50 protein-coding genes, 8 tRNA genes and 1 rRNA gene (1 of these 59 only partly in view) are annotated in these 55,028 nt (G+C 37.2%); 49 read left to right on the forward strand and 10 right to left on the reverse strand.

Annotation, left to right across the window (positions count from 1 at the left end):
• The 3 genes from ACMZ42_RS05095 to ACMZ42_RS05105 form a co-directional block, all read left to right on the forward strand.
• Positions 1–364, forward strand: partial view of a DsbA family oxidoreductase gene (locus ACMZ42_RS05095; protein WP_415730817.1) — the 3' portion only. It extends 344 nt beyond the left edge of the window; the window shows 364 of its 708 coding nt (coding positions 345–708); its start codon lies beyond the left edge, outside the window; the stop codon is at positions 362–364.
• Positions 365–832: 468 nt separating this feature from the next.
• Positions 833–1,456 carry an FMN-dependent NADH-azoreductase gene (locus tag ACMZ42_RS05100; RefSeq protein ID WP_370080003.1) on the forward strand — a complete coding sequence of 208 codons (624 nt, stop codon included), beginning with the start codon at positions 833–835 and terminating at the stop codon, positions 1,454–1,456.
• A gap of 294 nt (positions 1,457–1,750) precedes the next feature.
• Entirely contained in the window at positions 1,751–4,111 is a 2,361-nt protein-coding gene (locus ACMZ42_RS05105) for a bifunctional 2',3'-cyclic-nucleotide 2'-phosphodiesterase/3'-nucleotidase (RefSeq protein WP_415730818.1), read from the forward strand.
• A gap of 29 nt (positions 4,112–4,140) precedes the next feature.
• Here ACMZ42_RS05105 and ACMZ42_RS05110 read toward each other — a convergent pair whose 3' ends face one another.
• Entirely contained in the window at positions 4,141–4,509 is a 369-nt protein-coding gene (locus ACMZ42_RS05110) for a DUF2500 domain-containing protein (protein ID WP_370079999.1), read from the reverse strand.
• Positions 4,510–4,854: 345 nt separating this feature from the next.
• Positions 4,855–5,028: a hypothetical protein gene (locus ACMZ42_RS05115; protein ID WP_415730819.1), complete on the reverse strand. Its 174-nt coding sequence runs from the start codon at positions 5,026–5,028 to the stop codon at positions 4,855–4,857.
• A gap of 619 nt (positions 5,029–5,647) precedes the next feature.
• On the opposite strand from ACMZ42_RS05115, the gene ACMZ42_RS05120 reads away from it, so the two are divergent.
• The 12 genes from ACMZ42_RS05120 to ACMZ42_RS05175 all read left to right on the forward strand — a co-directional run bounded on the left by ACMZ42_RS05120 (position 5,648) and on the right by ACMZ42_RS05175 (position 18,658).
• The gene (locus ACMZ42_RS05120; RefSeq protein ID WP_370079995.1) at positions 5,648–5,953 is read left to right on the forward strand and encodes a winged helix-turn-helix transcriptional regulator; all 306 of its coding nucleotides are present in this window, start codon (positions 5,648–5,650) and stop codon (positions 5,951–5,953) included.
• 238 nt (positions 5,954–6,191) lie between these two features.
• Entirely contained in the window at positions 6,192–7,106 is a 915-nt protein-coding gene (gene murB, locus ACMZ42_RS05125; protein ID WP_415730820.1) for a UDP-N-acetylmuramate dehydrogenase, read from the forward strand.
• Positions 7,107–7,162: 56 nt separating this feature from the next.
• Entirely contained in the window at positions 7,163–7,918 is a 756-nt protein-coding gene (locus ACMZ42_RS05130) for an exodeoxyribonuclease III (protein ID WP_370079991.1), read from the forward strand.
• Positions 7,919–8,056: 138 nt separating this feature from the next.
• Complete coding sequence (locus ACMZ42_RS05135; RefSeq protein WP_415730821.1) at positions 8,057–10,420, forward strand: penicillin acylase family protein; 2,364 nt, start codon at positions 8,057–8,059, stop codon at positions 10,418–10,420.
• A gap of 592 nt (positions 10,421–11,012) precedes the next feature.
• The gene (locus tag ACMZ42_RS05140; protein WP_370079987.1) at positions 11,013–11,384 is read left to right on the forward strand and encodes an ArsR/SmtB family transcription factor; all 372 of its coding nucleotides are present in this window, start codon (positions 11,013–11,015) and stop codon (positions 11,382–11,384) included.
• Complete coding sequence (locus ACMZ42_RS05145) at positions 11,365–13,491, forward strand: heavy metal translocating P-type ATPase (protein WP_370079985.1); 2,127 nt, start codon at positions 11,365–11,367, stop codon at positions 13,489–13,491. The genes ACMZ42_RS05140 and ACMZ42_RS05145 overlap by 20 nt, the downstream gene beginning before the upstream one ends.
• A 169-nt stretch (positions 13,492–13,660) precedes the next feature.
• The gene (locus ACMZ42_RS05150) at positions 13,661–13,960 is read left to right on the forward strand and encodes a late competence development ComFB family protein (RefSeq protein WP_370080102.1); all 300 of its coding nucleotides are present in this window, start codon (positions 13,661–13,663) and stop codon (positions 13,958–13,960) included.
• Positions 13,961–14,522: 562 nt separating this feature from the next.
• The gene (gene mntR / locus ACMZ42_RS05155) at positions 14,523–14,942 is read left to right on the forward strand and encodes a transcriptional regulator MntR (RefSeq protein WP_132361580.1); all 420 of its coding nucleotides are present in this window, start codon (positions 14,523–14,525) and stop codon (positions 14,940–14,942) included.
• A gap of 41 nt (positions 14,943–14,983) precedes the next feature.
• Positions 14,984–15,841, forward strand: a complete 858-nt coding sequence (locus ACMZ42_RS05160) for a S1 RNA-binding domain-containing protein (RefSeq protein ID WP_370079983.1) — start codon at positions 14,984–14,986, stop codon at positions 15,839–15,841.
• A 492-nt stretch (positions 15,842–16,333) separates the two neighbouring features.
• Complete coding sequence (locus ACMZ42_RS05165) at positions 16,334–17,248, forward strand: DUF1002 domain-containing protein (protein WP_370079981.1); 915 nt, start codon at positions 16,334–16,336, stop codon at positions 17,246–17,248.
• A gap of 138 nt (positions 17,249–17,386) precedes the next feature.
• Positions 17,387–17,668 (forward strand): GNAT family N-acetyltransferase, encoded by a 282-nt coding sequence (locus ACMZ42_RS05170; RefSeq protein WP_370079979.1) that lies wholly within the window; start codon positions 17,387–17,389, stop codon positions 17,666–17,668.
• 681 nt (positions 17,669–18,349) lie between these two features.
• A complete protein-coding gene (locus ACMZ42_RS05175) occupies positions 18,350–18,658 on the forward strand; it encodes a hypothetical protein (protein ID WP_415730822.1) in 309 nt (102 codons plus the stop codon).
• A 13-nt stretch (positions 18,659–18,671) separates the two neighbouring features.
• Here the strand turns inward: ACMZ42_RS05175 and ACMZ42_RS05180 are convergent, their stop codons facing one another.
• The 3 genes from ACMZ42_RS05180 to ACMZ42_RS05190 form a co-directional block, all read right to left on the reverse strand.
• Positions 18,672–19,817, reverse strand: a complete 1,146-nt coding sequence (locus ACMZ42_RS05180) for an MFS transporter (protein ID WP_415730823.1) — start codon at positions 19,815–19,817, stop codon at positions 18,672–18,674.
• Positions 19,818–19,937: 120 nt separating this feature from the next.
• On the reverse strand, positions 19,938–21,458 hold the full coding sequence (locus tag ACMZ42_RS05185; RefSeq protein WP_370079973.1) for a succinate CoA transferase: 1,521 nt from the start codon (positions 21,456–21,458) through the stop codon (positions 19,938–19,940).
• Between the two features lie 440 nt (positions 21,459–21,898).
• Positions 21,899–22,549: a LytTR family DNA-binding domain-containing protein gene (locus ACMZ42_RS05190; protein ID WP_132361594.1), complete on the reverse strand. Its 651-nt coding sequence runs from the start codon at positions 22,547–22,549 to the stop codon at positions 21,899–21,901.
• A gap of 503 nt (positions 22,550–23,052) precedes the next feature.
• Between ACMZ42_RS05190 and ACMZ42_RS05195 the strand changes: the two genes are divergently transcribed.
• From ACMZ42_RS05195 to ACMZ42_RS05210, 4 genes are all read left to right on the forward strand, one after another.
• The gene (locus ACMZ42_RS05195) at positions 23,053–23,847 is read left to right on the forward strand and encodes a helix-turn-helix transcriptional regulator (protein WP_370079971.1); all 795 of its coding nucleotides are present in this window, start codon (positions 23,053–23,055) and stop codon (positions 23,845–23,847) included.
• Between the two features lie 189 nt (positions 23,848–24,036).
• Entirely contained in the window at positions 24,037–24,795 is a 759-nt protein-coding gene (yidC, locus tag ACMZ42_RS05200; RefSeq protein WP_370079969.1) for a membrane protein insertase YidC, read from the forward strand.
• A gap of 58 nt (positions 24,796–24,853) precedes the next feature.
• Positions 24,854–25,102: a hypothetical protein gene (locus ACMZ42_RS05205; protein WP_132361600.1), complete on the forward strand. Its 249-nt coding sequence runs from the start codon at positions 24,854–24,856 to the stop codon at positions 25,100–25,102.
• 490 nt (positions 25,103–25,592) lie between these two features.
• Positions 25,593–26,369, forward strand: a complete 777-nt coding sequence (locus ACMZ42_RS05210; RefSeq protein WP_370079967.1) for a D-alanyl-D-alanine carboxypeptidase family protein — start codon at positions 25,593–25,595, stop codon at positions 26,367–26,369.
• A gap of 56 nt (positions 26,370–26,425) precedes the next feature.
• Here ACMZ42_RS05210 and cls read toward each other — a convergent pair whose 3' ends face one another.
• The 3 genes from cls to ACMZ42_RS05225 form a co-directional block, all read right to left on the reverse strand.
• Positions 26,426–27,883 (reverse strand): cardiolipin synthase, encoded by a 1,458-nt coding sequence (gene cls, locus ACMZ42_RS05215; RefSeq protein WP_402870212.1) that lies wholly within the window; start codon positions 27,881–27,883, stop codon positions 26,426–26,428.
• Between the two features lie 187 nt (positions 27,884–28,070).
• Positions 28,071–28,862, reverse strand: coding sequence for a YwqG family protein (locus tag ACMZ42_RS05220; RefSeq protein WP_415730824.1), 792 nt, complete (start codon positions 28,860–28,862; stop codon positions 28,071–28,073).
• A gap of 444 nt (positions 28,863–29,306) precedes the next feature.
• Positions 29,307–30,467 (reverse strand): MFS transporter, encoded by a 1,161-nt coding sequence (locus ACMZ42_RS05225; protein WP_415730825.1) that lies wholly within the window; start codon positions 30,465–30,467, stop codon positions 29,307–29,309.
• 695 nt (positions 30,468–31,162) lie between these two features.
• Here ACMZ42_RS05225 and ACMZ42_RS05230 point away from each other — a divergent pair.
• Positions 31,163–31,300, forward strand: a complete 138-nt coding sequence (locus ACMZ42_RS05230; protein WP_370079959.1) for an Lmo0850 family protein — start codon at positions 31,163–31,165, stop codon at positions 31,298–31,300.
• Positions 31,301–31,364: 64 nt separating this feature from the next.
• Here ACMZ42_RS05230 and ACMZ42_RS05235 read toward each other — a convergent pair whose 3' ends face one another.
• Positions 31,365–32,552, reverse strand: a complete 1,188-nt coding sequence (locus ACMZ42_RS05235; RefSeq protein ID WP_370079957.1) for an FtsW/RodA/SpoVE family cell cycle protein — start codon at positions 32,550–32,552, stop codon at positions 31,365–31,367.
• A 384-nt stretch (positions 32,553–32,936) separates the two neighbouring features.
• Here ACMZ42_RS05235 and ACMZ42_RS05240 point away from each other — a divergent pair, with 384 nt between their 5' ends.
• The 8 genes from ACMZ42_RS05240 to ACMZ42_RS05275 all read left to right on the forward strand — a co-directional run bounded on the left by ACMZ42_RS05240 (position 32,937) and on the right by ACMZ42_RS05275 (position 42,351).
• Complete coding sequence (locus ACMZ42_RS05240) at positions 32,937–33,692, forward strand: hypothetical protein (RefSeq protein WP_370079955.1); 756 nt, start codon at positions 32,937–32,939, stop codon at positions 33,690–33,692.
• Between the two features lie 594 nt (positions 33,693–34,286).
• On the forward strand, positions 34,287–35,366 hold the full coding sequence (locus ACMZ42_RS05245; protein ID WP_370079953.1) for a D-alanine--D-alanine ligase: 1,080 nt from the start codon (positions 34,287–34,289) through the stop codon (positions 35,364–35,366).
• Positions 35,367–35,377: 11 nt separating this feature from the next.
• Positions 35,378–36,745, forward strand: coding sequence for a UDP-N-acetylmuramoyl-tripeptide--D-alanyl-D-alanine ligase (locus ACMZ42_RS05250; protein WP_415730826.1), 1,368 nt, complete (start codon positions 35,378–35,380; stop codon positions 36,743–36,745).
• An 85-nt stretch (positions 36,746–36,830) separates the two neighbouring features.
• On the forward strand, positions 36,831–37,523 hold the full coding sequence (locus ACMZ42_RS05255) for an alpha/beta hydrolase (protein ID WP_415730827.1): 693 nt from the start codon (positions 36,831–36,833) through the stop codon (positions 37,521–37,523).
• 351 nt (positions 37,524–37,874) lie between these two features.
• Complete coding sequence (locus ACMZ42_RS05260) at positions 37,875–39,434, forward strand: DEAD/DEAH box helicase (protein WP_370079947.1); 1,560 nt, start codon at positions 37,875–37,877, stop codon at positions 39,432–39,434.
• Between the two features lie 289 nt (positions 39,435–39,723).
• A complete protein-coding gene (locus ACMZ42_RS05265) occupies positions 39,724–40,203 on the forward strand; it encodes a PH domain-containing protein (RefSeq protein WP_370079946.1) in 480 nt (159 codons plus the stop codon).
• Positions 40,196–41,662, forward strand: a complete 1,467-nt coding sequence (locus ACMZ42_RS05270; RefSeq protein WP_415730828.1) for a PH domain-containing protein — start codon at positions 40,196–40,198, stop codon at positions 41,660–41,662. The genes ACMZ42_RS05265 and ACMZ42_RS05270 overlap by 8 nt, the downstream gene beginning before the upstream one ends.
• Positions 41,663–41,775: 113 nt before the next feature.
• On the forward strand, positions 41,776–42,351 hold the full coding sequence (locus ACMZ42_RS05275; RefSeq protein WP_415730829.1) for a GNAT family N-acetyltransferase: 576 nt from the start codon (positions 41,776–41,778) through the stop codon (positions 42,349–42,351).
• A 91-nt stretch (positions 42,352–42,442) separates the two neighbouring features.
• On the opposite strand, the gene ACMZ42_RS05280 is transcribed toward ACMZ42_RS05275, so the two are convergent.
• Positions 42,443–43,063 (reverse strand): rhomboid family intramembrane serine protease, encoded by a 621-nt coding sequence (locus tag ACMZ42_RS05280; protein WP_337988590.1) that lies wholly within the window; start codon positions 43,061–43,063, stop codon positions 42,443–42,445.
• Positions 43,064–43,127: 64 nt separating this feature from the next.
• On the opposite strand from ACMZ42_RS05280, the gene acpS reads away from it, so the two are divergent.
• From acpS to ACMZ42_RS05385, 21 genes are all read left to right on the forward strand, one after another.
• Positions 43,128–43,481, forward strand: a complete 354-nt coding sequence (gene acpS / locus ACMZ42_RS05285; protein WP_370079939.1) for a holo-ACP synthase — start codon at positions 43,128–43,130, stop codon at positions 43,479–43,481.
• Between the two features lie 479 nt (positions 43,482–43,960).
• Positions 43,961–45,070 (forward strand): LolA family protein, encoded by a 1,110-nt coding sequence (locus ACMZ42_RS05290; protein WP_370079937.1) that lies wholly within the window; start codon positions 43,961–43,963, stop codon positions 45,068–45,070.
• Between the two features lie 219 nt (positions 45,071–45,289).
• On the forward strand, positions 45,290–46,411 hold the full coding sequence (gene alr / locus ACMZ42_RS05295) for an alanine racemase (RefSeq protein ID WP_415730830.1): 1,122 nt from the start codon (positions 45,290–45,292) through the stop codon (positions 46,409–46,411).
• A 334-nt stretch (positions 46,412–46,745) separates the two neighbouring features.
• Entirely contained in the window at positions 46,746–47,009 is a 264-nt protein-coding gene (locus tag ACMZ42_RS05300) for a hypothetical protein (protein ID WP_049663444.1), read from the forward strand.
• Positions 47,010–47,013: 4 nt separating this feature from the next.
• Positions 47,014–47,364 (forward strand): type II toxin-antitoxin system PemK/MazF family toxin, encoded by a 351-nt coding sequence (locus ACMZ42_RS05305; RefSeq protein WP_370079933.1) that lies wholly within the window; start codon positions 47,014–47,016, stop codon positions 47,362–47,364.
• A 435-nt stretch (positions 47,365–47,799) separates the two neighbouring features.
• A complete protein-coding gene (locus ACMZ42_RS05310; protein WP_370079931.1) occupies positions 47,800–48,201 on the forward strand; it encodes an anti-sigma regulatory factor in 402 nt (133 codons plus the stop codon).
• 12 nt (positions 48,202–48,213) lie between these two features.
• The gene (locus ACMZ42_RS05315) at positions 48,214–49,209 is read left to right on the forward strand and encodes a PP2C family protein-serine/threonine phosphatase (protein WP_370079929.1); all 996 of its coding nucleotides are present in this window, start codon (positions 48,214–48,216) and stop codon (positions 49,207–49,209) included.
• 65 nt (positions 49,210–49,274) lie between these two features.
• Positions 49,275–49,610 carry an anti-sigma factor antagonist gene (locus tag ACMZ42_RS05320; protein WP_370079927.1) on the forward strand — a complete coding sequence of 112 codons (336 nt, stop codon included), beginning with the start codon at positions 49,275–49,277 and terminating at the stop codon, positions 49,608–49,610.
• Entirely contained in the window at positions 49,607–50,077 is a 471-nt protein-coding gene (rsbW, locus tag ACMZ42_RS05325) for an anti-sigma B factor RsbW (protein ID WP_370079925.1), read from the forward strand. Before ACMZ42_RS05320 ends, rsbW begins: the two co-directional genes overlap by 4 nt.
• A complete protein-coding gene (gene sigB / locus ACMZ42_RS05330; RefSeq protein ID WP_415730831.1) occupies positions 50,055–50,840 on the forward strand; it encodes an RNA polymerase sigma factor SigB in 786 nt (261 codons plus the stop codon). The genes rsbW and sigB overlap by 23 nt, the downstream gene beginning before the upstream one ends.
• A 147-nt stretch (positions 50,841–50,987) precedes the next feature.
• Positions 50,988–53,162, forward strand: coding sequence for a Tex family protein (locus tag ACMZ42_RS05335; protein WP_415730832.1), 2,175 nt, complete (start codon positions 50,988–50,990; stop codon positions 53,160–53,162).
• A 148-nt stretch (positions 53,163–53,310) separates the two neighbouring features.
• Entirely contained in the window at positions 53,311–53,772 is a 462-nt protein-coding gene (locus ACMZ42_RS05340; RefSeq protein ID WP_370079919.1) for a SprT family protein, read from the forward strand.
• Positions 53,773–53,863: 91 nt separating this feature from the next.
• Positions 53,864–53,940 (forward strand) — tRNA-Asn (locus ACMZ42_RS05345).
• A 1-nt stretch (position 53,941) separates the two neighbouring features.
• Positions 53,942–54,013, forward strand: a tRNA-Glu gene (locus ACMZ42_RS05350).
• A gap of 36 nt (positions 54,014–54,049) precedes the next feature.
• A tRNA-Asp gene (locus ACMZ42_RS05355) sits at positions 54,050–54,125 on the forward strand.
• A gap of 5 nt (positions 54,126–54,130) precedes the next feature.
• Positions 54,131–54,205: transfer RNA gene (locus ACMZ42_RS05360), tRNA-Gln, on the forward strand.
• A 15-nt stretch (positions 54,206–54,220) separates the two neighbouring features.
• Positions 54,221–54,293 (forward strand) — tRNA-Lys (locus ACMZ42_RS05365).
• 67 nt (positions 54,294–54,360) lie between these two features.
• Positions 54,361–54,446: transfer RNA gene (locus ACMZ42_RS05370), tRNA-Leu, on the forward strand.
• A gap of 26 nt (positions 54,447–54,472) precedes the next feature.
• Positions 54,473–54,549, forward strand: a tRNA-Arg gene (locus ACMZ42_RS05375).
• 24 nt (positions 54,550–54,573) lie between these two features.
• Positions 54,574–54,647 (forward strand) — tRNA-Gly (locus tag ACMZ42_RS05380).
• Between the two features lie 211 nt (positions 54,648–54,858).
• Positions 54,859–55,028: ribosomal RNA gene (locus ACMZ42_RS05385) — 16S ribosomal RNA — on the forward strand; the annotation flags it as partial.

Genomic DNA, 55,028 nt, shown 5'->3' on the forward strand with positions numbered 1-55,028 from the left:
AGCACTTGTCGAAGCACTATTATACAGTTATTTTATTGAAGCAAAGCGTATTGGTCAGGACGATGTATTAATCGATATTGCTGTGCAAGTAGGTCTGAACCGTGATGAAGTTGCAAAGGTTCTATCTAACGATGATTTTAAAATAGACGTAGAGACAGATATACAAGAAGGGCTACAGCTTGGCGTAAGAGGGGTACCGTTCTTTGTGTTAAATCGTAAGTACGGTATTTCTGGGGCACAACCTCAAGAAGTATTTGAAGAAACTTTACGTAAAGTTGCTGAGGAAGAAGGCTTACAACCAGGATTAAAGATGGCAGGCTCTGATGATGGTGGAGTTTGTACCGATGATAGTTGTAAATTTTAATTCTGATGGAGAAAGGTAAGAAATAATAGAAGCTGATCTGACTATAACGACACTCAGGTAAGGACCTCGAAAAGGTTGGGTTCCCTTACAGAATACTCGAAGAAGCTCGGGGAAGTTCATTTCACACTCCAAGCAACCTAACACATAGATCAAAGGGGGATGACCTTTGTTAAACGCATATCGTGTGGCGAAGTTGATTGGAGTGGAGACTGAGCGACTCCTTGGAGTCAAATCATAGCGTCACAGATGAGACCCTGAAGCGGCTCATCGGACGCCCTCGGGAAAGCGCTCGGTCGGAATGGAAAGCAACCTTACGTTATACGTTATGGGGTAAATATATTGAATCAATTACATTTCGGTCAAAAGTCTGAGTCTACTAGCGTTGACTTTTTTCGTAAATTTTTTTAATATACTTATATATCTTGAATTCGAGATATTAGACTTTGATTTTAAGGGAGAATTTATATAATGAATGTATTAGTAGTAAAAGCAAACAACCGTCCAGATGGTATTTCAACAAAAATGTATGACACATTTATGGAAAATGTACAAGGTGTAGATGTAACGACTTTTGACGTATTCGCAGAAGATATGCCTTATTTCGGTCAAGATCTTTTCAATGCTTTTGGTAAAGTACAAAACGGTGAAGCGTTAACTGACGTTGAATCACGTCTTTTAGCAGCAAAACAAAAAGCTATGGATGCTTTAACTGCAGCTGATGTTGTTGTATTTGCTTTCCCACTTTGGAACTTAACAATCCCAGCGAAATTACAAACTTTCATCGACTATGTATTCCAAGCTGGTTATACATTTAAATATAATGAAAACGGTCAATTAGAAGGCTTAATGGGTGACAAAAAAGTTGTTATCTTAAATGCTCGTGGTGGTTATTATTCTGCACCTGAAGCACAACCAATGGAAATGTCAGTTAACTACATCAAAAATGTTGTTGGCATGTTCGGTATGGAAATTATCGAAGAGGTTATCATTGAAGGTCATAACGCGTCACAAGATAAAGCACAAGAAATTATTGCAAATGGCCTAGAAGCGGTTAAAAAAGTTGCCCAATCTTTACAAACTGTAAATGCATAATAAATTAATTTTTAATAAAAGTTCTCTCTAATTTGAGAGGACTTTTTTTATTTCTTTCATAGAGGTATGGTAATGCTGAGGAGGACTAAAATATTGATATTATGCGCTTATTCTTGATTTACATTTAATAACATCATATTGGTGAAATGATAGTAATCTATCGTTTTCGAGTAAAGTGTTTTGTTATTTGGTTAAAAATACATACAATTAGGACTATTCGTTCAGTAAATAAAGCAATTAGTATAATATAATAGAAATTGTAGGAAAATATTAGATTTTTAAGGAGGGTGTTTCATGAATAAGAAATTAATGACTAAATTCTTGGCGATGTTACTTGTTCTATTCGCGGTCTTACCATTTGGACTATCCGCAAATGCTGCATCAAACGATGTAACACGTGGGGATTATGTGAAAGAATTAGTAGAAAGCTTAAATGTAGAGCTAGGTGATGGTTCCAAAATTGCCTTCACTGATGTCTCTAAGGATTTAGCCCCGTATGTAGAAAAAGCAGTAGAATTGAAGCTTATTAAAGGTAAAACTGCGACATTGTTTGATCCAAATGATAAATTGACACGTCAACAAGCATTTGTTATTTCTGCTCGTGGATTAGTCAATGAAAACGCTCCACTTTCTGTATTAGATCAGTTTAAAGATGTAGATAAAGTTGCAACAACACATAAGCAAGATATAGCAAATGCCGTTGCTGCAAACATATTACAAGGGTTTGAAGATAACACAATTCGTCCTGATGACTATGTCACAACTGAACAAATGCAAAGTATTATTGAACGCTTTGTAGCCGAATACAAATTACCTACATCTACAACTAATGTAGATCTTCAAATTTTAGGAACAACAGATATTCATACAAACCTTGCAAATTATAATTATTTTTTAGATACTGAATCAGCTGATATAGGTTTAGCAAACACAGCAACATTAATTGAACAAGCCCGTACTGAGAATCCAAACACATTATTATTTGATAATGGCGATTTAATTCAAGGAACGCCACTAGGATCTTATAAAGCATTGGAGAACGTTTTAAAACCAGGTGAAGTTCATCCAGCTATTGCAGCACTAAATGCACTGAAATATGATGGTGGAACTTTAGGGAACCATGAATTCAACTATGGATTAGAGTTTTTAGATGAAGTATTAAATGATGCAAAATATCCAGTCGTAAATGCAAACACATACGACGCTAAAACGAAAGAGCGTATGTATACACCTTATGTAATTCTTGATAAAGAGGTTGTAGACAATAAAGGTAAAAAGCACACACTTAAAGTTGGCGTTACAGGTATCGTACCTACGAAAATTGTTGAATGGGATGCTGTTCATTTAGCAGGCAAAGTAGAAATGCAAGAACCAGTTGAAGCGGTGAAAGAGGTTGTACCAGAAATGCAAAAAGCAGGTGCAGACGTAATTGTAGTACTTTCACACTCAGGTATTGGTGAGGATTCTTACGTAAAAGGTAACGAAAACGTTGGATATCAAATCTCTGAGATTGAGGGGGTCGACGCTTTAATTACTGGTCACTCTCATTTAACATTCCCAGGTGACTATAAAAATCTTAAAAATGTTGATCAAGAAAAAGGGACAATTAACGGTGTGCCTACTGTTATGGCAGGAAGCTATGGTAGCTATCTTGGAGTCATTGATTTAAAACTAGAACAACAAGGCTCTGAATGGGTTGTAGTGGATGGACAGGGTTCTCTCCGTTCTATCAAACAAGGAGGCTTACAACCATCTAAAACAGTTTTAAATGTAATTAAAGAAGCGCATGAAGGTACGTTGAAGTATATACGTCAGCCTGTTGGTGAGACAACTGCACCAATCCATAGCTACTTCTCAATGGTTCAAGATGACCCTTCTATTCAAATTGTGACACAAGCTCAAAAATGGTTTATTGAGAAAGAATTAAAAGGTACCGCTGATGAAAACACACCAATTCTTTCTGCTGGTGCACCTTTCAAAGCAGGGTCTCGTAACAACCCTTCAGATTACACGAACATTCCTGTAGGTCCGCTTGCGATTAAAAATATGGCAGACATTTATTATTACGATAATACGGTTGCAACGATTAAAGTAACAGGTGCACAAGCAGTTGAATGGTTAGAAATGGCTGCTGGTATTTTTGCAACAATTGATCCAAATAAAACTGAAGAACAAAATATTATTGACCCAGAGGCACGTTCTTACAATTTTGACGTATTAGATGGTTTAACATATCAAATCGATGTAACATCTCCGGCGAAATATGATAGTCGAGGTATTCTGGTAGATGAAAAAGCAAATCGTATTAAAAACGTACAATACAACGGTAAACCAATCGATTTAAATCAAGAATTTATCATCATTACGAACAATTACCGTGTGGGTGGTTCTTATGGTACCACATTTAAAAATACAGATGGCTCTAATATAACAAACTATGCTTATGAAAATCGCCAAGCTGTCATTGATTACGTTATGGAAAATAAAACAATTAATCCTGCTGCGGATAACAACTGGTCATTTGTACCGTTCCCAGCAAATACGAAAATCATTTACAACTCTGCTAAGGATGCGCAAAAAGTCATTCCTGCAGGTAGTAATATCGAATATTTAGGAGATACAGAAGGTGGCTTTGCTAAATATTTAATTAAGTAATAATGAAATGTTAAAAGGAGAGTGCGTTGTTAAACGCTGCTCTCCTTTTTGTGTCGCTCAAATGTATGATAACGTGTTCCTTGAAATGTTAATAAGCCAAGGTCATCTTCTGCAAGCTGTCCATAATCACGACCATTCATTTTTAATTCTAGACGATCGCCACTTTGTACTTCGAACGTTACATAGTACGATGTATAGGCACTAGAGTTACCAGAACCTCCACTAGTATTCGAACGTTTTGTTACGACTTTAGCGGGTACTGTTAATAATGGTTCATTGTTGTTTTTCGACCATTGTAAGATACCTTTAATAATAGTAAATGCTATAATACCGAACACGATAAAAAACATTATTGAAATAAAACTGGGTATAAAAGAGAATTCATCAAACCCAACCATAAAAGGCCTCCAATCTATGAAATATTGTGCTTGAAGTCGTTATAAAGGCGGATGTCACGGAAATCAGAAAGGAATCAAGCACAAAGCCGATTCCGGACGCATTGTTCATCTGTAGCGAAAGCGAAGCGACAGCAACAAATGTTTTCTGTGCGAAAGCGAAGCGACAGCAACAAATGTTTCTGTGCGAAAGCGAAGCGACAGCAACAAATGTTTCTGTGCGAAAGCGAAGCGACAGCAACAATTATGACGAGGCATAATTGATTAGTTAAATCGCCATGTATAGCAAACTCCTTATCTTCTAGTTTTTCAATATATGTAGACGTAAATGAAATTTTTGGATAAATGTCAGCGTCGAAAAAATAAGGGAGATACAAGCACATAAAGACCAAAGTTTTTCGTCGAGACACTAGCAACAGCGATTGTGAATAAAATGTTTGCACCCGCCATTTGTTCAATGTCTGGAAAAACTATTTCTGCATCGTACGATTCAAATACACCATATATTTTTGATATCATCATATGTCGTACAGAAATGCCAATAGTTGAATGACTAAAATCAATCGCATACTTTTCAGTTGGAAAAGCATACCAAACTGATATCTTACATGAATAATAAAATAAACAATTCGGATATTCAATGGGTTTTTAGAAAAAATGAGAGAATATTACATTGATAAAAGTTCATTTTGTGAATGTTTAAAAAGAGTATAAAAACCCTAATCCGTAAGACAGTTTTGTCAACATAACGTCATAACCGTACGTTATCTTTTCTTTTAAAAAGGGATACAACAATGGAAGGAGTCATAATAATAAAATCATGCGCATCTATATAGAAGTAAGTTGCCATTTTCAATGCAGATATTAAACGACCATTACTCACCTCTAATTGAACGGTCATAGGTAATTTCTATGGCATCGTTATTTTTATATAAATACTATAAGGACAGAGTTAGATAAGGTAGTAGTTACCTACTTTAAAATTGAATCTAAATCAAATTCCAAAATGATAAAACATTTATAAGTTACATTTAGTAATTAAATGAAAAATAGTAAACAGATTATTGTTAGTAAATAAGTTACTTTAAATTTACTTTTTTAAAAATAATCGTTACAATAGAGTACATAAGAGGTGAAAAAAATGAGTGAGTCAAATTTATGTCCTCGTTTAGCTAAAGCAATGGATTTAATTGGAAAACGCTGGACAGGGCTAATTTTATATCAATTATTAGACGGACCACAGCGCTTCAATGAGATAGAATCTTCATTACCTGTAAGCGGTCGTTTATTATCCGAACGTTTAAAAGAGCTAGAAAAAGAAGGGCTTGTTGAACGAAAAGTATATTCAGAGGTACCAGTACGTGTTGAGTATTCTTTGACGGATAAAGGTTGGGCATTAGAAGGAGCAATCCGTAATATTGAATCATGGGCATCGAGTTGGCTTTAACTTCTTTCAGTAGAAGATAAGTGTGAAGTCTATCTCGAATTTTCTGATGGATAGATAAACATTGGACATATGTAATACGAATGACCATGAAATTTCTTTATCATATTCATCATCTCAGCAGGGACTCTCGCTACCCGTTAAGGCGAGAAAAAAATAACCTTCATTTTACTTGTCAAATTAGGGTTCTAAATCCATACTAGTGTAGAGTAAGAAGGACGTTAGAAAGGAATTAGCTCTCATGACAAAAGAACAATGGGTGGCGGATTTAGCAAAGAGCGTTAATCCGGCCAATATTAAGTTAGATGAATCATTGCAGCAATATACTATGACAAAATTAGGTGGTAAAGCGGATGTTTTCGTTCTCGTTGAAACAGAGGAAGAGGCAGCAACGGTTATTCGCTATGCCCATAAGAATAATATACCTTTATTAATGTTAGGTAATGGATCTAATATGGTCGTTCGTGATGGCGGTCATCGAGGGATCGTTGTTACATTTTCATTTTTAGATGAGATTCGCATTAATGGTGACCATGTTTACGCGCAAAGCGGTGCACTTATTAAGGATGTATCGAAACTGGCTGCGGCTGCATCTTTAACAGGTTTTGAATTTGCATGTGGTATCCCTGGCTCAGTTGGTGGAGCTATGGCAATGAATGCAGGTGCATATGGCGGTGAAATTAAGGATATTATTATTTCTTCGAAAGTATTAACAAAAGAAGGCGAAATTTTAATATTATCGAAAGATGAACTTGAACTTAGTTATCGACATAGTATCATTGCCAAGAAGGGGTATTATGTATTATCATCCGAATTTCAATTAGTAAAAGGTGTACAGGAAGAAATTGATGCAAAAATTGCTGATTTAACGTTTCAGCGAGAATCTAAGCAGCCGTTAGAATACCCATCTGCAGGAAGTGTTTTTAAGCGCCCACCAGGTTACTTTGCTGGCAAGCTTATTCAAGATAGTGGCTTACAAGGAAAAGGCGTAGGTGATGCAGAGGTATCAACGAAGCATGCAGGCTTTATTGTTAATAAAGGTAATGCAACGGCTACTGACTATATTGCAACAATCCAAATGGTACAACGAGTAGTTAAAGAAAAGTTTGGCATCGACTTAGAAACAGAAGTAAAAATCGTTGGTGACGAATTATAGGATACTACGCCCTTCGCTAATGGTGGAGGGCGTTTTTTTGAGGAGTGAAACAGAAAATGAAGTTTATATCATGGAATGTTAATGGGATTAGAGCCTGCTTAGGTAAAGGGTTTTTAGATTTCTTCAATCATGTAGATGCAGATTTTTTCTGTATTCAAGAAACAAAGTGTCAGGCTGAACAAGTGGAGATTTCACTTGAGGGATATGAGCAATATTGGAATTATGCAGAGAAGAAAGGTTATTCAGGTACAGCCATCTTTACAAAACATACCCCACTTGCAGTACGTTATGGTGTTGGTGACGATGAATCGCAGGAAGAGGGGAGAATTATTACACTAGAGTATGAAGATTTTTACTTAGTGAATGTTTATACTCCGAATTCACAGCGTGATTTAGCTAGACTACCTCTTCGTTTAAAATGGGAGGATCGATTAGCGTTATATTTAAAAGAGTTAGATTCTAAGAAACCTATAGTCTACTGCGGTGATTTAAACGTCGCACATATGGACATTGATTTAAAAAATGCGAAGTCTAATGTTGGTAATTCAGGTTTTACATATGAAGAACGTGAAAAAATGACGGAGCTATTGGCAAGTGGTTTTGTAGATTCATTCCGCTACATGTATCCAGATACAACAGATCACTATACATGGTGGTCTTATATGAATAAAGTACGCGAACGTAATATCGGATGGCGTATTGACTACTTTATTGTTTCTGAAAGACTAAAGAACAACATTAATGTGGCAAGCATTCATTCACAAATTATGGGCAGTGATCATTGTCCAATTGAATTACAGCTTAATAACTAGTTTCTATGAAAAATCGTATTTTCTAAAAAGAAATACGATTTTTTTTAAAAACTGAAATGCAATAAATACTAAATTTCGAAACTTTTAAAAGGATTTGAAAGCGTGTAAAAGAATATATTGCAAAAAGGGGGTCGGGATGTGAGAAAGTTTACATGGAAAAAGTGGCTACTGGCTATAGCGGGATTTTTAGCTGTAGTAGCTATTGTCGCATTTATTGGATTTACATGGTTTATGAATAAATCTAAACCTGTAATTGATGGAGAGCTTTCGTTGAGCGTGTTAGATGAAGATGTAACTGTCACAAGGGATGACAAAGGTATACCTCATATTTTTGCAAAAACAGATGCAGATTTGTATCGTGCACAAGGATATGTTCAAGCGCAAGATCGACTGTTTCAAATGGATTTAGCGCGAAGACAAGCTAGTGGTCGTTTGTCGGAAATAATCGGTGAGGCAACTATTGATACTGACAAACATTTCCGAACGTTTAGCTTGCGTGATGCAGCTGAAAAATCATTATCTACCTATGATGCAGAAAGTAGACAGGTACTTGATTGGTTTGCAGATGGCGTCAATGTTTTTATTACACAGGCTAAGAAAAATAATACATTAAGCTATGAATTTGCATTACTAGGCTACGAACCGGAGGAATGGTCCGTTGTAGACTCTCTTACTATTGGGAAATATATGGCCTATGACTTAGGGGGGAATTGGAATACGCTTGCGTTCCGTCATTGGGCTTTACAAAACTTTGGTGAAGAAAAAGCTAAAGAATTATTTATTAAGTATCCTGAAAACGCTTCATCTATTATCAAGGCAAATAAAGAAAATCCAGTAGCCGTGGCAGGGCATTTTAAGACAGAGCTGTTGCCAAATGAATTTAATGGCAGTAATAACTGGGTTGTATCGGGGAAGAAAACAAAAAACGGTACGCCAATTTTAGCAGATGATCCACATTTAGGATTGAGTACACCATCTATTTGGTATCAAATGCATCTACAATCTCCTGAGCAAAATGTGAGTGGCGTAATCTTTGCAGGTGTCCCGGGCATTATTTTAGGTCACAACGATAACATTGCATGGGGTGTAACAAATGTTGGACCTGATGTACAGGATTTATATATTGAAATACCAAATCCGAATAATCCAACACAGTTCCGCTATGATGGCAAGTGGGAGCAAGCAGAGGTGCGCAATGAACCGATAAAGGTAAAGGACGGAGAAACGGTAGATTTTAATGTCGTCGTCACACGTCACGGCCCAATCATGACAGATTTAGCTTTTAAAGATACTGAGCCTACAGCACAATTTTCGATGCAGTGGACGGCACTGCAACCGACGACAGAACTACGTGCAGTGTTAGGCTTTAATAAGTCAAAATCCTGGAGTGAATTTGAAAAAGCATTAGAGGATTTTAAGGCACCAGCTCAAAATTTCGTTTTTGCATCAAAGGATGGCACAATTGCGTATAAAGCGAATGGTCAAATTCCGATTCGAAAACAAGGGGACGGACAATTGCCGGTACCGGGTGATTCTAGTGACTATGGGTGGGATGGCTTTATCCCGTGGGATGAGCTTCCGACTGTAGTAAACCCAGATGAAGGCTTTATTGCAACAGCGAATAATGAAGTTATTGGGGAAGAATATCCTTATCATATAACAGATTTCTGGGCACAGCCTTATCGTTTTGAACGGATTAAGGAAATTTTAGCGGCGAATGACTCTTTAACAGTGGAAGACATGATGAATTTACAAATGGATCAGCATAACCTATATGCTCGTGAGTTTTTACCATATTTATTAACATCAATAAAAGCACAAGATCAGGATGGAAAATATAAAGATGTTATAAAGTTATTAGAGAATTGGGACATGGTAGATGCAAAGGATTCAGGGGCGCCATTAGTGTTCCATACATTAATGGAAAAATTACAGGAAGTGTTATTTAAGGATCAGATGCCAGAAGATATGTATGAATTAATGTATGGGAAATTTAATATTACAGACCAACTTTTACGTACAGCTTATGCCGGTAAGGAGAGCATATGGGTTGATGAACAGGGTGGAGTAGATGCAACAGTTTACAAGGCGTTAGAGCTCACTGTCGCACAAATAGAAAATCAATTCGGAAAAAACGTATCGAAATGGAAATGGGGTAACTTCCATCAGCTTACCTTTGACCATACATTAGGTAAAGCTTCGCCGATTCTTGCAGCATATTTTAATGCTAAAAAGGTTCCTATTGGTGGTTCAAAGGTTACTGTTCAGGCTGCTGATAATGACTTAGCTGGAAATGTTAATCATGGGGCATCATGGCGCTTTGTTGTTGATGTTGGTGATTTAAGTTCAGCCTATCATATCGTTGGTCCCGGACAGAGTGGACATGTAAAATCAGCTTGGTATCAAGATCAAGTAATGGATTGGGCTAATGGAGATTATCATCAAACGTTTGTGAGAGAAGAAGATATTAAAGGTAAAACGTTGCGATTAAAAGCACGGTAGGAAGAGAAGCTATAAGAATCTATAGGGTTTTATATTAAGAAAACAGGGTTTCTCAGCAAAGCGAGGGGTTGATTTCCGTTTCGACTGAGCGCTTTGTTGTTGCTGTCGCTACGCTTTCGCACAGATAAAACAATTGCTGCCGCTTCGCTTTCGCACAGATAAAACATTTGCCGCTGACGCTTCGTTTTCGCGCAGAGCAGAGCTTCCTGGGGGCGTCCGATGAGCCGCTTGGGCCAACACGATGTTGGTCACGAAGGCGTTATCACAGGACGTGATGGTTTTAGCCTTCGTTCCTCTATCCGCTGATCCCCGAGGAGTCGCTCAATCTTCACTCCAATCAACCTCTTAGCATGGCATATTTATCTCTACTTTGTTTAATATGTCACCATAATTTCATTATCACAACAACATGCAAAGTTATCACATTGAAGTGATAGCTTTTTTGCTTTTATATGCATGAGTAGTAATTTAAATAAAAACATTTTTAAATTTGTGATATAAATCATTTACATTCAAATAATCGTTTGAATATGATGGAATATTATGTTATATTGAAAACAATCAAACAAACATTTGAATGAGGTGAAGAAAAATGCCAAAAGAAGTATGTGAGATAACACATGTTCATGAAGAAGCTGTCATTAAGGTACAACAGCAAATGCCAGATCTATCAGGAGTAGCAAAATTTTTAAAGGCATTATCTGATGAAACAAGACTTAAAATTGCGTATGCCTTAACGGTCAAAGATGAATTGTGTGTTTGCGATGTTGCTTCCATTATCGGCTCTTCAGTAGCAACAGCATCGCATCATTTACGATATTTGAAAGATAATAATTTAGCGAAATCCTATCGTAAAGGAAAGCAAATGTACTACTCTTTAGCTGATGAGCATGTGTATCAAATTGTAACGATTGCCTACGAACATGTGAAAGAGGGGATTGCAAATGGCAGCGACACCAACTAAACAAGAATACAGGCTACAAAACTTATCCTGCGCCAGCTGTGCAGCAAAATTCGAAAAAAACGTGAAGGCTATTCCTGAGGTCCAGGATGCACAAGTGAATTTTGGTGCTTCTAAAATAATGGTTATTGGTAATATTGACGCTGATCAGCTTGAAGAAGCAGGTGCCTTCGACGGCATAAAAGTATCCCAATCAACAGTAAGAACAATTGAAAAATCAACACCTTTTTATCGAAAAACAGAAAATATATTAGCTGGAATCTCCTTGTTATTCATAGTGCTTGGATATGTGTTTGGAGCAATGCGTAGTGAAACTGAGCCACTAACTATTGGGATGTTTATTATCGCGATTCTAGTCGGGGGAATTGGAATTTTCAAAACAGGTTTCCGCAATCTAGCGCGCTTTGAATTTGATATGAAGACGTTGATGACCATTGCAGTAATCGGTGCAGCCATTATAGGAGAATGGGAAGAAGCGGCCGTTGTTGTCTTTTTATTCGCTGTAAGTGAAGCACTTGAAGCGTATTCAATGGATAAGGCGCGTCAATCAATTCGTCAGCTAATGGATATAGCTCCACCAACAGCAACGATAAAGCGAGCGCATGGCGAACATTTCCATGAGATGGAGCTGCCAACGGAGGAGATTGAGATTGGTGACATTTTAATCGTTAAACCTGGTCAGAAGATTGCAATGGACGGAATTGTAGTTAGTGGATTGTCAGCAGTGAACCAGGCAGCGATTACAGGTGAATCTATTCCGGTCAGTAAAACAGTCGATGACGAAGTATTTGCAGGAACATTAAATGAAGAAGGTGCCCTAGAGGTTCGTGTGACAAAGCGAGTAGAGGACACAACAATTGCAAAAATCATTCATCTTGTTGAAGAAGCCCAGGCAGAAAAAGCACCTTCGCAGCAATTCGTTGATCGCTTTGCGAAATACTACACGCCTGCAATTATGATTGTAGCTTTACTTGTAGCGGTTATCCCTCCTTTATTTATAGGTGATTGGCAACATTGGATTTACCAAGGATTAGCTGTCCTTGTTGTAGGTTGTCCATGTGCATTAGTCGTTTCTACACCAGTTGCTATTGTTACGGCAATCGGGAATGCTGCTAGACAAGGTGTTCTTATTAAAGGCGGAATTCATTTAGAGCAGCTTGGTCATATTGAAGCAATAGCATTTGATAAGACAGGAACACTTACAAAAGGTCAACCTGCTGTAACGGATATTTTTACATCGCAACAGATGTCTGAGGATTATGTTTTACAGCTAGTAGCGGCCGTTGAAAAGCAATCACAGCATCCATTAGCTAAAGCAATTTTACAGGCATTGCATGAGAAAAATTTAACAGAGCTTATACCAACAGACTTTCAATCCGTAACAGGAAAGGGTGCCTACGCAACGGTAGACGGTCAAATAATCTATGTAGGAAGCTTAAAATGGATTGCTACATTAACGACTGTTGATGAAATGATAAAAGAACAGGTTGAAAAACTTCAACAACAGGGTAAAACAGTTGTAGCAGCTGTTAGTAATGATCAGTTTATAGGCATGATTGGTATTGCTGATCAATTACGTCAAGAAAGTAAAGATGTCTTGAATAAATTAAATGGTTTAAAAGTGAAGCATAAAGTTATGCTAACAGGTGATGCAGAGCCAACAGCACAGGCAATTGCAACTTCTTTAAATATGACAGATGTGAGAGCAAGTTTATTACCAGCAGAAAAATTAATGGCCATTAAAGATTTACGTGCACAGTATGGTGCAGTAGCGATGGTAGGAGATGGTGTTAATGATGCACCTGCACTTGCCTCAGCCGATGTTGGTATTGCAATGGGAGGTGCTGGCACTGATGCAGCACTAGAAACTGCGGATATCGCATTAATGGGTGATGATTTAACAAAGCTTCCTTATACGATTGGCTTAAGTAGGAAAACATTACGCATCATTAAAGAGAACATTATATTTGCCTTAGCCCTAAAATTAGTTGCCTTGTTACTCGTTATCCCTGGATGGCTAACATTATGGATTGCGATCTTTGCAGATATGGGTGCTACGTTACTAGTTGTGTTTAACTCATTGCGATTAATCAAAACTAAGAAATGGTGAATAAGATATAATCTGGAGGAAGTTTGTAGGAAATTAAATCATTCTAAGGAGTTAGTAATATGTTTTGATATAGATGCTACTAGCGATTCTTGAAAAAAAGCTTCGTTAACGTTATTATGGTTTCAGGAATAATGTAACAATTAAATATAAATGAGGCGAAGGTTTGAATATGTCAGATCCTATTTTAGTAAATGTTACAGAGGAAATTGTGCGTGGTTTAGTAAGTTTTCTACTACGAGGACCGGAATATCAAACATTTTGTAAATGTGAAATCTGTGAACTTGACGCAGTGGCACTTACACTAAATGCATTGCCTAGCAAGTATGTTACATCTATGGAAACCCGAGATGAAGCATTTAGAATGATGAATACTCCTGAAAATATTGAACGAATCAATAAAGAGATTATTCATGCATTACATGTGGTAAATAAGCATCCTCGACATAAGGCAGAGCCAACTTCTATATGAAGTTGGCTTTTCATGTTTTTGAAAAAGTATTGGGTCAATTGAAGGTGTGTCTAAATAAAGTATAGCCTTTTGGAGCAACAAATGTTTTATGTGCGAAAGTGAAGTGGTAGCAACATCAGATACAAAACCGTTAAGTTATAAATCTATTCAGTTCGAATATGATGAGTAGCCAAAGCGTTCACTTTTGAAATGCAAGAAATTTATAATAACACTACGCTATTGTTGATTGGAGTGGAAGGCTACTCGACTCCCGTGGGAAAGCGAGACAGGCGAGACCCTGCACGGAGCGCAGCGGAGGAAGCGGCTCGACGCTCGCCCACAGGAAAGCGAGTAGCCTGGAACGGAAATCAATCCCTTACTTTGCCGCAAAGCACACTTTATTTAAAATGATACCTTAATTTCATTGACACAAATTTTCCAACTATACGGGAGCCAACATATGAAGTTGGTTCTTTTTAGGGTGCACATGTATTGTTTTTTTTGCATATGTATTTTCAGTTAACTTTTAAGGCAAGCTTGTAGTAAACTAGAGAGTAAGAAAAGGAAAGAGAGGGAAAAGGATATGCCAACACCTAGTATGGAGGACCATATCGAACAAATATACTTATTAATCACAAATAAAGGGTATGCTCGTGTGTCTGACATTGCTGAAGCATTATCTGTTCTTCCTTCTTCTGTTACGAAAATGGTTCAAAAATTAGATAAAGATGGTTATTTAGTTTATGAAAAATACCGTGGCCTTACATTGACGCCTAAAGGAGAAAAGCTTGGAAAACGTCTTGTACTGCGCCATGAGCTTCTAGAGCAATTTTTGCGAATCATTGGTGTAGATGAAGAGCGAATTTACGATGATGTAGAAGGAATTGAACATCATTTAAGTTGGAACTCAATCGATCGAATTGCGGATCTTGTGCAAGTAATGGAAGAAAATCCGGACATCGTTAAAAAACTAGAGGCATCTAGAACACATCATAATTTCTAAAGTTTTTGTGAAAATGATGTTAAGAGGGAAAGGAAGACAATATGAACGAATTAAAATCAGGTGAAGTTGTTACGTTAACTGTATTAGAACAACAAGCATCGAAATGGATCTTAACAAATGGAGTTGACGAACTGCCCTTAAATGCTTCAGAGGTAACAGAGCCACTTGCAATAGGTGACCGCCTTGAAGTATTTTTATTTGCGGATCGTCGTGGCGATTTAGCGGCTACAACAGCTATTCCAGCTTTCGTACAAGGGGAATATGGCTGGGCTCGTGTTCTAAAAGTAGTCGAGCGTGAAGGGGCTTTTGTAGATATCGGTACTTCACGTGAGGTGCTAGTAAAAGCTGAAGATTTACCTGCAATAATAGAACTTTGGCCAGCACCAGGCGACCATTTATTTATGACATTACGCACAGATCGCAATGGTGATTTATTTGGACGTTTAGCAACTGAAGAAAAAATTTCGGAATTATATGAAGGTGCATTTGAAGAACTGCACAATAAAAACATTAAGGCGCGTCCATATCGTTTATTACCAGTTGGCTCATTTTTATTAGGTGTGGAGATCCCATACCGTATTTTTGTTCATGAGTCAGAGCGTAATGCAGAACCTCGTCTTGGACAAGATGTAGATGTTCGTATTATTGATGTAAAAGATGATGGTTCAATGAATGGTTCACTTTTACCACGTAAACATGAGCGTCTTTCAGATGATGCACAAAGAATTTTAAATTATCTACAAGAGGTAGGGGGCAAAATGCCATTTGGCGATAAATCCTCACCTGATGAAGTTCAAGAAATGTTTAAAATGAGTAAAGGTGCATTTAAACGAGCGTTAGGTACGCTTATGAAAGCTGGTAAGGTAAAACAGCAGGACGGTTGGACAGAGGAAATTTAACTTCTTTCAGCGAGTGTTTTTGTAGCGAAAGCGAAGTGACAGATACAAGTGTTTTCTGTAGCGACAGCTACAAGTGTTTTTGTTACTAAATGAAATTAAAGAAAATGACGAGAGCTGCTTTGAAACCTTCTCGTCTTTTTTTCGTACTAATTATTGCTTACCTTCTTTAGCGTGAGACCAAACATCCGCTGAAAAAAGGTATAGCCTCCGGCAGATGTCACGGATTCGGGAAGGAGCTCAATAAAGGATGTTAGCCTAAAATCATCGCATCCATGCGATAACAGCTAACTGACCTGCATCGGTAAAAACGCCACGTCCTGTGGCATTACCGAAATGACCGACATCGTGTCGGCCCTCGTGCAGGCCTAAGCGCAAAGCCGAATCCGGACGCATTGTTTATCTGTAGCGACAGCGGCAATTATGCCGAGGTATAATTGATTGGCAAACATTATACAGGCCAAATGAGTTTTCTAACGAAAGGGGTCACACAATTTGAAAAAAACGTGGATAAAAATACTAACGGCGACTATGTTAGTATTTGGCGTGATGGCACCAGCAACAAGTTTTGCAGCTGATAATACGCCACCTAAAGCAATTGATGAAAAGCTAGGAGCACCAATCGTCGTATACGGTGCAAACTTATCTGAGACTGAAAAAGAGTCTGTTAAAAAGTCATTAAAAGTGAACGAAGAGCCTGAAGTTGAAGAAATAACAGTTTCAGGTCAAGACTTAGCTAAATATATTAAAGATAGTAATTCAAGCTCTCGTATGTATTCTTCTGCCAAAATTACGCGCAAGAATGCAGGAGAAGGCTTAGTTATTGAAATTGTTACACCGTCAAATATTACACAGGTTACTTCTGAAATGTATGCAAATGCCATGCTAACTGCAGGTATTGAAGATGCAACAGTACAGGTGGCTGCGCCTAAGGCAGTAACAGGCCATTCAGCGCTTGTGGGAATATATAAAGCTTACGAAGTAACAACAGGTGAAAAGCTAGATACTGATCGTACAGATGTTGCAAATGATGAACTATCAGTAGCAACTACTCTTACGCAATCGGCAGGCGTGGACGATGCTAAGGTTGCGCAATTACTAACGGAAATCAAAAAAGAAATTGCAGACTCGAAGCCAGCAACTAAAGAAGAAGTTGAAAAGATTGTGCAAGAGCAATTAAACAAGCTTGAAATTAATTTAAGTGACAAGGACCGTCAATTGCTAGTTGATTTGATGAATAAAATTAGTAAACTAGACATTGATTTTGGTAAATGGTCTAAACAATTAGATGATATTAGCAGTACGATTAAAGATAAATTCGGATCACTAATGGAAGATAAAGGATTCTGGGAAAGTGTGAAAAATTTCTTTGCTAATTTAAAGGATACAATTGCGTCCTGGTTTAATTAATTCATAGAAAAGAATCTGCAACACTTTCTCTTGATTGCTAGAGGAAGGTAGCAGATTCTTTTATTTTTCAAGGGATGTACTTTTTTAAGTGCTACATAAAAAAAGCTGTGTTACTATGAAAAAAAGGAGTGGTGAGAAATGGAATTTCAATTACAACAGCTAGCAGAAAATAAGCTTGCTTTTGCCTATGAGCAAGAAGGGGAAAGATTAGCGGAAATTACATGGCAACAAAAGGGTCAAGTAATGGTAATGGATCACACATATGTATCAGATAAGCTCCGTGGCCAAGGTGTGGCAAAAAAATTGCTGGATCATGCTGCAGCTTATGCACGTGAGAAAGGCTATAAAATGGAAGCTGTTTGCTCGTATGTAGTTGCAGCATTTGAAAAGTCTAATGATTATAATGATGTAAAACAATAAAGTGAAACTTACTACCCGTTAATGCGGGATAAAAATAAGGCAATCTGCTTGGTAGAAAGCGGATTGCCTTTTAACTTCTTTCAGTAAATGTTTTTGTAAAACATTCGCTGAAAGAAGTTAAAGCTTCCAGCGGCAAATGTTTTCTGTGCGAAAGCGAAGCGACAGCAACAATTATGCTGAGTCATAATTGATTTTTGCAAATCATCCATGCTACTCCTTACAGTAAAATACTATAAATTAATACTGTTAAGAAGCCTGCTCCACCTACTAATGAAGCCATGTCTACCCAATCATATACTGAGTCCAAATCTTTCATGATAATCACTCTCCAATTATTAGTGTTAATACATTATTTCCCTTTAACTGTCCTTTATAATCATAAATATTTACCATAATATGGGATTTAATTTAATTTCAATTGGGTACTTTAAATAACATTCCTTATTTTTGGTGATAAGCAAAAAATAGTTACCTACAATGAAATTTAGTAGGAGGTTGATTAACTATGTCTGGGAACATACAGACTTACTATGAATTTTGTTTATATGGTAGACGAAGGATTATAGATGATCTCTCTTTATATATATGCTGTAACGTATATAAAAATTATGTTTAGTCCTCAAATAATAAGGAAAAGATATATTATAGAGCCAGTTTCAATATTTTTGGGAGGGATTTATAATGGCAAAAGGAAAAAGAACAGGTGTTGTAATTGCGGGGTTAGCTGTAGCAGCATCTTATTTAAGTAAAAAAGAAAATCGTGATAAAGCATTAAGTATGTTTAATAGTACAAAATCTAAATTAGCATCTTATTTGAATACAACGAATATGGAGATGCACAAAGACATATCAGAGCGTATATCGACTGAAGTAGCGACAGAAGCTGGAACGTCTCCAACAAAAATAGCTTCAAACGAAATGGTTGCTGAAGGTGGGGGACATACAGGTATCAATTACTACAATGGAGAAATTCAGGAACAAGGTAAATAATAACAAAACCTTCTCATTCAACGTGAGAAGGTCTTTTTTGTGTACATATAATGATCAATGCAAATACTAATAATACAATTCCAGTAAATATAAAGCCGCTGACAATACCTAGTGAGAGCCATCCGAGCAATGAGGAACCTAGGACGACTCCTAGTGAGAAGAAGGCATAAAAATAACCATAGGCTTTTCCGCGGATTTCAGCAGTCGTAGAGTCGATTAAAAGTGAATTGACTGATGGGAACAAGAAGCCAAACCCGATACCATAGCAGGCCATTGCAATATAAAGTAACGTACTTGAATCCGCCTGACTAATTAATAATTGACTGATCCCCATTAAACTTATACCTAGTGATAATGTTTTAATTGGTGCCACCCTATCGAAAATACGGTTAGTCGGCAAAATAAATACGAGTACAGCAATAATTCCGAATGTACTCATCAAAGTGCCACTTAAGCGTGAATCAAAGCCTAAAGATTGTACTTTTAGAGGAAGGAGATAGGCAATAACCCCTTGAGAAAACATTAAAAAGAATGCACTTGAGAAGGCTTTTAATGTACCTGTATTAGTAAAAAGTACATGAATAGGGATGTTTGTAATTGGCGCAGATTTTTCTTTTTTTACTTGCTTTGATTTTAGTAAAAAGAAGGCGAGTACACTCAACAAGAGCATAAAGCTTGCTGTTATATTAAAAACGAATGGTACGCTAGTACGACTCGCTAAAATGCCACTAAATGCGGGGCCGATTATTGCGGCAATGCCAACAAAAGCTCCAGAGATAGCACTACCCTTACCTCTTTTCTCTTGTTCAGTTGCATTTGCTAAAAATGTGAATGCAGCAGGAACAATTAAGCCCGCAACTAATCCATGTGCAAAGCGCACTACTAATAGAACAATAGGATCTTCTACTAGATTATAAAGTGTAAGTGAAAGCCCTGTTGTTAGTAGACCTAGGATTAAAATAACGAATGGTCCCTTACGATCCGTTAAAATACCAGAGATAATATTACCAAATGTATTGGAAAGAGAATACATACCTACAGCCAAGCCAGTAAAGAAGGCTGATGCCCCTAAGGATTCAGCATATGTACTCATGATAGGAAGCTGGGTAAATAGGTCGAAAAATGAAAAGAATATAATCAAATAGATAAGTTTCTTCATTGCTCCTCCGATGGAAAGTTATGTATTTAGTAAGATAGTCCAACACTGATTATACCATTCCCGAAAAAAAAGAACGCCTCATAAGTTTTTCAACTTATGAAGCGTTCCTGAAATATGAAATTAAGCTTTAGCAATTTCTTTTTTCATTGTTTTGTTTTTACCAAGGTTTACGTGCCAAGAAAGTGCTTCCTCTAAAATATGAGGTGTTTGATGGCCACCAGTTGCTTCTAGAGCACGGTTATAGTAATCCCAAAGTTGTTCTTTGTAATCTGGGTGTGCACAGTTTTCGATAATTAAAGGTACACGCTCTTGTGGCGCAAGACCACGTAAGTCAGCAATACCTTGCTCAGTTACGATTACATCAACATCATGTTCAGTGTGGTCAACGTGAGAAACCATTGGCACGATTGAAGAGATAGCGCCGCCTTTTGCGTATGATTTAGTAACGAAAATACCTAGACGTGCGTTACGTGCAAAGTCACCTGAACCACCGATACCGTTCATCATACGAGTACCTGATACGTGTGTTGAGTTTACGTTGCCATAGATATCTAATTCAAGAGCAGTGTTGATTGAGATTAGACCCAAACGACGGATAAGCTCTGGGTGGTTAGAAATTTCTTGTGGACGTAGGCAAATTTTATCAGCGTATTTCTCTAGATTGCCATATACTTTTTTCTGCAATTCTTCAGTCAGTGTAATTGAAGTAGCTGCTGCAAATTTAACTTTACCAGCATCAATTAAGTTGAATACTGCATCTTGAAGTACTTCAGAAGCAACAACTAAATCTTCAAATTCTGAATTTGCGAAGCCGTCAAGTACAGCGTTTGCAACAGAACCTACACCAGATTGTAATGGCATTAATTGTTTTGTTAAGCGACCAGCTTTAATTTCATCGCTGAAGAAATCTAATAAAATGTTCGCCATTGTTTGTGTTTCTTCATCTGGCGGAACGATTAATGAAGGAGCATCTGGCTCTTCAGAAATAACAATCGCTTTAATTTTAGCTGGATCTACTTTAATACCGATGTCACCAATGCGTTGCATAGCATCAGTCATTGGGATTGCTTCACGTTGACCTTGCTCACCTGGTACATAGATATCGTGGATACCAATTAAAGCTTCTGGATGAGAAATATTTAATTCGACAATAATATTTTCAGCATATTCAGCGAAGATTGGTGAGTTACCAACAGAGTTTGTTGGGATAATAAACCCATCTTCTGTAATAGCAACAGCTTCAAGGATTAAATATTTAATTGGTCCAATAATTCCTTGACGAACTAATTCAGCGTTATGTGAAAGATGTGCGTCTACATATAGGACATCACCAGAGTTAATTAAATTACGAATCTTAGCATCTCCTTGGAACGGTCCACGTTTGCGAATAACGCCAGCATCAGCTAAGTAATTATCAACTTCAGGTCCTAAAGAAGCCCCTGTATATACATCAATTTTGAATTTTTCGTTTTTAGCGCGCTCTACTAATGCCATAGGAACAACTTTTGCGTCCCCCGCACGAGTGAATCCACTCATACCAACTACATCACCGTTAGAAATCAGTGCTGCAGCTTCATCAGCAGTAACAATTTTACTTTCAAGTTCTTTTAAGCCTAGGCGTTTTTGAACATTTGCATCCATTAAAAAATCCTCCCCTAAAAAGTTTGATGGAAACCGATTACAAAACTAGAAAAAACGTGTAAGAATTTTCTGTTTATTCAGTTGTAGTATGACTCCAACCATTTGAATAATACTATCACCAAATTGTCACAAAAACTTTAGAAATAGCATTAAATTGAGTAAAAAGAGGAAAAATGAGCATAAAAACGAATTTTCGACAGAGAAAACGTTTTAATGTAGAGCTACAAAGGAAATTTTCTAAAAATAAAAGATTAAATAACATAATGGGGGGTGATTTTCGTTCCAACTGTGCGCTTTGTTGCTGACGCTTCGCTTTCGCACAGAGCAGAGCTTCCTGGGTGCGTCTGATGAGCTTTAACGTGTCATCCTAAACTGTTGGTGATGTGCAGTAAGAAAAAAGTACAGCGAACAATTAAAATTGCTCGCTGTACTTTACAAAATTAGAAACCTAAAGAACGACGGAAGTAACTTGCATAGCGTTGGCTAACAGGAATACGGGTACCGTCTTTCATGATTAATAAAAACGTTGAATGTGAATCTGGTTGAATTTCATCAATGTAGTCAATGTTAACGATATAAGAGCGGTGACAACGTATAAATGAGTCAGGGGCTAAAAATAGCTCAAGATCACTTAGGTTTAAGCGGTGATATCCTTCACGACTCATTGTTTTAACAAATGTTTTTCGGAGCTGTGTTTCAAGATAAATAACCTGGTCATGCTTGATTGGGTACCAACAATCGTCAATTTTGATTGTAATGTAGTTCGTTAAAAATGCTGACGGCTTTTGTGGGAAGATCGCAGTGATAGCACCCTTAGTTTCACCTTCCTCCATTAAAGGAATACTCATGCCGTAATATGCTACTCCAAATACATCAGGCTCAATGTAAGAGCTAATCTTTTGTCCGTAGTTTAACGCTTTATGAGCTGCAGAACCTTCTTTAATTGGGTCGCCAGGTTTGATTTTTAAATCAACTTTTTTGCTCGGTTGGTAGTACAAGTACTCGTTTGTATCGGAAATTGCAATGGAAGTATTCTCAGGGAAGAATTCCTTAATAATCTCCATAATTTCTTCTATTTGTTTTGGTTCCAATTTTAACACCTCGTCTAAACTTTTAAAAATAGTATTATCATCTATTTTACTACATATTCGTATAAATTATATAGAGAAGATTTCGGAATAAAAAAGAGAAATGTCGATTGATGAAATATAAAGCTGTAAAATCCATTACATAATTTGTAACAAATTTTAAATAATTACTAATTCATTTTGGTATGTATATGGTAAAATCTAAATGTAGGTAAATAAGTTTACGAGGTTTCTACTATGTATATATGATAAATTAGAACTAGTGCAAGAGACAAAATGTGGTTGAAAGGAAATCGCAGAATATGGTAAAATTCACTGTATAGTCTATTTTTTTTTGTAACTAGTGGTTTAGTTGGGTTATTTTTAAGTTATATTCAATTATATAATTGTGAAATATGACTCAATTCATACAATTATTAAGGAAATACTATTTTCTTATATGAAATAGATATGTGTCAAAAAATGTAAAAGCAACTCGTGCAATCTGAAGAAAGATGGGGAAGATTATGCAACTACATCAACATTCTATATCAGAAACGATATCCAAAAGATACTTTCAAGAAATCGATAGTATTAATCAATACATCGGTATAGAAGAATTTTTTAATATTGAGTCGAAATTAATATTTGAAATTTACCATTTAGAATCGGCAAAGGCTAAAAAATCTTTGCATGAATTAATTGATATTCTTTCAATACGTTTTGGCAAACAAGTCATTAAAATTGTTCGAAGTTATTTTTCTGTTTTGTCGTCAATTGTTGCTCGTAAATTGCTAGACAATCAAGTTCCTTCGAAGAAAGCATTTGCTTTTAACATTGCTTGTAATGATATGATCGAAAATCAAATGAAAGACGCAGAATTTTTACAATTTGCTGATGATTTAATCGATTTCTTTGTCTATTTTATTGCAGATCGCAAGCAACCGACTTTCCGTCACCAGACAGTTAATAAAGTAATTATGTATATAAATGATGAATTGGAAAATGACTTAACAGTGGAAAGCATCGCAAATAACTTCCATATTAGTACTAGTCACTTATCGCGTATTTTTAGAGAACATGTTGGTATTACACTAGTTGAATATCTAAATGTTCGTCGAGTAGAAGAGTCACAGTACTATCTTAGACACACTAATAAAAGTATTACTTCTATTTCAGATCAATTCCATTTCTGTAACCAAAGTTATTTTACCCGCATCTTTAAAAAATATACTGGGGTAACGCCCAAACATTTCCGAGATGAACTACATCACGAGTTTTATCGTTTTGAGATGGCGGAATCAGAGTTTCAAAACGTCTAAAGCTAGAAGTATATCTAGTATTATTCACAATGGGTTATAAATAAGATTAATAAATAGATGCGGACACATTAGCGATGCTAAAGCTCGCATCTTTTTTATGTTATGGAATTAGTAGCACTTGCTATTTGATAAAGATAGGCCAGATAATGTATACTTCATTTTAGTTGATAAATAATAGTAGGTGGAAAAATGAAAAATTTGAAGCTATTTTCAATGCTTGGACTCGCCGTTTTTGTTCTTAGTGGCTGTCAAGCTGTGCAAAACAAAGAAGGTTTTTTCTATAGTATCTTTGTAAAACCAATGGAATTTTTATTAGAATTTTTCGGTAACACTATGTTTTCAGGTAGCTATGGTTTAGCAATCATTGCTATTACAGTTCTTATTCGTTTAGTCTTAATGCCGATTATGTTAAAAAATTACCGTTCGCAGCAAAAGATGAAAATGAAAATGGATGCGTTTAAGCCTGAAATGGAAGCTGTTCAGAAAAAGATGAAGGAAGCAAAGACAAAAGAAGAGCAAACGAAGTATCAACAAGAAATGATGGCATTATATCAAAAACATGGTATCAATCCACTTAACATGGGCTGTTTACCAATGTTAATTCAAATGCCAATTATCATGGGTCTTTATTTCTCCATTTTATATTCTACAGACGTGAAAGCACACGAATTTTTATGGTTTAGCTTAGGTTCACCTGATATCGCTATGACAATTGTCGCGGGTCTTGTATATTTAGTTCAAGCACGTGTATCATTATGGACAGTACCAGAGCAACAAAAAGCACAAATGAAAATGTTTATTTATATTTCACCAATTATGATTGTCTTTATCTCGATGACATCTATGGCAGCCCTACCACTTTACTGGTCAGTCAGCGGTGCGTTGTTGATTATTCAAACATATATCGGTCGAAAATTTTATTCGGAGCATCCGGAAAAAGTAAACTAATAAAATAATTTTTGTCGAGGCGCCTATGTAGCCTCGATTTTTTTAGGAGGACAGCAAGATGAACATAAAGTTGCTATCATCTATTCTCGTCGCGATTTTTAGTATTGCGGCTATCGTATTTATTATCATGGGTAATTTTAATTTTGCAGTATTGGCAATGACTATTATGTTTGCCGTATCGAATGGTTTTAGGGCAAAAAGTTTTAAAGAGCAAGGTTATGTAAAAGAGGCAAAATGGATGAAGTACATGGCAATATTTTTCTCAATTGCTTCTATAGTAGTGCTTATTATTATTCTCACAGACTAACAGATTAATTTTAAAATCATTGGTGAAAATCTACACCCTAAATTGTGAACAGTGCTAAAATGAGACTATACCAATATAGTGGATCATCACCAAAACGTGTGGTTGATTTCCGTTCCGACTGGGCGCTTTGTCGCTGACGCTTCGCTTTCGCACAGAGCAAAGCTTCCTGGGGGCGTCCGATGAGCCGCTTGGGGCAACAGGATGTTGATCACGAAGGCGTTATCACAGGAAGTGGCTTTTAGCCTTAGTTCCTCTATGTGCTCGCTCCAGGGTCTCATCTGTGACGCTAATCCCCAAGGAGTCGCCCAGTCTCCACTCCAATCAACTTATTCACATAGTAGACGTTTTAACAAAAGTATCCATAACTTTGGGTGATGAACCAATATAGTACAAAATAGTATCGGTACTTACTAGGACTGTTCTTTCTAAATTCTTTGAAAGAGGATCCTTACTATGTAGTACTGGATAACTTTAAAAGGGGTAAAAAATAGTGAAAAAGAAACGTTTACCACTCATCCTTGGTGCTGTAATCTCAGTGGCGCTTATTGTCTCTATTTTCGTAGTGTATAACTATAAAAATAAACAGGTAAGTAATGCATCAGATGAAGAAGAACAACAAACAGCAGAACCAACTAAAAAAGATGCACCTGCAAAAGAAGAGCCGAAAAAAACAACAGATAATCCTGTGAAGCCAGAGCAGAAGACAGATGAAAATGGCTATGTACCAAATCAAACATTACCAACCGAGCCGACATATATTAAGGGGATTTTATTAGCGAATAAAATATATCCGCTACCATCTACCTTTGCGCCTGAAGAAAATCCTGAGGCACGTCAAGCTCTAAACAAAATGTTTGCTGCAGCAAAACAACAAGGTTTTGATTTAGTTGCATTTAGTGGCTATCGATCTTTTGAATATCAAACAACATTATATAATAACTATGCTAAACGTGATGGGCAAGCTGCTGCTGATCGCTATAGTGCTCGACCGGGTTATTCAGAACATCAAACAGGTTTGGCCTTTGATATAGGGGAAAGCGGCAAAGATAGTTTATGGTTAACTGAAGAATTCGGTGAAACACCAGCTGGACAATGGTTATTTACGCATGCTCAAGATTACGGCTTTATTTTACGATTCCCCCAAAATAAAGAAGACATCACAGGTTATATGTATGAGTCATGGCACTATCGTTATGTTGGTGTAGACATAGCAAAAGACATTAAAAAACAAAATATTACGCTAGAAGAATATTTAGGTGTGAAATAAAAAAGGGAAGAGAGTTGTTCATCATTAATGAACTAGCTCTCTTCCTTTTCTACATTCTACAAGATAGGTGTTAATAAACGTGAAACTGATTCTTTAAATTTAATCAGTGTAGAACGATTTTTGTACATTTCCCAAGTTAATTCAGTACAATCAAAAATATCCTTTTCAAACAGCTCAGCAAGCTGATGTGAAATCGTTGAGTCATAGATAAATGCATTAACTTCAAAATTTAAACTGAAACTTCGTACGTCAAGGTTTGCAGTTCCGACTGTAGATGCTTCATCGTCAATAATAATTGCTTTAGCATGAATAAAGCCCTTTTCATAAATATAAACTTTTGCTCCTGCACGCAATAATTGTCCTACGTATGAGTATGTAGCCCAATAAACAAACATATGATCAGGCTTATTCGGAATCATGATCCTTACATCTATACCTGAAAGCGTCGCAATTTTAATAGCTTCTAGAAAACTAACATCGGGTATGAAATATGGCGTTTGGATATATATATATTTTTTCGCCATATTAATAAGCTTTAAATAACCAATTTTAATTTGTTCCCATTCAGAGTCAGGGCCGCTAGACACGATTTGTAAGCCCACATCACCTTTTTTTGGAATAGCAGGGAAGTAACGGTCCGAATAACCCATTTTCTGTTGTGCGCAAGCTTGATTCCAATCAAGTAAAAAGCGTGTTTGTAATGGATGTACCGCACTACCTTCAATACGTAAATGTGTATCTCGCCAATAGCCAAATTTCTTTTGTAGACCAAGGTACTCATCCCCGACATTAAAGCCCCCGATATAACCAATCCGGCCATCAATCACAACAATTTTCCGGTGATTTCTAAAATTTAAACGAGGGTTTATAAGTGGAAAAATAGATGGGAAAAATACTTCGATTTCACCGCCTGCATTAAGCAATTCCTTGAAATGGCGCTTTTTAATGTTGCGTGAGCCCATTTCATCATATAAGATTCTTACCTTAACCCCTTGCTTTGCTTTTTTTATAAGTTTATCAATAATGCGTGTACCTAAGTCATCTAGACGGAAAATATAATATTGAATGTGAATATGATCTTTTGCTACCTCAATATCTTTCAGAAGTTGCTCAAATTTATTTGCACCATCATCAAAAATATCAATGTGGTTGTCCTGCGTTAAAACTGCATTATTTGTTTTAAGATGCATATAAATCATTTCTTTATAATTTTCCGCATTTTCTATACGAAACTCGAATGTGTCGTTTCGGATCGCTTCTGTCTGATAACTAATGAGGTTATCGATACCAATATCCTTGCGTCCTTCCCAACGGAATAAATGCTTTCTCCGTAATTGTCGTCCGAATAGCAAGTATAAAATAAACCCACCTAATGGAATGAAAAATAGTACGAGAATCCATGCCCATGTAGAAGTGGCATCTTTACGCTCTAAAAAAATTATGACCATTGCTGCTAAAATATTGATAAACATAATGAAAGATACTAGAAATCCAAAGTCTGTAAAAATACTCATTCCTACACCTGCCTTTTCTACATTTTTCACAATATATCTAGTATAGCTTACTTTATATGTGGAAAGAAGATACGAAATTTGTTAGTACGCATGGAAAAGGATTACCTCCGAAACTAACGAGGTAATCCAAAATCAATTTCGCCTTTCGTAATTGTTGTAAGCGACCGCTACATTTGTCGAATAAGGATCAATAATGCTCCCATTGAAATAAAATATCAGAAAAATCCTTTTGAAGAAGCTTTTCTCTGTTAATGAAAAATTTCCCAACGCCACTATCTGCCCACATTATACCAATTTCATCATTAGAGTCAATTTGGAGTAGCAATACATCATATCGTTTAAGAAGCTGCGATTCGTGACGGATATCTTCCTCTAAAAAATAGGCATAACCACCGATTTTAGCTCCAGCCCCTAAGAAGTGCTGTAGATAAATTTCTCGTAAATCAACATCTTGTGATGAAGGTATTAAGTTTGGTAAACAATGTATCGCGCGATAATCTAAAGCAGATACAGGTTCTTGGATAGGTTGGAATTGTAATGCTAACTCCTGGTGAATAGGGAACCTGTCATCTGCTGTTTGTACTAAAAACTCCTGTTTAGGGACTGTCGCTTCAAAATTTACAGTAGGATAAAAACGTATTTTATAAAATTGCTGGAAAATATCCTCGTGATAATGATCAACATTCACGAAAATATTAGATGAAATAAAAAATTGTAAAATACCCTGAGATGGGAAATCCTTTAGTGGTGGCATTTCTGCAAAGTTAATTTGAGCTAATAGCCGCATAGGCTCACCTGTAATATCTTTCGGATATGTTTGGGAATAGGGTAAGTAAGGTTCCCCAGCAAATTTACTTTCTGTTAACGTAGTTGATCGTTTATATGGTGTGATAATCATTGCTGAAAGTAGTGTATCTTCAATTTCAAAACGAAACGATTCTAGCTCTTTTGGAAGAAAAAGATTTGTTGTTTTGTTCATGCGGGGCCCTCCGATATTCTGCTTTACATTCTTTCGGCAAATGTCTTTTGTACCGAAAGCGTAGCGTCAGGTACAGAAGTCTCCCACCTCTATAGGTGGTAAATGAATGCGGTTTTAAGCCACTTTTCAGCAGGTGTCCAAATCATTAGAGGAACTTAGTCTAAGAACGCCAAGTCCTGTGGTAACGACTGAGTGACCAACATCTTGCTGTTGCCGCTGCCGCTTCGCTTTCGCACAGATAAAACCCTTTTGCTGTCACTACGCTTTCGCGCAAAAAACATTTGTTGGCCCAAAGCCTCCGGTGGATGTCACGGAAATCGGAAAGGAGTTCTTTGCGTAAGCACAAAGCCGATTCCAGATGAGGCATAATTGATGGATCCAATATCCCTTGTTGTGTTCTATAAACTTCGAATTACTATTAAGTTACGGCTTTTTATCAACAAATTATTCAAGTCGTAAAGATTTATTTGATGCTTTAAAAATAAATATTAAACTTATTGAAACGACGGCTATTGCTGCTGAAGTATAATAGCCTAAACTAGATTGCATTGTAAATAGCCAAGTGAAGAATAGTGGACCTAGAATGCGTCCTAGGTTATCCATTGAATAGGAAAGACCTGCAGCAGTCCCGTATTGACCACCAGATTCTTTAGTTGAAAGAGATACGACGCATGTTCTTGCGAGCGCATTTCCTGCTGTGAAAACACAAAGGGCAAAGCCTGCCATAAATAAGTTAGCTGTTAAAGTGAATAAAAGCATACCCATAGCTGTGACAATTTGTGCACCTATTAACCAAGTTGTCTCGCTTCCATTTTTAATACGTCTAACAACACCGCCTTGAATAGCTGCATCTACAAAGCCACTAAACATAAACAAATAACCAATTTGTAACGGTGTAATTTGAATTCGATCAATTTGGAATAACTGGAACGTTGCTTCTACTCCAGCCAGCATAAAAGTCACTAAAAATGAGAACATAAATAAATATCGCACACGGTACTGCAACATTTTGGCCGCACCCTTTGGCACAATGGCACGTTTATTTGTATCTTTTCGTTTTGTAGGTTCTTTTAAAACGAAACTTGCATAAATAAATAATAGTGCAATTAGTGTTGCAGAAGCGATAAATGGTAGTTGCAGGCTATAGTGTCCGAGCATACCGCCAATTGCAGGACCAAAAATAAAACCGAGCCCGATGGACATACCCATGAAACCCATATATTTATTGCGATCCTCCTCACTTGACATATCTCCTACAAAGCCTGTCACAGATGTGTATAGTGCACCTGAGAATAAACCACCCACAACACGTGAGAAGTACAATATTGCTAAATTATCAATAAATAAAGAGAAAATAACAAAACTTAAGCTAAAACCAACTAGGCCTATTAATATAAGTCGCTTACGACCTACCTTATCGGACAGCATACCCCAAAATGGTGCAGTGAAAAAACTTGCAAGCGAGTACACTGTAAGTAGGCCACCTACGTGTAGTTCATCCCAATTTTGCTGAACTACAACCTCGGGTAAGACCGGTATAATAATTCCAAATCCTAGGTAGACGAGGAATTGAACAGACATTAATAATAAAATTGCCTTTTTCATATAGTACCCTGCTTTCATACGATATTTTAGTATGTATATTCTACCTCTCTTGTTATTGTTATTACAAGAAAGCGGAAGTCAAAACAATTTATGTTTAATGGCTCATTACTAAAAGTAGGGGATGACATTTGCTAAAACGTTAATGCTTGGAGACTTCCCGGGGACAATGCAGTAGAGAAAAGAGGTTAAAACAATGTATAAAAAACTGCAGACTGTTAACAATGAATTATATTGATACTAAAAATTTAATAACGAGTTTAAAGTAACTAAATGGACTCACTCCATTTTAAATTTTTTGTATCGATTGTCGCATAGTGTATTAATTTATCTCTGGGGTATACTACTAGAGGGTATGTCAGTATTTTAATTTTTTATGTTTAACTTTTGCTGTTTAATGGTAAATAAGTTTATAGGAATGACATTTATTAACACGTTATAGTTGATTGGAGTGGAGACTGGAGCGTCAGCACAAAGCGCCCAGCCGGAACGGAAATCAACTTCACGCTTTGATGATGAGATGGTAAATAGTATGTTAAGGAAAAATTTACATTGTAACAAAAATGAAAAATTTTAAAGCGAAGTTAAATGGTATGATAGAAAGAGATTAACTCGTCAGACATCATACGCTTGCAAAAACGAAACTTTTTTGGAAATAAAACGTTATATAAATTCGAGGAAAGATTGAGGTGGAATGTATGAAAAAAGAAGTAGATTTGAAAAAGATTGTTTCGAATTTATCTAAGTTGGGTGTAAAAGCCACTGTAACAAAGTCTCGACTTGAACTTTTAAAAGTGCTCACACCACCAACGCAAACACCGCAAGTTCAAGCTTAACTCGTTTTACAAATAAGAATGGGTAGTCTCTGTAATTGAGACTACCCATTTTTTATGTCCATAATTAATCATCATCATCATGAGTGGTAAACATGTAAGTACGGTAGTGGAAACGCATACTGAAAACAAGACCGAGGGCTAGAGCGTTCCCCATCAATGAACTTCCTCCATAACTGATAAACGGTAGGGGAATACCGGTAATAGGTAATAACTGAATAGTCATACCGATATTTTCAAATACGTGGAATGTAATCATGGCAATAATACCAGCACATACATATGTTGAGTATGGATCTTTCAATAATAGTGTAGTTTTTGTTAAATGATAGATTAATAAAAAGAAAATACAAATAACGATACTAGCACCAATAAAACCCCATTCTTCTCCGATAACTGTAAAAATAAAATCGGTATGATTTTCGGCAACGTAAACTTCACGACTACGGAAACCTTTACCGAAAATTTCACCTGAACCAATGGCGTTTAGGGAAGTAATTAAATGGTATCCATCACTAGAAGAATATGAATATGGATCTAACCAAGAATAGATTCGAGCAAATTGATATGGTTTAAAGCCGAATGTTTTCTCTAAAAAACCCTGCATATAGAGTGCCATCCATACAAGAGAACCACCTACTATAGCGCCACCTAGAAAAGTTGGTAAAATAATTTTCCACGATATACCTGCTACAATGACAACGGCAGCTGTAATGGCAAAGAATACCAATGCTGAACCGAGGTCAGGTTGCTGCATAATAAGAGCTAAAGGTAGTAACAGTGTAACACCGATTTTACCTAACAATATAAAGTCTGTTTTTAATGATCTAAAAGAATAGACTTCGTTGTGCTTACTAATAAGTCGAGCAAGTGCTAAAATGTAAAAGGTTTTCATAAACTCAGAAGGTTGAATATTTCCAAGAGGTGTATGATACCAGCTTTTTGCACCATTAATTTTTGCACCGATTTGTCCTGTTCCTTCTGGCATGAAGATAAGTAGTACTAATAATACGATGCCTGCCCCGTACATATACCAAGACATTTTTTTATATTGGTCAGGTTCAAAAAACATAACTATTCCAATAATTACTGAGCAAATGACGTACCATCGCAATTGTAAAGGAACATAGTTAACACCATACTGACCTGATGTTTGAGCCGACGCAATGGCTAATAAACTTATGACTAGGAAGGTTAAAAGTATAAAAGCGAGCGTCCAGTCAAAACGATTCGCGAAATTTCGTTTATTTTCCATACAAGCCACCTATATTAAAATAGTATCTCTTAATGAGTAAATTTGATTTAAATTAATTCCAATTCAATATACTACCAAATATATTTAAAAAGTGCATCCTCAAGAGGCAAATATCAAACCGAAGTGAGCGTGTGAACAAGGGGGCTCAATACTTGCTTTTGATTTAGAATCCTCTCAGATATTTGTAAGAAATGAATAGAATTATATTCTTTCTAAATGTGCTCATTCCGAGTAGTTAAAAAACATATATGCAATAGCATCTTTAACATTCATATTATAACGTAAAAAACACTTTTACGCCTGTGAATATTGTTATGACGATTATTAGCATTAAATGTTTCAAAAATTCCTGTTTAGTTTTATAATGTAGTGAAGAATGGGGTGATGGTTGTGGGTAAAAAATTGAAGTCAGCTGAAGATTTTATGTTTCATATTTATGTTCATATGAATGAGGTCGATAAATTTGTTGTTTTTAGCGGGCTTAAATTCTCGCAATTTGTGGCTGCACTTGAACCACTTCATCACTTACTGTTATTGAAACATTCCTATGAAGATGGTTCCTTTAATATGCATACACAGTTGGATTATATACCAGAAGAGGAAGTACCTCAGTTTGTAAAAAAATCTACCGAATCCAAAGAATTGTGTTGGATAGACTTTATGGATGAGAAGAGGCTAGACCAACTAACACCGATGGAACAAGGGGAATTACTTTACATAAGTCATAAAAAGGAACCGATTACTTCGCCATTTTTTAATAAATTACAAAATCGATTTGTCTACTATTCTTCAGATTTAGAGAAAATGACTAAAATTTATTTTCGCCATTTAAGCGATTCAGATTTACTCATAGCTAATGTTTTGAACAGTTTGATTCGTGAAAAGGAACGTAGCACTGGTTTTTGGCGAAGAAAGGCGAAATCGAGTATTCCTGCTATTTCACCGGAATTTTTGCGTGCCTATCGTTCATTTGCTAAAGATGGGGCACTGTTATCATTGTATCGAATTGAAAAGCCTAAAGTAGCTTACGGTCTCGAAATTCGCAATCTGTCAGAGTATTCCTTCCCTGATGAGGTGTGGGATGATTTAAAAAATACAATTTTGAAAAATGAGCACGATGAATTGATTTATATTATTTAACTTCTTTCAGCGGGTATCCAAACACCCGCTGAAATGGAGGAACTCAGTCTAAGAACGCCACATCCTGTGGCAACGACTGAGTGACCAACATCGGTGCTGCTGACGCTACGTTAGCACTACGCTTTCGCGCAAAAAACATCTGTTGGCCTAAAGCCTCCGGCGGATGTCACGGAATCAGAAGGGAGTTCAATAAAGGATGTTAGCCTAAAATCATCGCATCCATGCGATAACGGCTAACTGACCTGCATCGGTAAAAACGCCACGTCCTGTGGCATTACCGAAATGACCGACATCGTGTCGGCCCTTGTGCAGGCCTAAGCACGAAGCTGATTCCTGACGCAATTATGCCTAGGCATAATTGATCTATTCATTTGTACGTAGAATGAATATACACTAAATCTCACCGTCAAAATTACGGTGAGATTTTTATCGTCATTCAGTAATTGTTTTAATGTTTGTAACGAAAGTAAAGAGTTAGCTACAAATGCTTTATGTAGCGACAGCTACAATTACGGCAAGTCGAAATTGATGTCATTTGTCAAGACGTTTCATGATAAACTAATAGTACTCAAGAAGTATGCGGAGGGCACAAAAATGAAAAAAAGAATCGGTTTATTATACGGTGGAAAGTCAGCGGAGCATGAGGTGTCATTATCGACAGCACGTGCAGTCACTGGAGCTTTGAATTTCGAGGAGTATGAAGTATATCCGATTTTCATTACACTTGAAGGGGAATGGCGCCGCGGTGAGCGTCTAAAAAAACCTGCAAGTACAATTGAAGAATTACAATTTGGTGATGATAACACTATTTTAGAAAATAATATTACAAATTTTTTAATGGATAAAGATGGTAAAACTGTACAATTCGATGTAATTTTCCCATTACTTCACGGTACTAATGGTGAAGATGGAACTGTTCAAGGTTTACTTGAAGTTCTAAATTTGCCGTATGTAGGAAACGGTGTGTTAGCATCAGCGACAGGCATGGATAAAGTAATCATGAAGCAATTATTTGAAATTGCCGGCTTACCACAAGTACCGTATACGTACTTCATTCGTAGCGAATGGGCTAATGAACAGGAGGCTATCCTTGCTCGTTGTGAAGAAAAGTTGGCTTGGCCGATGTTTGTGAAACCTGCAAACTTGGGATCAAGTGTCGGAATTAACAGGGCAACAAACCGCGATGAATTAGTGAAGGCTATCGAAATAGCTTTACAGTATGATCGTAAAATTGTAATTGAGCAAGGTATTGTTGCTCGTGAAATTGAACTAGCTGTGCTAGGAAATGACTTCCCGGAAGTTTCTGTACCTGGTGAAATCAAACCAGTAACTGAATTTTATGATTATGATTCTAAATATAAAGATGGCTCGACAGCCCTTATTATTCCAGCAGAGGTTCCTAAAGATACTGTATCAAGCTTACAGGAGCTTGCAAAGCGTGCGTTCAAAGCTATTGATGGAAGCGGTTTAGTTCGTGCGGACTTTTTTGTGACAGCCGATAACAGCATTTATATTAACGAAGTGAATACAATGCCAGGTTTTACACCTGTTAGCATGTATCCTCTTCTATGGCAACATACAAATGTAAGCTACCCAGAGCTGATTAATCGTCTGATTACACTAGCAATTGAGCGTTTTGAAGAAAAACAACAGCTTCACTATAAAAAAGACTGAGTGGGATTATTGTGAAAAAAACATTAAAGCAGTTAGCTACATGGTTAAATGAGGATGTACCAGCTTTTGGTGACTCGGTAGTATCAGGAATTTCCATTGATACACGTACAATTCAACAAGGGGACCTGTTTGTACCATTTCGTGGTGAGACGGCCAATGGTCATAAATTCGTTCAGCAGGCTATTGAAAAAGGAGCAGGTGCTTCTCTTTGGCAGAAAGATGAACCGAATCCACCTCAAGGTGTACCATTACTCTTTGTAGATGATCCAGAAGTGGCGCTTCAGCAAATGGCTCGTGCCTATCGTAGTGAGCATAAAGCGAAATTTATTGGCATTACTGGTTCAAACGGTAAAACATCAACAAAAGATATTTTAGCGGGAACGCTAACACCATTTTTTAAAGTACAAAAGACCATTGGGAATTTTAATAATGAACTAGGTTTACCTATTACGGTTTTACAGCTAGATGAAGATACGGACGTTGCTGTGCTTGAAATGGGTATGAGTGGTTTTGGTGAAATAGAATTTTTAACGAAACTTGCTCGTCCACATATGACGGTGATTACAAACATTGGCGAGGCTCATATGCAAGATTTAGGCTCACGTGCCGGAATCGCTAAAGCCAAGTTTGAAATAATTCAAGGGATGCAACCGGATGGCGTGCTATTTTATGATGGAGATGAACCGCTGCTTCAGGAGCTAGTTGCAAAAGAGCAGCAGTTAAATGCAGTGGCATTTGGCTTAGAGCATGACAATCTATTGTATGCAGACAATATTGAAGCAACTTCTGATGGTAGTGGCTTCTCTACACATGGTGTGATTGAAGGAGATTTCTTTATTTCCGTTCTCGGGAAGCACCAGGTGAAAAATACATTAGTCGCTATGTTAATTTCTCAAAAGTTAGGTTTAAACGATGACCAAATTCGTGCATCCTTAAAACAAGTAGCTCTAACGGATATGCGCATGCAACAAGTGAATGGATCAAACGGGGCATTGTTTATTAATGATGCATACAATGCTGCACCAACCTCTATGAAGGCGGCTATTCAATTTGTAGCATCGACAACGATCCGCCCAGAAAAATGGCTTGTGTTAGGTGATATGCTTGAACTTGGCCCAAATGAAAAACATTTCCATGAAGATTTATCGAAGGATATTCATGCAGAAGAAATTGCTTATGTATGTTTATTTGGCCCAAGAATGGCTTATTTATATGAAGTCTTAAAAGAGCGTTTTGATGAGGAACATTTGCTATACGTTGAGGATGATTATACGCCAATTATCGAAAAACTACAGCAAGCTAACGAGGAGGCTATCGTTTTACTAAAAGGCTCTCGCGGTATGAAATTAGAAACAATCTTACGTGCATTCACGTCATAAAATGAAACAAGGAATCGGTGGGATACTCTCTCACCGATTCTTTAAATTCTTGATTTAAATGAGTTACAATTTAGAGGTGAAAAAAATGTCAGTAGGTGTGTTATGTATACATGGATTTTCAGGCGGGCCTTATGAAGTAGAACCTTTTACTACCTATTTACGTACGCATACAAATTGGCTGATTGAAGAACCTACTTTGTCAGGACATGGGGAGGAATTGCAAATGCGTGGTTTCACTGCCAAGCATTGGCTAATGGATGCCGAGCTCGCTTTTCGTGCTCTTGCTAAAAAAGTAGACGAAGTAATAGTAGTTGGGTTTTCAATGGGTGGCATTATAGCGCTCTATTTAGCTAAACGTTATAAAGTGAAAAAGCTTGTATTACTAAGCGCAGCTGCCAAGTATGTGAGTCCGAAGCAACTAGTCAAAGATTTTAAAATGCTTGCCACTGAGGCGTATCATCGTAATCTGTCTAGTAATGAATTGTTTTTACGGTACCGGCATAAATTTAATCATGTGCCACTATCGTCAACGATAGAATTCATGAAGCTTGTTCGAATGGTGGAGCCGTATTATAAAGATATTAAAATTCCGGTGTATATTGTACAAGGGAAATTAGACGGAATAGTACCATATCACACGGCTCAATTTTTATATGATCAAGTAAACTCAAACGATAAAACTTTGTATTTTTCTGATAAAGGGAAGCATCATATATGTTATGATGAAGATTGTTCTGAATGGTTTTCTTACGTTTTGTCGTTTTTAATGAGTGCGTAAAGTAGTCAGATTATTACGACTCATGCGTTATCGTTGCATACGTTTTAATCCCATGTTAGACTAGTGTAAGCAATGGATACATTTTGTGCGAAGACTCTTCATATTTGATTGAAGAGTACTTTTTTTTGAACACAACGGTTTTATTCTAAAGTGAATAATTACGACAGAATCAAACCGCTCGGTAAAGACCGGGCTTTCCTTTTCATATAAGAGAGCTCTATGTGACCATCATATAGAGAAAAATTTTAAGTAACGGAAACGTTCCAAAACACAGGCTCGAATTTGCCGACAACTTCATCTGAAAATGTAACCATTTGTCAACTTAAAAGCAGAAAAAGGAGATTGAGAAGTTTGACAAATTTTTCAGAATTAAATATTAGCGAATCTACATTACGCTCAGTAAAGCGTATGGGATTTGAAGAAGCAACACCAATCCAAGAAGGTACTATTCGTTTTGCAATTGAAGGCCGTGATGTATTAGGTCAAGCGCAAACAGGTACAGGTAAAACTGCCGCTTTCGGGATTCCACTTATCGAAAAAATTGACCCGAAAAACCCTAATATCCAAGCATTAGTAATTGCTCCAACTCGTGAATTAGCGATTCAAGTTTCAGAAGAGCTATATAAAATTGGTTATGATAAACGTGTAAAATTGTTATCAGTTTACGGTGGTCAAGAAATCGGCCGTCAAATCCGTGCACTGAAAAATAAACCTCAAATTATCGTAGGTACACCTGGTCGTATTATTGACCATATTAATCGTCGTACTTTAAAACTAGAAGATGTTCAAACATTGGTACTTGATGAAGCTGATGAAATGTTAAATATGGGCTTTATCGATGATATTAATTCAATCTTAGAAAATGTGCCTTCTGAACGTCAAACATTATTGTTCTCAGCAACAATGCCACCAGCAATCCGTAAAATTGCTGAAACATTTATGCGTGATCCAGAAATCGTAAAAATTAAAGCGAAGGAACTAACAGTTGATAACATCGATCAATATTTTGTGAAGTCTGCTGAGCGTGAAAAATTCGACATTTTATCTCGTTTATTAAACGTTCACCAACCAGAGCTTGCGATCATCTTTGGACGTACAAAACGTCGGGTGGATGAGCTTGCACAAGCATTATCAATCCGTGGTTATCTTGCTGAAGGAATCCATGGTGACTTAAGCCAAGCAAAACGTATTTCTGTGTTACGTCAATTTAAAGAAAATAAAATTGATATTCTTGTGGCAACAGATGTAGCTGCTCGTGGTCTTGATATTTCTGGTGTAACACATGTTTATAACTTCGATATTCCTCAAGATCCGGAGTCTTATGTTCACCGTATTGGTCGTACAGGTCGTGCAGGTAAATCAGGTCTTGCAGTAACATTTGTAACACCACGCGAAATGGGTTACCTACGTATTGTAGAAGAAACAACGAAAAAACGTATGACACCACTTCGTCCACCAACAACTGACGAAGCTTTAGTTGGTCAACAACGCCTAGCTTTGGAAACACTAGAAGGTCTTATTGCGAACAACAACTTAGGTGATTATCGTACACTTGCGACAGAATTACTTGAAAACCATGATGCAATCGATGTTGTAGCTGCTGCACTTCGTTCATTAACAAAAGAGCCAGATGACTCGCCAGTAACAATTACTGAAGAACGACCATTACCAATGCGTCGTGAGCGTTCTAACAACCGTGGCGGTGGAGATCGTGGACGTGGCGGTAACCGTAGCTTTAACGGACGTCGAGAAGGCGGACGTGGCGGAGATCGTCGTGGAGGAAGTGGCGGAGATCGTCGTGGAGGAAGCGGCGGAGATCGTCGTGGAGGAAGCGGTGGAACTCGTCGAGAAGGCGGACGCCGTGAAGGTGGACAAGGTCGTTCACGCGCACCACGTCGTCACGAAGACTAATTTTATCTTCATGGAAATGATTAAACCTTACAGTCAAAATGGCTGTAAGGTTTTTTTTTAACTTTTTTCAGCAGGTGTCCAAGCACCCGCTGAAATAGAGGGAATCGGTCTAAGAACACCACGTCCAGTGGCAATTCATCTGTGCGAAAGCGAAGCGTCAGCGGCAAATGTTTTCTGTAGCGAAAGCGAAGCGACAGCTACAATTACGCCAAGGCGAAAATTGATATAATTTTGAAACAAAATGATTACTGATTACGTATACGTAGTTAAAGAAAGAGAGGGAACGACTTTGAGAACAGAACCAATGCATATGATTTCTAAGAAAGGGTTAACAGTGTGGCGTTTATATGGTGTATTGCAAACATTATTACTTTTGATTGTAGCGGCGTTTGCATGCTACGGCACATATTATTATGAATGGCCATCATATATTTATTTCATTGCCGTTGCTGTAGTCATACTTAGTGCTGTCCTATCCACTTATTTATTTCCAAAGATAAGATGGGAACGCTGGCGCTATGAGGTGCGTGACAATGAAATCGAGGTGCAACATGGTTTATTCGTTGTTAAACGTACACTTATTCCAATGGTGCGTGTACAGCATGTTGATACGACGCAAGGACCGATATTAAAAAAATATGGTTTAGGTAATATTTCAATATCTACAGCAGCAACTGTACATACAATTCCTGCACTTGTAATGGACGAGGCTGATAGGCTTCGTGCACGTATTTCGGAATTAGCAAGGGTGGCGGAAGATGATGTCTAAGGAAATTAATCGTTTACACCCGATATCGGCTGTTATCGCGAGTGCAAAAGCATTAAAAAGTATGATTTTTCCGTTAGTTGTTATTATCATAACTAATGGTTTTCACTTCTCCTTTAATTTCCATAGTGATAATTTTTGGCGGACGATTTTCTTATTCGGTATATGGGGAGTAGGGGCCTTACTTGCGCTTGTTAGTGGTATTGTTAAGTGGCGTACCTTTGTATATTGGTTTGAAGATGGAGAATTGCGTGTAAAGTATGGTTTATTCGTTAAAAAGAAACGTTATATCCCATTTGAACGTATTCAGAGCTTAAATTATAATGAGGGTATTTTTCATCGATTATTTGGCTTAGTAAAAGTTCAGGTTGAAACTGCGGGGAGTAAGGATAGAAAGCCTGAGGTAGAGTTAACGGCTATACGTAAGGCAGAGGCAGATGTCATAGAGCTGGAAATGCGTCGTGCAAAGAACCAAATAAATGAACAGATGAATGATGAACAGTCGCTAATAGAGGAAGTACCAGTTCCAACTATTTATCATATGTCGATACGTGATTTGCTTATATTGGCCATAACTTCAGGCGGAATTGGGTTCGTTCTGTCCGGGGTAGCAGCATTTATCCCTCAGATTTCAGAAATAATCCCATATGAGGAAATTTTTAACGAGCTAGCTGACTTTGCGAAAATTGGTGCATTTTTAGTTGTACTAACAGTGATATTCAGCCTAATTCTGGCATGGTTTGTGTCATTTGTTATTACACTGTTCAATTATTACCAATATACAGTCCGAATTGAAGATGAAAAGCTTATTATTACAAAAGGGCTAATTGAGAAAAAACGAATTACTTTACCGTTAAATAGAATTCAGGCGATTCGTATTGTAGAGAATCCAGTGCGCCAATTATTTGGCTTCGCCACAGTTGTCGTTGAGAGTGCTGGAGGAAATGGTGGAGAAGGAAATGATAAGAAAATTACTCTGTTCCCACTTATTCAGAAGCAGGATTGTTTGGGAACGCTAGAGCAACTTTTTCCAGATATAAATTGGCGTCCAGAATTTATTTATTCACCAGAACGAGCTCGTCCATTTTTTTACCGAATTGATTTTGTTTGGCTCATACCTATAATTGGTGCATGTAGTTACTTCTTATATCCGTATGGGTTACTTTCGTTATTATTAATTCCATTAACAATAGTAATGGGTGTTTGGCAACATAAATCAGCTGGTTATATGATCGATGGAAAGCAACTAACTATGCAATATCGTGTGTTCAGTCGTACTACATTCTTTATGGAGAAAAAACGCATACAATCTATTGGGACTACTCAAACCTATTTTCAAAAAAGAAAGAAGGTTATGTCTGTAAAAGCAACGGTCATGTCAGGTATGACCGGTATGGCAGGGAATGTACGAAACTTAGAGCAGCAAGATGCTGAAACAATATTATCTTGGTATGAACATTGAAAGCAAGAGTTTGGCTAATCTTTACAATTAATAGAAGGATTAGCCTTTTTTATCTATAAATATGCAAATATACTGTTTATAATAGAATAAATCAAACAAAAGGGGTGGTAATTTTGTTTAAGTATGATATTAATAAGAACACGTATTTAAAATTGTTGGAATTAAGTGACGTAGATGAATTATTCGCGTTGACGGATCGTTCGAGAGATACGTTGCGTGAATGGTTACCTTTTGTAGATGATGTGAAAACAGTAGAGGATACAGAGCGATTTGTAAGAGGTGCGATGCAACAATACGCAGATAATAATGGCCTACAAGCGGGGATCTATTATGAGGGGAAGCTTGCTGGAGTGATTGGCTATCATCAAGTGAATTGGCAACATAAATGGACAAGTATTGGATATTGGTTGGGGGACGAATTTGTTGGTAAGGGCTTAGTCACAAATTCTATGAAAGCATTTATTGATTATGCCTTTAGCTATTTAAAATTAAATCGCATTGAAGTGCGAGTAGCGGTAGGGAATATTCGAAGTCGTACAATTCCAAAAGTGTTAGGGTTTCATGAAGAGGGACGTTTAAGAGATGCTGAGTGGCTTTATGATCATCATGTAGACCAAGTTGTCTATGGCTTAACAGCAGTTGAATGGAAAAAAATAAAGGCAGCGAAAGAGGATACGGTCGCACTTTGAAATTGACGAATTGTATATCACTCTAGTATAAAAATAAGAGGAGCAATCCGTGATGATAGCTTATCACGGAGGATTGCTCCTCTTGTACTTATTACTTACCCGCCATCTTTTGTTTACGCCAGCTTAAAATTCTTTTTGGATGTAAGTAAACGAGTCCAAGAAGGAAACCTGTTACTAAGCCGCCTAAGTGAGCATAGACATTCACATTTGGCTGTAGGAAAGTCATGATAACACTGATCACAATGATGGGCAAAATAAGTTTACGAAGCATCGGCATTGTACGACGTGTATAGTAGACAAGCGCTCCGAAAGCACCGAATATTCCGAAAACAGCTCCGCTTGCACCAAGACTTTGATAGCTACTATCATAAAGTAAATAGGTTGCCATGTTACCTACAATACCAGACATTAAATAAATTGTAGTAAAACGTACCTTGCCAGCAATTCTTTCAAGCTCTGGTCCGAATAAATACAATGAAAACATATTAAAGAAAACGTGCGAAAAGCCAGCATGTAAAAACATTGCAGTAAAAACACGCCACCATTCACCAGATCGTATAAGGAAGTTCGATTGAAATCCGTAATTCAATACATTTTCTCCTACTCCAGGTAAAATAGTTAGTACATAAACAATTAAATTAACCGCTATTAATGTTGAAACAATCGGATAATACTTTGTATATTGCTTAAAATTTTCTGTTCTACTAAACATAACTCCACCTCAATTTACAATTATTATACATGGCTTTTTAGAAATAGGAAAAGGAGAAGTTCAAATGATTAAAGGAATTGGTCTTGACATTGTAGAAATTGACCGTATTGCTAAAGCAATAAGAAGAACAAATAAATTTAAAGATCGCATTTTAACTGAAAAGGAAAGAGTTTTGTTTGATGCACATTCAGAAACTCGTAAAATAGAATTTTTAGCTGGACGATTCGCTGCAAAAGAAGCATTTTCAAAGGCATTGGGAACTGGTATTGGTGAAGAATGTAAGCTTCATGATATTGAAGTTTTAAGAGGGGAAGCTGGAAATCCGGTTTTATATTTCAAAGGACAGCTTGCAAATGGATTTGTAAGTATCACACATTCTAAGCAATACGCTGCGGCACAAGTAATATTATTACAATAAATAAAGATAAACAAAGCTTGCGCCATATAAAATATTAAAAAAGCTCATCACCAAAAGTTGTGGATGACATTTTTAAAACGTATACCATTTAGATAAAGTTAATTGGAGTGAAGACTGACGCCCCCAGCCGGAGCGGAAATCAACCCTACGTTATGGTGATAAGCTAATCAATTATGCCTTGGCATAATTGGGTCTGGAATCGGCTTTGCTTGCACAAAGAACTCCTTGCCGATTCCGTGACGTCCGCCGGAGGCTTTAGGCCAACACGAAGTTGGTCACTCAGTCGTTGCCACAGGACGTGGCGTTCTTAGACTGAGTTCCTCTATTTCAGCGGTTGTCCAAATATCCGCTGAAAGAAGTTAAAAGAAAAATAAATTTCTGAGTGAAGATAAATATATTGCCCTTGTTCAAATGACATAACTGACAAATACGGTTCATATATTGTCGTAGTGGATTTGAAAGAAGGAAAGGGTGAAAGCGTGGGCAACCGAATAGTTAAATGGCTCGTCTTATTTTGTACGATATTACTTTTATCGGCATGTGGTACAGACTCACAGGAAAAAGTGTTGAAGAAAGTTAATGGGAAATGGGCAGAAGCAAATGGTTATGAGTTGAATGCTACGATGGAGATTAAATCTGGTGGAGATCCCAAAAAATATGATGTAACAGTTTGGCATACGAAACCTGATTTTTATCGAGTAGAAGTAGTAGAAAGTGGGAAAGATGTTTCGCAAATGATAGTGCGAAATGCAGATGGAGTTTTTGTTGTGACACCTACATTAAACAAAATGTATAAATTCCAAAGTGATTGGCCCAAGAAAAATAGTCAAGCTTATTTAATAGGTGCACTAGCAGAAGATTTAGCTCAAGATAAAAATTTAGTCATGAAAGAAGAGGACAAAGCATATATATTTGAAGCGGCTACTAGAAATAGCTATAAAAATAGTATGCCTCATCAGGTTATAACAGTTGATAAGAAAACAATGCTTCCTACTTCCGTAGTAATTATGAATGATGTAAAAGAAGAACAAATTCGTATCACATTTAAAAATATTAAATTAGGTGTTCAACACGCTGCTAAAGAGTATGCGGTTGAGCAATTTACAGAATCAGATGAAACAAAAGGTGAACAAGCTACACCATCAGAAAAAGATAAAAAAGATAACAAAGACAACAAAGACAGTAAGGAGAGCAACAATAACCCGAATGGAAATGAAGAGAAAAAGGCAGTAAGTGCAGAAGCCGAAAATAAAGAGTTCCAAACACACTACCCTGTTGTAAATTTAGAAAATACGAAGATGGTGGAAGAGAAAGTTATGCGAGAGGGTGGAATGGACCGTGTCATCTTAACATTTGACGGTGACAAGCCATTTACTGTCATGCAACAGCCAGTTTCGAAAGAGGCTGCTATGTTGCCAGTATCGTCTCCTGGTGATCCGGTAGATTTAGGCTTTACGATTGGTGCTATTACCGATACCTCTATTAGCTGGGAAAAGGACGGCGTTGAATTCTTTGTAGCCTCTAGTAAATTGACTCGTGAAGAAATGGTGCAAGTAGCCACTTCTATGACGATAGGTAGTATGAAATAATTTTTCTAGCTACAGCTTTCTATATGGAAAGCTGTAGCTCGTTAAGTAAAATAGTACAGTTTTGAAGAAAATTAACACTGTTTAGAAGTTGTTAAGTCATATATGATAAAAGTTATGTAGAAGATTAGTCTAAAATAGAACGAATTATGTAAAAATAGTATAAAAAAGGCAATTTATTCAATACATAATGTTTTAATAAAAAATAAAGAGGGTATTCTAATGGAGACACAGCAATATTTTAGACCAACTAAAGCAGTAGTAGACTTACAAGCAATTCAACAAAACGTAAAAAATTTGAAAATGCTACTTCGACCTAATGTTCAAATTATAGCTGTCGTAAAGGCAAATGCATACGGTCACGGAGATGTAGCCGTTGCAAAAGCAGCACTTGAGGCAGGTGCAACAATGCTTGCGGTGGCAACGCCAGATGAAGCATTACATATTCGAGCACATTTTGAAGAGCCAGACATACTAATATTAGGTGCCTCTCCAGTTTCATTTGCACCATATGCTGCCCAACAGCGCATTATTCTTACGGCATTTGCAAGTGAATGGGTACAGCAAGCGGCTCCGTTCATAGCTAATGAAGCAAGTCCTTTACGACTACATATTAAAGTAGATAGTGGAATGGGCAGAATTGGCGTTCGTTCAGAACAAGAATTATTGGATCTATATCAAACAATACAAAATACAGTGAATGTGGAGCTTGATGGGATATTTACACATTTTGCGACTGCGGATGAAGAGGATACTTCATACTTTGATAGACAAGTACAATTTTTTGAGAAATGTGTAACTGCATTGCCCGAAAAACCTAGACTTGTTCATGCATCAAACACGGCTACATCTTTAGTAAAAGATGCACATTTACAATTTGATGCTGTTAGATATGGTATATCGATGTATGGATTATCACCATCTTCTTATGTAGAAAGTATTTTACCATTTCCGTTACAGCCAGCGTTTTCGCTTGAGAGTGAGCTTGTTCATGTGAAACAGTTACAAGCAGGGGATTCAGTAGGCTATGGAGCTACTTTTGAGGCTCCTTCGGATATGTGGATAGGAACAATACCAGTAGGCTATGCTGATGGGGTAATTCGTAAATTAGGTGGACAAGAAGTACTAATTGATGGACAAAGAATGCCGATTGTTGGACGAATTTGTATGGACCAATGTATGGTTGCCTTGCCTAAAGCATATGCTATAGGTGAGAAGGTAACACTCATTGGTCCTCAAGGACATGATGCTATTTCAATAAATGAATGGGCAGCAAAGCTTGAAACCATTAATTATGAAGTACCATGCATTATTACAGCGAGAGTTCCTAGATTATACATTTAATCTGGACTTAACTTAAAAAGTTACTTAAGGATTTTGTTATAGGCGGTCTTAAATGGTTTTGACATTTAAATTTGGATAAATGAATACTATATCTAAACACTAAACAACTTGGTAAATAACAACTATAGAAGATTTACTAAGAAGCTGATTCATTCATATTTTGTAACGAATTGCAAGGTGAATATTCGGCAAATACCTTCGACAACCTACATATTTTTACAACTTGGACTTTAAATTGTCAGATATTTTGTCATTTCGTGTCTTTTCAACAATATCTTTCAATGGTAGAATGGGTAGTAATGAAAAGTGGATGGTTCCGTTGGAGGTGCTTGCTGTGTACGAGAAAAAGTTAAGAGAAGCTACAATTGCTGTTCAGGATAGACTGTTTCTACAAACAAAGGAAGTAATTGAGAGTGAATCTTTTGCGCGTATTTTGTCGCGCAAAGTTTTAATGCAGGAGCAACCAAATCAAATACGGGAAGCTATGATGAAAGGATATGTTGAAATGTCTCATATAAACCTGAGTATTGCAAGTGAATGCTTGCACGCAGAATATGAAGCACAACATACAGTGGAGCGTCTCGTTAGCGGGGGATGACACTTTGAATGTAAAACGTGGTGACGTTTTTTTTGCAGATTTATCGCCGGTAGTTGGGTCCGAGCAAGGGGGCACTAGGCCGGTGCTAATTATTCAAAATGATATTGGCAATCGATTTAGTCCGACTGTCATCATCGCAGCTATCACTGCACAGATTCAAAAAGCAAAATTACCGACGCACGTTGAAATTAATGCTGAAAAGTATGGTTTTGAACGTGATTCGGTTATTCTGCTCGAGCAAGTGCGGACGATTGATAAGTCAAGATTGACAGATCGTATTACGCAACTTGACAATGCGTTGATGGAGAAAGTTGATGGTGCATTGATGATTAGTTTAGGGCTTGTTAAATTTTGATATACATATGTGTATAGTGGCATCGAGATGAATTTTCATCTCGATGCTTTTTTATCTTTATTCAACAATATTTTCTGTGCGAAAGCGAAGCGACAGCAACAAATATTTTCTGTGGCGACAGCTACAATTCCGTCAAGGGGAAATTGATATTGTACTCTCAAATACTTTATTACCATAAATTGAAATCGTTATTCAAAAATGGTATTAATAGATTTAAGATATACTCAAGATCTATATTTTGAATAGATTTTTGAAAAATATCGAGAGGTTTAAGAAAATAAAAATAGAATTTTATCATTGTTCAGTAACAAGATTGTCTGTGCGAAAGCGTAGTGTTAACGTAGCGACAGTTCAATTACGCCAAGGTAAAAGTTGATAAGATGATATGAATTAAAGTGTAAGAGTATAACTCCGAAAGGAATTGGGGGGGCGACAGTGACAATTAAGTCTTCGGTTGAAATTATTACTGAGTGGGATATAGTAGCAGCAAGACAACTGGGGCGTGACGAAGCAAAGGCGCTTGGATTTGACACTGTTGATCAGGCACGAATCACCACAGCTATAAGTGAACTAGCCCGAAATATATATTTATATGCAAGGATAGGTGTCATTGAAATTGAAAAAGTTGAGACAGACACTGAGAAGAAGATAATTGTTATTGCAACTGATCAGGGTCCAGGAATAGAGGATGTTCGGAAAGTGATGGAGGATGGCTATTCCACTTCAGGAGGGCTCGGTGCAGGTTTACCAGGCGTTAATCGATTGATGGACAATATGGTTATTCAATCGATTGTAGGAGAAGGAACAACGATAAGAGCTGAAAAATGGCTGCGTTAGGATGTGGAATTTTTGGAACAATTAGAATCACAATATAAAAAGATTTTGTCAGATTATATGACCGATCAAACTGAAAAGAATTTGTATATTGCTCAAAATTTCATTCGCCAGTTAATCCAAAAGAATATATCTCCAGAGGATGTTGTAAGTGTCCATAAAAACGCAGTTGAGAAACTATTTCCATGTAGAATGAGTGAAGAACAGCTCGCATATGATTTTCTTATCGAAGTTATGGTGCATTATGGAATGGCTCATAGGGAGCACCAAAGTTTATTACAAAAACAAGCAGAGTATGAGATGGAAATGAAAATCGCTACAAACATTCAGAAAACATTACTTAAAACAGACGTACCACAACTTTCAAGTATTGATATAGGAATGATATCTATCCCAAACCGGAAGATGAATGGAGATTATGTACATTTTTTATATAATCGAGAGGATTATTTGAGTGTAGCTGTGACAGATGTGGTAGGTAAAGGTGTTCCCGCTGCATTATGTATGACTATGGTGAAATACGGTCTTGAAACGTTAGAATATGCATATAAAGAACCTTCGTATGTATTAGAGGTCATCAATCGAGTAATTGAAAAGAGTGTAGACGACAGTATGTTTGTTTCTATGTTTTACGGTTGCTTGGATATGCGAAAGAGTATTTTTTCTTATGCTTCTGCAGGTCACGAGCCGGCCCTCCATTATTGCGCTAAACATAATGAATTTTTTCCTTTGGAATCGACAGGATTATTACTGGGGGTGTTGCCAGAAACGAAATATTCGTACAACGAAATTGTTTTGGAAGAAAATGATATCGTAATAATGATGACGGATGGTGTTACGGAATTCAGAACGCATGATGAAATGAATTCACGAGAGGTTATTACATCACTAATATTGGAAAATAAATACTTATCAGCTCAACAATTATGTAATCTCCTTTATAAGCAAATTGAAGAAATGCAGGATTTTAAACTATCAGACGATTTTACAGTTGCGATTATAAAAAAATAGGGTTTTAACCTTTGTAATTACGGGAATAGAAAAACAGTCAAACAAATATGGTGGAGGTGTGCTATATGGATATGGCGATACACTTTAAAGAATTAGATAATAAATTATACGGATTTATTGAGGGCGAAATAGATACTTATACTGCTTCACGTCTTAGGGAGGAGTTAGAGGCAGTGAAAATTATTGAAGGATTAGAAATAGTGCTTAATTTATCGAAAGTTAATTATATGGATAGTACAGGGTTAGGTATTTTTGTAGCCTTTTATAAAAGAACGTTACGTGAAAACGGGAAAGTTAAACTTGTAGGTTTGTCGAATAGATTACAAAGGTTGTTTGAAATTACTGGTTTAAGCGATTTAATGGATATTGAGACTGATAAAAAGGTGGAATTACGAAAATGAAGGAATTTGATTATATTGAGATAAGGGTTCCTGCAAAACCGCAATTTGTCAGTGTGATTCGATTGACGGTTTCTGGCTTAGCTAGTCGGGTTGGGTTTAATTATGATGATATTGAGGACTTAAAAATTGCCGCAAGTGAAGCGGTAACGAATGTTGTACATCATGCATATAAGGACGAAGAAGAAGGAGAAATCGTCATTGGTTGCGCTTTGTATGAAAATAAAATAGAAATGATGATTGCAGATTACGGCAATAGTTTCAATTTTGAGGAAATAAAGTCGAAAGTTGGACCGTATCATCCTGAAGAGGGTATTGCGGGTTTAAGAGAAGGTGGTTTAGGGCTTTATTTAATGGAAACTTTGATGGATGAGGTGATGATAAATAACGATGGTGGCGTTACTGTTTTCATGACAAAGTATGTTGCTAGAGAGCAGGTGGAAAAAAATGTCGAAAGAATCACCACGTAAAACTTCGTCCAAGGAAGATATATTAAGATGGATTGCGTTGTACCAATCAACAGAGGATGATGAAGCACAAACAAATTTAGTGATGCATTATCGATATTTAGTTGAGTCCATTGCACGTAAATATTCGAATGGTAGATCTCATTATGATGATATTGTTCAAGTAGGTATGCTGGGGTTGCTAGGTGCAATTAGACGTTTTAATCCTAATGTTGGTCGGAGCTTTGAAGCATTTGCTGTACCAACGATTGTTGGGGAAATTAAGCGCTTTTTACGTGATAAAACTTGGGATGTTCATGTACCAAGGCGAATAAAAGAATTAGGACCGCGCATTAAAACAACAGTGGAAGCATTGACAATTGAGTTGCAGCGTTCTCCATCTATTAAGGAAATCGCAGATCAATTAGAAGTGGAAGAAGAAGAGGTTTTAGAGGCTATGGAGATGAGCCGTAGTTATCATGCTCTTTCTATGGATCATTCAGTAGAGTCAGATTCTGACGGCAGCACAGTAACGCTATTTGATATTATGGGTAAAGAAGATGACGGCTTTGAAATGACTAATAAAAGAATGATTGTTTCTGACGCTATGAGTATTTTAGATGAGAGAGAAAGAGAAATAATTCAGCTTACATATTTAGAACAACTCACTCAAAATGAAGTTGGGGAACGATTAGGGATTTCTCAAATGCATGTATCAAGAATACAAAGGAAAGCAATAAAAAAGTTACAGGAATTTATCTTAGTAAGTGATAGAGTTTCGCTCTGAAATTTTTGGAGCGAGGGGGTTGTTCCAGACGTAATTATGCCAAGGTATAATTGATTGAATAGTTTACTCTTCTTTTAGAGTAGACTATTTTTTTGCAATTTTAGTAAAGTGTAATGGTAAAATGAAAAGAAAAAAGGTAGTGATGATGTGGAACAAAAGCAAATGTTACAGCTCATTGCAAAGGATGTAGCTATTAAGCCAGGCCAAGCTGATGCTGTTATTAAATTATTAGAAGAAGGAAACACCGTGCCATTCATTGCACGTTATCGAAAAGAAGCTACTGGATCCCTTGATGAGGTACAGATTAAAGCTGTAGAGGATCGTTATCACTACATACAGCAGCTTGAACAACGCAAAGAAGAGGTTATACGATTAATTCAGGAGCAAGATAAACTAACACCTGAATTAGAACAAGCTATTCAAGCAGCAACTGTTTTACAGCGTGTAGAGGATTTATATCGACCTTATAAACAAAAACGTCGAACAAAGGCGACTATAGCGAAAGAAAAAGGGTTAGAACCTCTTGGGGATCTTCTATTAGAGTATCGTAGAGATGCTTTAGAACAATTAGCAATGGCTTTCGTAGATGAGGAGAAAGTTGCTAATGTAGAGGATGCGTTAGCTGGGGCTCGAGATATTTTAGCAGAGCGCTTTGCTGATGAAGCGGCAATCCGTGAAAAAATTCGAACGTATTCCTGGAAAGATGGAGTACTCGTAACAAGTGTTAAGAACGCAGAGACAGACGACAAAAACGTTTTCGAAATGTATTACGAATATGAAGAGCCCGTAAATCGTATTGTTCCGCACCGTATTTTAGCTGTAAATCGTGGTGAGAAAGAGGAAATTTTAAAAGTAGCAATTCATGTACCAATAGATCGAGTATTGATGATTATGTGGAAGGAATGGATTCCTGCTACAGGTTCTTCACCAGCAATTGCCGAGGTGAAGCTAGCGATAGAGGATTCGTACAAGCGTTTAATTCAGCCTTCTATAGAACGAGAGTTACGAAATGAACTTACTGAAAAGGCAGAGATGCAAGCTATCCACATTTTCTCTGAGAATTTGCGTAATCTTTTATTACAGCCTCCAATGAAAGGGAAGTATGTATTGGGTGTTGATCCGGCGTACCGTACAGGCTGTAAGTTAGCTGTTGTAGATGCAACCGGGAAAATGCTAGAGGTTACAGCCATTTATCCACATCCGCCAAAGCCAGATGTAGCAAAATCGAAAGCGGTTGTGAAAGAGATTTTAGCAAAATACCCAATAACTATAATTGCTATTGGTAATGGTACTGCCTCACGCGAAACAGAACAGTTTATAGCAGATGTATTGAATGAGCTTGAAACTGATACGGCCTATGTTATTGTCAATGAAGCAGGGGCATCTGTTTATTCAGCGTCTGAAACTGCTCGTGCAGAGTTTCCTGATTTACAGGTAGAACAGCGTAGTGCGGTTTCTATTGCACGTCGTTTACAAGACCCGTTGTCGGAGTTAGTAAAAATTGAGCCCAAAGCAGTTGGAGTAGGTCAGTATCAGCATGATGTCTCTCAAAAGAAATTGACGGAGTCCTTAACATTTATAGTAGAGACAGCTGTTAACCAAGTTGGTGTTGATGTTAATACAGCCTCAGCTTCGCTACTGCAATACGTTTCTGGATTATCTAAAACGGTTGCGGAGAATATTGTGAAGGTACGAGAGGAAAATGGACAATTTACTACACGTATTCAGCTAAAGAAAATTCCGCGACTTGGTGCTAAAACGTATGAACAAGCAATTGGTTTCTTACGTGTTCCAGGAGCAAAAAACGCATTTGATGCTACGGGCATTCACCCCGAAAGTTATAGTGTAGCCGAACAGATTTTAGAGGTAGCGCAAATTGATAAAAAAGAGCTTGGGATGCAGAAGGCAGAGGAGGCCATTGCAAAACTAGATGTAGAAAAATTAAGTGAAGTTTTAGATATTGGAGTTGTCACAATCCAAGATATTGTGGATACATTAATGAAACCAAGTCGCGATCCACGTGATGCATTCCCTCAGCCTCTGCTGAAAACAGATGTTTTAAAAATGGAAGATTTACAAGTTGGGATGGAATTACAAGGTACAGTGAGAAACGTAGTTGATTTCGGGGCGTTTGTAGATATTGGCGTGAAGCAGGACGGACTTGTGCATATTTCAAAATTACAAAAAAGACGGATTAAACATCCATTAGAAGTTGTTGCTCTCGGTGACATTGTGACTGTTTGGGTAGAACAAATAGATGTCAAAAAAGGCCGCATTTCACTAACGATGCTACCTCCTAAAGATCAAACTATTGAAGCGTAATCAATTTCGCATTGGCGCAATTGTATTTGCTTTGCTGCCACTACGCTTTCGGTACAGATAAATTACTATCCGTTAATGCGGGATAAATCAATACCACACTGTCTATACTACGCAGTGTGGTATTCTTATTGTTAGAGGTGATATAGATATGAACAATGAGGAACTACAAAGTCTTGTTAGTCGAATATCATTAGAAAGTTTCCAGAAGCCATTCATGCATCGAGCATATTTTAATTCAAGGCTACGTTCAACAGGTGGACGTTATCTCTTGCAATCGCACAATATTGAAGTTAATCCAAAAGCTTATGAATTGTATGGTATTAGCGAAGTAGAAGGTATAGTTCGACACGAATTATGTCATTATCATTTACACTTGGAAGGCAAAGGGTATCAGCATCGAGACAAAGATTTTCGAGAGCTATTAGTCAAAGTGAACGCTCCTCGTTTTTGCTCAGTATTGCAAATCCCTAAAACATCTCAAAAAAAACAACGCCGACTTTATACATATACATGTGTAAAATGCCAACAATTATATGTAAGGAAAATTAGAATGAATGTGGGGAAATACTGTTGTAGCAAGTGTTTAGGACGTTTAAAACTAGTGGAATGAAAAAATAATAAAAAAAGGGTTGACGTTCGTTATAGATGTCTCTATAATAGTAAAAGTCGACAAGATAACGACGACAAAATATATGAATTATTCCGAAGTAGCTCAGTTGGTAGTAGCACCTGACTGTTAATCAGGTTGTCGCAGGTTCGAGTCCTGCCTTCGGAGCCATGGCCCCTTGGTCAAGTGGTTAAGACACCGCCCTTTCACGGCGGTAACACGGGTTCGAATCCCGTAGGGGTCATTTCATTAGTTTAATTCATAAAAATATAGTAACATTGGTCCCGTGGTGTAGCGGTTAACATGCCTGCCTGTCACGCAGGAGATCGCCGGTTCGATCCCGGTCGGGACCGCCACTTATTGGGGTATAGCCAAGCGGTAAGGCAACGGATTTTGATTCCGTCATGCCTAGGTTCGAATCCTAGTACCCCAGCCATTCATTTCTTAATATGAGCCATTAGCTCAGTTGGTAGAGCATCTGACTTTTAATCAGAGGGTCGAAGGTTCGAGTCCTTCATGGCTCATCTTTTTTAAGAAAAAAGGTTGACTTTTTGAATTATCATAGTATGATAAGAAAGTTCCTAATTGAATGCGGTCGTGGCGGAACGGCAGACGCGCTAGGTTGAGGGCCTAGTGGGGGCAACCCCGTGGAGGTTCAAGTCCTCTCGGCCGCACCAAGTCAATTTATGGATTTATATAATATGCGCCCGTAGCTCAATTGGATAGAGCGTCTGACTACGGATCAGAAGGTTATGGGTTCGACTCCTGTCGGGCGCGCCATTTTAAATAAATACAATTTACCACGCGGGTGTAGTTTAATGGTAAAACCTCAGCCTTCCAAGCTGATGTCGTGAGTTCGATTCTCATCACCCGCTCCAAAAAACTTTAAATAACTTGTTGACATACGAACTTTTATGTTGTACGATATAAAAGCTGTCACTACAAGATAATGACATGAACCTTGAAAACTGAACAAGCAAAACGTAATCAATAAAGTTTTTAGTAGCTAACCTTGAGTTGGTGAACGAAACAAAATTTTGGACATCAAACATGATGCCAGCAAAACAATTTGAGCTAATCAAATTTCTTTTTATGGAGAGTTTGATCCTGGCTCAGGACGAACGCTGGCGGCGTGCCTAATACATGCAAGTCGAGCGAACAGAGAAGGAGCTTGCTCCTTTGACGTTAGCGGCGGACGGGTGAGTAACACGTGGGCAACCTACCTTATAGTTTGGGATAACTCCGGGAAACCGGGGCTA

The sequence above is a fragment of the Lysinibacillus sp. NPDC056185 genome (assembly GCF_047737915.1).
Taxonomy (GTDB): domain Bacteria; phylum Bacillota; class Bacilli; order Bacillales_A; family Planococcaceae; genus Lysinibacillus.

Excerpts from the sequence above, each read along its gene's own strand:
- ACMZ42_RS05120 (WP_370079995.1), top strand. The coding sequence starts at position 5,648 with ATGAGTGAGTCAAATTTATGTCCTCGTTTAGCTAAAGCAATGGATTTA.
- ACMZ42_RS05110 (WP_370079999.1), bottom strand. The coding sequence starts at position 4,509 with ATGGTTGGGTTTGATGAATTCTCTTTTATACCCAGTTTTATTTCAATA.
- ACMZ42_RS05140 (WP_370079987.1), top strand. The coding sequence starts at position 11,013 with ATGCCAAAAGAAGTATGTGAGATAACACATGTTCATGAAGAAGCTGTC.
- ACMZ42_RS05320 (WP_370079927.1), top strand. The coding sequence starts at position 49,275 with ATGGATATGGCGATACACTTTAAAGAATTAGATAATAAATTATACGGA.
- rsbW (WP_370079925.1), top strand. The coding sequence starts at position 49,607 with ATGAAGGAATTTGATTATATTGAGATAAGGGTTCCTGCAAAACCGCAA.
- murB (WP_415730820.1), top strand. The coding sequence starts at position 6,192 with ATGACAAAAGAACAATGGGTGGCGGATTTAGCAAAGAGCGTTAATCCG.
- ACMZ42_RS05240 (WP_370079955.1), top strand. The coding sequence starts at position 32,937 with ATGGTTGTGGGTAAAAAATTGAAGTCAGCTGAAGATTTTATGTTTCAT.
- ACMZ42_RS05280 (WP_337988590.1), bottom strand. The coding sequence starts at position 43,063 with ATGTTTAGTAGAACAGAAAATTTTAAGCAATATACAAAGTATTATCCG.
- ACMZ42_RS05130 (WP_370079991.1), top strand. The coding sequence starts at position 7,163 with ATGAAGTTTATATCATGGAATGTTAATGGGATTAGAGCCTGCTTAGGT.
- cls (WP_402870212.1), bottom strand. The coding sequence starts at position 27,883 with ATGAGTATTTTTACAGACTTTGGATTTCTAGTATCTTTCATTATGTTT.
- ACMZ42_RS05220 (WP_415730824.1), bottom strand. The coding sequence starts at position 28,862 with ATGAACAAAACAACAAATCTTTTTCTTCCAAAAGAGCTAGAATCGTTT.
- ACMZ42_RS05100 (WP_370080003.1), top strand. The coding sequence starts at position 833 with ATGAATGTATTAGTAGTAAAAGCAAACAACCGTCCAGATGGTATTTCA.
- ACMZ42_RS05195 (WP_370079971.1), top strand. The coding sequence starts at position 23,053 with ATGCAACTACATCAACATTCTATATCAGAAACGATATCCAAAAGATAC.
- ACMZ42_RS05245 (WP_370079953.1), top strand. The coding sequence starts at position 34,287 with ATGAAAAAAAGAATCGGTTTATTATACGGTGGAAAGTCAGCGGAGCAT.
- ACMZ42_RS05270 (WP_415730828.1), top strand. The coding sequence starts at position 40,196 with ATGTCTAAGGAAATTAATCGTTTACACCCGATATCGGCTGTTATCGCG.
- ACMZ42_RS05150 (WP_370080102.1), top strand. The coding sequence starts at position 13,661 with ATGTCAGATCCTATTTTAGTAAATGTTACAGAGGAAATTGTGCGTGGT.
- ACMZ42_RS05115 (WP_415730819.1), bottom strand. The coding sequence starts at position 5,028 with ATGATGATATCAAAAATATATGGTGTATTTGAATCGTACGATGCAGAA.
- ACMZ42_RS05205 (WP_132361600.1), top strand. The coding sequence starts at position 24,854 with ATGAACATAAAGTTGCTATCATCTATTCTCGTCGCGATTTTTAGTATT.
- ACMZ42_RS05170 (WP_370079979.1), top strand. The coding sequence starts at position 17,387 with ATGGAATTTCAATTACAACAGCTAGCAGAAAATAAGCTTGCTTTTGCC.
- alr (WP_415730830.1), top strand. The coding sequence starts at position 45,290 with ATGGAGACACAGCAATATTTTAGACCAACTAAAGCAGTAGTAGACTTA.
- sigB (WP_415730831.1), top strand. The coding sequence starts at position 50,055 with ATGTCGAAAGAATCACCACGTAAAACTTCGTCCAAGGAAGATATATTA.
- ACMZ42_RS05255 (WP_415730827.1), top strand. The coding sequence starts at position 36,831 with ATGTCAGTAGGTGTGTTATGTATACATGGATTTTCAGGCGGGCCTTAT.
- ACMZ42_RS05340 (WP_370079919.1), top strand. The coding sequence starts at position 53,311 with ATGAACAATGAGGAACTACAAAGTCTTGTTAGTCGAATATCATTAGAA.
- ACMZ42_RS05235 (WP_370079957.1), bottom strand. The coding sequence starts at position 32,552 with ATGGAAAATAAACGAAATTTCGCGAATCGTTTTGACTGGACGCTCGCT.
- ACMZ42_RS05145 (WP_370079985.1), top strand. The coding sequence starts at position 11,365 with ATGGCAGCGACACCAACTAAACAAGAATACAGGCTACAAAACTTATCC.
- ACMZ42_RS05180 (WP_415730823.1), bottom strand. The coding sequence starts at position 19,817 with ATGAAGAAACTTATCTATTTGATTATATTCTTTTCATTTTTCGACCTA.
- acpS (WP_370079939.1), top strand. The coding sequence starts at position 43,128 with ATGATTAAAGGAATTGGTCTTGACATTGTAGAAATTGACCGTATTGCT.
- mntR (WP_132361580.1), top strand. The coding sequence starts at position 14,523 with ATGCCAACACCTAGTATGGAGGACCATATCGAACAAATATACTTATTA.
- ACMZ42_RS05225 (WP_415730825.1), bottom strand. The coding sequence starts at position 30,467 with ATGAAAAAGGCAATTTTATTATTAATGTCTGTTCAATTCCTCGTCTAC.
- ACMZ42_RS05105 (WP_415730818.1), top strand. The coding sequence starts at position 1,751 with ATGAATAAGAAATTAATGACTAAATTCTTGGCGATGTTACTTGTTCTA.
- ACMZ42_RS05175 (WP_415730822.1), top strand. The coding sequence starts at position 18,350 with ATGGCAAAAGGAAAAAGAACAGGTGTTGTAATTGCGGGGTTAGCTGTA.
- ACMZ42_RS05185 (WP_370079973.1), bottom strand. The coding sequence starts at position 21,458 with ATGGATGCAAATGTTCAAAAACGCCTAGGCTTAAAAGAACTTGAAAGT.
- yidC (WP_370079969.1), top strand. The coding sequence starts at position 24,037 with ATGAAAAATTTGAAGCTATTTTCAATGCTTGGACTCGCCGTTTTTGTT.
- ACMZ42_RS05160 (WP_370079983.1), top strand. The coding sequence starts at position 14,984 with ATGAACGAATTAAAATCAGGTGAAGTTGTTACGTTAACTGTATTAGAA.
- ACMZ42_RS05230 (WP_370079959.1), top strand. The coding sequence starts at position 31,163 with ATGAAAAAAGAAGTAGATTTGAAAAAGATTGTTTCGAATTTATCTAAG.